Source organism: Janthinobacterium sp. BJB401 (assembly GCF_013372745.1).
In the GTDB taxonomy this organism is placed as follows: Bacteria; Pseudomonadota; Gammaproteobacteria; order Burkholderiales; family Burkholderiaceae_D; genus Janthinobacterium; species Janthinobacterium rivuli.
Map to the genome: position 1 here is coordinate 1 of NZ_JABXFH010000044.1, position 52,592 is coordinate 52,592.

At 65.6% G+C, this 52,592-nt stretch carries 35 protein-coding genes; 21 read left to right on the forward strand and 14 right to left on the reverse strand.

The window, feature by feature from the left end; genetic code table 11:
- From HWE17_RS22580 to HWE17_RS22590, 3 genes are all read right to left on the reverse strand, one after another.
- The coding region (locus HWE17_RS22580) for a class II D-tagatose-bisphosphate aldolase, non-catalytic subunit (RefSeq protein WP_176390338.1) at positions 1-477 on the reverse strand (477 nt) is incomplete at its 3' end.
- Positions 478-482: 5 nt separating this feature from the next.
- On the reverse strand, positions 483-1,430 hold the full coding sequence (locus HWE17_RS22585; protein WP_176390317.1) for an ROK family protein: 948 nt from the start codon (positions 1,428-1,430) through the stop codon (positions 483-485).
- Positions 1,417-2,553 (reverse strand): SIS domain-containing protein, encoded by a 1,137-nt coding sequence (locus HWE17_RS22590; protein WP_176390318.1) that lies wholly within the window; start codon positions 2,551-2,553, stop codon positions 1,417-1,419. Before HWE17_RS22590 ends, HWE17_RS22585 begins: the two co-directional genes overlap by 14 nt.
- Before the next feature lie 344 nt (positions 2,554-2,897).
- Here HWE17_RS22590 and HWE17_RS22595 point away from each other — a divergent pair, with 344 nt between their 5' ends.
- The 5 genes from HWE17_RS22595 (at position 2,898) to HWE17_RS22615 (ending at position 15,636) form a co-directional block, all read left to right on the forward strand.
- Complete coding sequence (locus HWE17_RS22595) at positions 2,898-6,248, forward strand: TIM-barrel domain-containing protein (RefSeq protein WP_176390319.1); 3,351 nt, start codon at positions 2,898-2,900, stop codon at positions 6,246-6,248.
- A gap of 96 nt (positions 6,249-6,344) precedes the next feature.
- Positions 6,345-9,290, forward strand: coding sequence for a TonB-dependent siderophore receptor (locus HWE17_RS22600; protein WP_176390320.1), 2,946 nt, complete (start codon positions 6,345-6,347; stop codon positions 9,288-9,290).
- Positions 9,291-9,792: 502 nt separating this feature from the next.
- Positions 9,793-12,840, forward strand: coding sequence for a TonB-dependent receptor (locus tag HWE17_RS22605; RefSeq protein WP_176390321.1), 3,048 nt, complete (start codon positions 9,793-9,795; stop codon positions 12,838-12,840).
- Positions 12,841-12,906: 66 nt separating this feature from the next.
- A complete protein-coding gene (locus HWE17_RS22610) occupies positions 12,907-14,298 on the forward strand; it encodes a Gfo/Idh/MocA family protein (protein WP_217916855.1) in 1,392 nt (463 codons plus the stop codon).
- Positions 14,299-14,403: 105 nt separating this feature from the next.
- The gene (locus HWE17_RS22615) at positions 14,404-15,636 is read left to right on the forward strand and encodes a DUF3472 domain-containing protein (RefSeq protein WP_176390322.1); all 1,233 of its coding nucleotides are present in this window, start codon (positions 14,404-14,406) and stop codon (positions 15,634-15,636) included.
- Positions 15,637-15,647: 11 nt separating this feature from the next.
- Here HWE17_RS22615 and HWE17_RS22620 read toward each other — a convergent pair whose 3' ends face one another.
- The 3 genes from HWE17_RS22620 to HWE17_RS22630 are packed head-to-tail and all read right to left on the reverse strand — an operon-like array spanning position 15,648 to position 21,373.
- On the reverse strand, positions 15,648-17,429 hold the full coding sequence (locus HWE17_RS22620; RefSeq protein ID WP_255206357.1) for an ABC transporter ATP-binding protein: 1,782 nt from the start codon (positions 17,427-17,429) through the stop codon (positions 15,648-15,650).
- Complete coding sequence (locus HWE17_RS22625) at positions 17,426-19,240, reverse strand: ABC transporter ATP-binding protein (RefSeq protein ID WP_255206358.1); 1,815 nt, start codon at positions 19,238-19,240, stop codon at positions 17,426-17,428. The genes HWE17_RS22620 and HWE17_RS22625 overlap by 4 nt, the downstream gene beginning before the upstream one ends.
- Before the next feature lie 9 nt (positions 19,241-19,249).
- The gene (locus HWE17_RS22630) at positions 19,250-21,373 is read right to left on the reverse strand and encodes a TonB-dependent receptor (RefSeq protein WP_255206359.1); all 2,124 of its coding nucleotides are present in this window, start codon (positions 21,371-21,373) and stop codon (positions 19,250-19,252) included.
- Between the two features lie 169 nt (positions 21,374-21,542).
- Here HWE17_RS22630 and HWE17_RS22635 point away from each other — a divergent pair, with 169 nt between their 5' ends.
- From HWE17_RS22635 to HWE17_RS22645, 3 genes are all read left to right on the forward strand, one after another.
- Positions 21,543-22,502, forward strand: coding sequence for an AraC family transcriptional regulator (locus HWE17_RS22635; protein WP_176390324.1), 960 nt, complete (start codon positions 21,543-21,545; stop codon positions 22,500-22,502).
- Between the two features lie 134 nt (positions 22,503-22,636).
- Complete coding sequence (locus HWE17_RS22640; protein WP_176390325.1) at positions 22,637-23,521, forward strand: ABC transporter ATP-binding protein; 885 nt, start codon at positions 22,637-22,639, stop codon at positions 23,519-23,521.
- On the forward strand, positions 23,518-26,952 hold the full coding sequence (locus HWE17_RS22645) for an ABC transporter permease (RefSeq protein WP_176390326.1): 3,435 nt from the start codon (positions 23,518-23,520) through the stop codon (positions 26,950-26,952). Before HWE17_RS22640 ends, HWE17_RS22645 begins: the two co-directional genes overlap by 4 nt.
- Positions 26,953-26,959: 7 nt before the next feature.
- Here HWE17_RS22645 and HWE17_RS22650 read toward each other — a convergent pair whose 3' ends face one another.
- A complete protein-coding gene (locus HWE17_RS22650) occupies positions 26,960-27,472 on the reverse strand; it encodes a hypothetical protein (RefSeq protein WP_176390327.1) in 513 nt (170 codons plus the stop codon).
- 274 nt (positions 27,473-27,746) lie between these two features.
- Here HWE17_RS22650 and HWE17_RS22655 point away from each other — a divergent pair, with 274 nt between their 5' ends.
- Positions 27,747-28,388 (forward strand): hypothetical protein, encoded by a 642-nt coding sequence (locus HWE17_RS22655; RefSeq protein ID WP_176390328.1) that lies wholly within the window; start codon positions 27,747-27,749, stop codon positions 28,386-28,388.
- 73 nt (positions 28,389-28,461) lie between these two features.
- Here the strand turns inward: HWE17_RS22655 and HWE17_RS22660 are convergent, their stop codons facing one another.
- The gene (locus HWE17_RS22660; RefSeq protein WP_176390329.1) at positions 28,462-28,839 is read right to left on the reverse strand and encodes a SirB2 family protein; all 378 of its coding nucleotides are present in this window, start codon (positions 28,837-28,839) and stop codon (positions 28,462-28,464) included.
- 87 nt (positions 28,840-28,926) lie between these two features.
- Entirely contained in the window at positions 28,927-29,373 is a 447-nt protein-coding gene (locus HWE17_RS22665; RefSeq protein WP_176390330.1) for a GNAT family N-acetyltransferase, read from the reverse strand.
- A gap of 282 nt (positions 29,374-29,655) precedes the next feature.
- On the opposite strand from HWE17_RS22665, the gene HWE17_RS22670 reads away from it, so the two are divergent.
- From HWE17_RS22670 to HWE17_RS22680, 3 genes are all read left to right on the forward strand, one after another.
- Positions 29,656-30,900 carry a nitrate/nitrite transporter gene (locus tag HWE17_RS22670; RefSeq protein ID WP_099403460.1) on the forward strand — a complete coding sequence of 415 codons (1,245 nt, stop codon included), beginning with the start codon at positions 29,656-29,658 and terminating at the stop codon, positions 30,898-30,900.
- On the forward strand, positions 30,897-32,282 hold the full coding sequence (locus tag HWE17_RS22675; RefSeq protein ID WP_035818388.1) for a NarK family nitrate/nitrite MFS transporter: 1,386 nt from the start codon (positions 30,897-30,899) through the stop codon (positions 32,280-32,282). Before HWE17_RS22670 ends, HWE17_RS22675 begins: the two co-directional genes overlap by 4 nt.
- Before the next feature lie 61 nt (positions 32,283-32,343).
- On the forward strand, positions 32,344-33,036 hold the full coding sequence (locus HWE17_RS22680) for a carbonic anhydrase (RefSeq protein WP_035818389.1): 693 nt from the start codon (positions 32,344-32,346) through the stop codon (positions 33,034-33,036).
- Between the two features lie 136 nt (positions 33,037-33,172).
- Here HWE17_RS22680 and HWE17_RS22685 read toward each other — a convergent pair whose 3' ends face one another.
- Complete coding sequence (locus HWE17_RS22685; RefSeq protein WP_034751248.1) at positions 33,173-33,544, reverse strand: hypothetical protein; 372 nt, start codon at positions 33,542-33,544, stop codon at positions 33,173-33,175.
- 245 nt (positions 33,545-33,789) lie between these two features.
- On the opposite strand from HWE17_RS22685, the gene HWE17_RS22690 reads away from it, so the two are divergent.
- The 9 genes from HWE17_RS22690 to HWE17_RS22730 all read left to right on the forward strand — a co-directional run bounded on the left by HWE17_RS22690 (position 33,790) and on the right by HWE17_RS22730 (position 46,244).
- Positions 33,790-37,488: a nitrate reductase subunit alpha gene (locus HWE17_RS22690; RefSeq protein WP_176390331.1), complete on the forward strand. Its 3,699-nt coding sequence runs from the start codon at positions 33,790-33,792 to the stop codon at positions 37,486-37,488.
- 1 nt (position 37,489) lies between these two features.
- Entirely contained in the window at positions 37,490-39,040 is a 1,551-nt protein-coding gene (gene narH / locus HWE17_RS22695) for a nitrate reductase subunit beta (RefSeq protein WP_034751243.1), read from the forward strand.
- A 21-nt stretch (positions 39,041-39,061) separates the two neighbouring features.
- The gene (narJ, locus tag HWE17_RS22700) at positions 39,062-39,718 is read left to right on the forward strand and encodes a nitrate reductase molybdenum cofactor assembly chaperone (RefSeq protein WP_099403463.1); all 657 of its coding nucleotides are present in this window, start codon (positions 39,062-39,064) and stop codon (positions 39,716-39,718) included.
- A gap of 34 nt (positions 39,719-39,752) precedes the next feature.
- The gene (narI, locus tag HWE17_RS22705) at positions 39,753-40,439 is read left to right on the forward strand and encodes a respiratory nitrate reductase subunit gamma (protein ID WP_035818397.1); all 687 of its coding nucleotides are present in this window, start codon (positions 39,753-39,755) and stop codon (positions 40,437-40,439) included.
- 15 nt (positions 40,440-40,454) lie between these two features.
- Positions 40,455-41,201: a peptidylprolyl isomerase gene (locus HWE17_RS22710; protein ID WP_176390332.1), complete on the forward strand. Its 747-nt coding sequence runs from the start codon at positions 40,455-40,457 to the stop codon at positions 41,199-41,201.
- A gap of 102 nt (positions 41,202-41,303) precedes the next feature.
- The gene (gene moaA / locus HWE17_RS22715) at positions 41,304-42,290 is read left to right on the forward strand and encodes a GTP 3',8-cyclase MoaA (RefSeq protein WP_176390333.1); all 987 of its coding nucleotides are present in this window, start codon (positions 41,304-41,306) and stop codon (positions 42,288-42,290) included.
- A 26-nt stretch (positions 42,291-42,316) separates the two neighbouring features.
- Positions 42,317-44,218 (forward strand): type IV pili methyl-accepting chemotaxis transducer N-terminal domain-containing protein, encoded by a 1,902-nt coding sequence (locus tag HWE17_RS22720; RefSeq protein WP_176390334.1) that lies wholly within the window; start codon positions 42,317-42,319, stop codon positions 44,216-44,218.
- Positions 44,219-44,241: 23 nt separating this feature from the next.
- Positions 44,242-44,904: a response regulator gene (locus HWE17_RS22725; protein ID WP_034781594.1), complete on the forward strand. Its 663-nt coding sequence runs from the start codon at positions 44,242-44,244 to the stop codon at positions 44,902-44,904.
- A gap of 128 nt (positions 44,905-45,032) precedes the next feature.
- A complete protein-coding gene (locus HWE17_RS22730; protein ID WP_176390335.1) occupies positions 45,033-46,244 on the forward strand; it encodes an NnrS family protein in 1,212 nt (403 codons plus the stop codon).
- A 166-nt stretch (positions 46,245-46,410) separates the two neighbouring features.
- Here HWE17_RS22730 and HWE17_RS22735 read toward each other — a convergent pair whose 3' ends face one another.
- The 4 genes from HWE17_RS22735 to HWE17_RS22750 all read right to left on the reverse strand — a co-directional run.
- Positions 46,411-49,854: a response regulator gene (locus tag HWE17_RS22735; RefSeq protein ID WP_176390336.1), complete on the reverse strand. Its 3,444-nt coding sequence runs from the start codon at positions 49,852-49,854 to the stop codon at positions 46,411-46,413.
- A 48-nt stretch (positions 49,855-49,902) separates the two neighbouring features.
- On the reverse strand, positions 49,903-51,585 hold the full coding sequence (locus HWE17_RS22740; RefSeq protein WP_217916856.1) for an ATP-binding protein: 1,683 nt from the start codon (positions 51,583-51,585) through the stop codon (positions 49,903-49,905).
- A 123-nt stretch (positions 51,586-51,708) separates the two neighbouring features.
- A complete protein-coding gene (locus tag HWE17_RS22745; RefSeq protein WP_255206360.1) occupies positions 51,709-52,209 on the reverse strand; it encodes a response regulator in 501 nt (166 codons plus the stop codon).
- A partial coding sequence (locus HWE17_RS22750) for an Hpt domain-containing protein (RefSeq protein ID WP_217916857.1) occupies positions 52,206-52,592 on the reverse strand: 387 nt, incomplete at its 5' end. The genes HWE17_RS22745 and HWE17_RS22750, both read right to left, overlap by 4 nt.

The following is a 52,592-nucleotide window of genomic DNA, read 5'->3' on the forward strand; positions in this document are numbered from 1 at the left end:
CGCCGAACGGGCGGCCACGGTTTCATCGTCGAGCTGCAACGGGTCGTCGGCGCAGCGCATGCTGCAATCGAGGTGGATTTTATGGAAGCCGGCGGCCGCATACGCGGCGATCAGGGTTTCGGCGTGGTTCATGGCGGTGGCCGCATCGAGGTGCTGCCAGGCGTTCGGGCCCAGATGGTCGCCGCCCAGCACGAGGCGGCTGGCGGGGAAACCCTGTTCGCGGGCCAGTGCCAGCATGGTGTCGCGGAAAACGGCCGGCGTCATGCCCGTGTAGCCGCCGAACTGGTCGACCTGGTTCGACGTCGCCTCGACCAGCAGCACCGTGTCGTACTCGCTGGCCACGCGCATGGCGGCGCGCAGCACGCTCGGGTGGCTGCAGCAGACGGCGTACAGTCCCACGCGCTCGCCGCGGCGGTGCGCCTTGATCACTTGCTGGATCGGGGACAGGGTAAAAGTCGGGTTTTCCGCTTGCTTCATCATGGTTACGCCTTCGTATGTTGTCGGATCAAAAGGGCCGCGCCGCGCGCGCCGCCGGCGTCGCCAAAGCGGGGCGGCAGGATAGGCGGCACGTGCACGCCGGGGAACAGATGGCGCTTCACGGCGGCCGGCAGCTTGTCGTACAGGTGCGGCAGCTTGGACAAGCCGCCGCCGAGCACGATCACGTGCGGGTCGTAGGCCAGCACCAGACCGGCCAGCGCGTGGCCCAGCACGTCGAGGTGCACGGCCACCGTGCGCTGGGCCACGGCGTCACCCATGTTGGCGCGCGCCACGATCGCCAGAGGCTCTGCGCCGTCGCCGCCAAAGTGGGCGTGGATTTTGCGCATGGCGGGGCCGGAGACATAGCGCTCCAGGCAGCCCGCCTTGCCGCACGGACAGGGGTAATCGGCCAGGCCATGCTGCGCCATCAGGGTGGCGGGCAGGCTCCAGTGGCCCCATTCGCCGGCCACGCCGTTGAAACCGCGCAGCAGCTGGCCACCCACGCAATAGCCGCCGCCCGCGCCCGTGCCGAGGATGGCGCCGAACATGCTGGCGGCGTTGTCGGCCGCGCCGCCTTGCGCTTCCGACAGGGCGAAGCACTGGCAATCGTTGCCGATGGCGACAGGACGCTGCAAGGCCTGCTGCAGGGTTTGCGCCACCAGGCGGCCATTCAGGGCCGGCACGTTGGAGCTGAGCTGTCGGCCGCTGGCGCTGTCGATCACGCCGGGCAAGCCGATGCCGACGGGCGCCGTCGTGCCCAGTGCCAGGTCGCCGCGCGCCACCAGGTCGACGATGGCTTGCACGAAAGCGGCAAAATCGTCGCCCGGCGTGGCCACCCGTTCGCGGAACACTTCTTCCAGCGCGCCATCGCGGTCGGCAAAGGCGACCAGCTCCATCTTGCTGCCGCCGATGTCGATGCCGTGGTAGCCGGCTGTGTGATTAGAATTGGTCATGGCCATAGATGGTGACGCCTTGCACGACACGGTTGACGATGCCGCCGGCGAATGGATTGTCGGGGCGCAGTTGCAGCAGTGCGGACTGGTGCAGCGCATATTGCTGCGCCATCAGCAGCCACAGCGGGGCCAGCCAGGCGTCGGGCCAGGCCGGCGCATCGGCAGATAAGTCACCGCCGATACCGACGGTCAGGCACGTCTGCGCCACGCTGTCGCGCTGCAGTTCTTTCAATAGGTCGTCTTCGTACTGGCGCGCCAGCGGCTTGCTGCTGCGCAGCAGGATCACCAGCGATTCCGTGGTGACGGCCGATTTCGGGCCGTGGCGGAAGCCCAGCGGCGTATTCGCCATCGCCATGACTCTGCCGCCCGTCAATTCCAGGATTTTCAGGGCCGCTTCCTTGGCCAGCGCTTCCAGCGGGCCGCTGCCCAGGTAGACGACGCGCTGCACCGGCGTCGAACCGAGGTCCGCCACGGACGCCGACCAGTCGCGCAAGGCTTGCTCGCCCAGCTGCGCCAAGGTCTCCAGGCGCGTCAAATCGACGTCCTTGCCCAGTACCGACAGGGCGGCCAGCAGCATGCTGCTGAAACTGCTGGTCATGGCGAAGCCGCGGTCGCAGCTGCCTTCCGGCATCAGCAGGTTATACGTATTGCTGTCGTTGGCGCCCTGGCGCGCCAGCTTGCCGTCCGCGTTGCAGGTGATGTTCAGGAAGCGCGCGCCGGGCACGACCTGGCGCAGCAGTTCCACGGCCGCCAGGCTTTCCGGGCTGTCGCCGCTGCGGGCAAACGAGACGAGCAGGGTGGGCGCGTCCGCTTCCAGGTACAGCTCATGGTGCGTCAGCAAAGTCGTGGTGGCGATGGCGCGGATCTGCGCGGGCCAGGCCGCATTCAGGGTATCGACGACGATCTCGCCCACATAGGCCGAGCTGCCGGCGCCCGTCAGGATGACGCGTTGCTGCGGATTCGACAGCGCGTCGCCGAGGAAGGCGGCCAGTGCCGCTTGCTCCTTGCGCAAAATGCTGGCCAGCGCGCGCCAGATGGCCGGCTGGTGGGCGATTTCCTCGGCCGTGTGCAGGCCGCCGATGTCGCGCCAGGTTTGAATGTCACGCTGAAGAAGGGTAGTCATGAGAGCTCAGTAAAGTGTTTGTTGGAGAAAGCATAAATACTAAATTTCGAAAAGTCAAATACGAAAGTAAAACGAAAGTAAATAGTTTTCTGTCTTGCGAAATAATGTCGCTTTAAAGGCATCGAAGCGTGCTGCGGTGCAGCGTAAAAGCCCGTGGCGGCGCGGGCTGTCGCTGAAATGCCACGATAACGAAAGTATGTTTTGTGACATTTTGGTGAAACGTAAGAAAAATGCGCCAATTCTGGGCATTTTATTAATAAATTGCCGCTTCAACTTTCTTTTGATTGACGATATTTATTTTTCTTCTTAAAGTATTTCATCGAATCACTTCTGAAAGCCGATAGATGAAACCTCTCCCGCTTCCCCGCCGCGTCCTTGCCGCCTGTGTCCTCGCTGCCCTTGCCACCCTGTCCGCGCAAAGCGTGCAGGCCGCGCCTGTCGGCAACCTGGCCAGCGTGAGTGCCGTGCACGCGGCCGACGTGGCCAAGGGCGAGGCACTGGGCTGGGATCTGCGCAGCGACACGGGCATGCAGTTGCGTATCAGCCTGCCGCAGGTGGACGTGCTGCGCATCCAGGCGGGCGGAAAAGGGGGCTTGACGGGGCCGGGCGACAAGGCCGCGCCCATCGTCGTGGGCCAGCCGGCCGCGCAGGTGGCGTACCAGATCCATGAACAGCCTGACCATATCCTGATCAGCACCGAAGCCCTGAGCCTGCGCATCGACCGCAAGCCGTTGCGCTTTACCCTGCTGCGCAAGGGCGACCTGATCCCGCTATGGCGCGAAGTGCAGCCGCTGTCGCTCGACGACAAGCAGGGCGTGCAGGTGCTATCGAGCTTGCCGGGCGAGCGTTACTTTGGCGGCGGCCAGCAAAATGGCCGCTTCGAATTCAAGGGTAAGCAGGTGCCCGTGTCGTATTCGGGCGGCTGGGAAGAGGGCGACCGGCCGAATCCCGCGCCATTCCTCATGAGTTCACGCGGATGGGGCATGCTGCGCAATACCTGGTCCGATGGGAACTACGACTTGCGCGATGCGCAGCAGATCTCGCTGCAGCATGCGGAAGGCCGCTTCGATGCGTATTTCTTCGTCGGCAAGGACCTGCGCGACGTCGTCGCCCGCTATACGGACTTGACGGGCCGCGCGCGCATGCTGCCCCGCTGGGCGCTGGAATACGGCGACGCCGATTGCTACAACGATGGCGACAACGTGAAAAAGCCCGGTTCCGTGCCCAAGGGCTGGAGCGACGGCCCAAGCGGCAAGACGCCGGACGTGGTGGAAAGCGTGGCGCGAAAATACCGCGAACACGACATGCCGGGCGGCTGGATTTTACCCAACGACGGCTACGGCTGCGGCTACACGAATCTGCCGGAAACCGTGAAGGGCCTGGCCGGCTATGGCTTTCGCACGGGCCTGTGGACGGAAAACGGCGTCGACAAGATCGCCTGGGAAGTGGGCCAGGCGGGCAGCCGCGTGCAAAAGCTCGACGTGGCGTGGACGGGCAAGGGCTACCAGTTCGCCATGGATGCGAACAAGTCGGCCTACGACGGCATCCTGAACAACTCCGACAGCCGTCCCTTCCTGTGGACGGTGATGGGCTGGGCCGGCATCCAGCGCTACGCCGTGGCGTGGACGGGCGACCAGAGCGCCAGCTGGGACTACATCCGCTGGCACATCCCGACCCTGATCGGCTCGGGCCTGTCCGGCCAGGCGTATGCATCGGGCGACGTGGACGCCATCTTTGGCGGCAGCCCGGAAACCTATCTGCGCGACTTGCAGTGGAAAAGCTTTACGCCTGTCCTGATGGGCATGTCCGGCTGGGCCGCGGCCGAGCGCAAGCATCCGTGGTGGTTTGATGAGCCTTACCGCGACATCAACCGCCGCTATCTGAAGCTGAAGATGCGCCTCACTCCCTATATGTATACCCTCGTGCGCGAAGCGGAGCAATCGGGCGCGCCGCTGGTGCGCGGCCTGATGTGGGACTACCCGCAAGACCCGGCCGCCTACACGGAAGCGTATAAATATCAATTCCTGCTGGGGCGCGACGTGCTGGTGGCGCCCGTCTACCGCAGCCAGGCCGTCAGCGGCGGCTGGCGCAAGGGCATCCACCTGCCGCAGGGTACGTGGTACGACTACTGGGATGGCCGCCAGGCCACGGCGGACGCGAAAGGACGCGACCTGGACATGCAGGTGACGCTCGATAAACTGCCCGTGTTCGTGCGCGCCGGCGCCATCCTCCCCATGTATCCGGAAATGCTGTACGACGGCCAGAAGCCGAAGGATCAGCTGACCCTCGATATCTACCCGCACGGCGATTCCGACTACACCCTGTATGAAGACGATGGCAGCACGCGCCAGTACCAGGGCGGCGCCTTCAGCCAGCAAGTCATCCGCATGCGCCAGACGGGCGGCGACGTGCAGGTCGATATCGGCGCCGTCGATGGCCAGTACCAGGGCCAGGAAGCGCGCCGCGGCTATGCGCTGCGCATGCTGGCGGGCCAGGCTCCGGCCACCGTGCGGGCTGGCGAACGGCTGATCGCGGCATTCGCCGACCGTGCCGCCTACGACAAGGCAGCCGAAGGCTGGTTCTTCGACTCTGCAGACAGGCAAGGCACCCTGAACGTGAAAGTGGCGGCGCAGGATATCCGCCAGCCTTTAGCTTTGCAGGTCGCCGGCGCGCTGGCCGTGGCACGAGTGGACGCGGATTTCCCCGCTGCCCCCGTGCCGGGCCGCGCCTTGCCGGCCGACGCCATGCAGGTGGTGGCGCGTCCTGCGGAGGAAAGCGGTTATCCGCTGGAAAACGCTTTCGACGGCAAGCCGGAGACATGGTTCCGCACCGTGCGCAGCCCGTCCGTGAAAAGCGGCCCGCATGAATGGGTGATCGGTTTCACGGAGCGCCGGCTGGTCGACGGCATTGAACTGGCGCCGCGCAACGACCAGCACTGGAAGCATGGCCAGGTGCGCGACTATGAAATTTACATTGGCGACAACAATGGCGAGTGGGGCGCGGCGCTTGCGCGCGGCACCTTGAAACTGGAGCAGGGTGTGCAAACGATCAATTTCCCCGCCACGGCCGGGCGCCTGCTGCGCTTCCGTGTCATGAGTACGCAAAATCCGGAAGGCGATGGCGCGGCGTCCACCGACCCGATGGTGACGGCGGCGCAAGTGGGTCCGGTGGCGCGCGCGTTCGACGCGGCGCTGGCCACCGACGTGGCACCCGTCACCTTGTCCGCCTTCCGCGTGCTCGAACACCGCGTGGCCGAAGGCGAGGAAGTGCAGCGCTACCTGTCGGACCTGGCGCTGCCGAAGACTATCGCGAAAGACCGGCCAGCCGGCAAGGCGGCCGACATGCGCATGAACGGGCTGTGGTTCCGCAAGGGCCTCGGCGTGGGACCGGCCAGCCGCATCGACTTGCAGCTGGCGGGCAACTGGAATCTGCTGCGCGCCGACCTGGGCGTGGACGATAGCTGCCGCGGCGCGGGCGGCTTGCAATTCCAGGTCTGGAGCGGTGAGCGGCTGCTGTATGACAGCGGCCTGGTCACGGCTCCCGGGGTGGTCAAACCCGAAATCGACGTGCGCGGCCTGAGCCAGCTCAGTTTGCGCACCCTGGGCGCGCGCGGCGCCCACCCGGCCCAGGTGTGCGGCAACTGGGCCAACGCCGTGCTGACCGGCACGGAAGGCGCGACCGTCAAGCCGCGCTAGACACTCAATCATGCATTAAAAAAGAGCCCCTCTTCGGACCGGGGAGGGGCTCTTGCAGCCTTGCGAAAACAAATCACTTATAAAAGGGAGTTGAGAATGCACTTGAAAAAACTGATGGCCGCCATGGTGGCGGTAGGGTTGGCCTCAACGGCGCTGGCGGCGGAGGAGGAGAAACTGCAGCGTGTGGAAGTGACGGGTTCGAGCCTGAAGCGCATCAACGCGGAGACGGCGTCGCCGGTGCAGGTGATCAACGCCAAGCAGATCGAAAACATGGGCGCGCTCACCTTGCTGCAAGTGCTCGACAACCTGCCTGCCGCCCGCCCGGCGCAGCAGGATTTCCGCTCGATGTTTACGGGGTCCGATGGCGGCTCGCAAGCGAACTTGCGCGGCCTCGGCGCACAGGGCACGCTGGTGCTCTTGAATGGCCGCCGCCTGTCGTTCTATGGCGCGCCGGCCGGCTTCCAGACCATGTTCGTCAATATCGACGCCATTCCCGCCGCCGCCATCGAGCGCATGGAGATTTTGACGGATGGCGCGTCGGCCATATATGGCTCCGACGCCGTCGCCGGCGTCATCAACGTGATCACCAAGAAGTCGTACCAGGGCCTGGAAGCGCGCGCCAATGGCGAGTTTTCACCGAGCGTGAAATCGTATGGCGAACGCCAGGCCAGCGTGCTGTATGGCCTGGGCGACCTGGCCAGCGACGGCTACAACATCTACGGTTCCGTGAACGTTTATCAGCGCGACCGCATTGCGCTGGCCGATACCTGGCGCAAGCGTCCTTCGTATTTTTATGCGAACAATCCCAATTTCATCCCGAACATGCGCGTGGGCGTGGGCAGCGAACCGGGCACGGTGAATCCCGGAACCTTCTTTGTCTTCGACAAGGCGAACAATAATGCGCGCACCCAGCGCGCCGTCAATGGCTGCAACAACAGCATCACCGAAGCGTCGGGCACGCGCTGCGTGTGGAATGCGCTGCCCAACCAGCTCGATACGGGACCCACCTCGGAGCGGGCCACGGCTTACCTGAGCGGCAGGCTGAAACTGGGTGGCGACATGGAAGCGTTCGCGGAAGGCGCTTTCACCCACATCAAGATGCGCGGCGAAAATGGCCCGTCCAGCTTCAACAGCGGCAGCACGAACAACTGGTTTGCGCGCAATACGGGCAATACCCTGAACACCTTCGCCACGCCTTTTCTGAGCCCGAACAACGTCTACCTGAAGGGCAAGCTCGATGCCGACATGGTAGCCAAGATGGGCGGCGCGGCCGGCTTGAACTACCTGCTGCAGGATGCACAAGGCCACTTCGGCCAGAAGAATGTCGATGAAAACTACCGCGCGCTCGTCGGCCTGCGCGGCAGCATCGGCGGCGGCTGGGATTTTGAAACGGCGCTCAGCGTGGCGGGCAGCCATTCGACCCTGTTCCAGACGGCGAACATCAACATCTTGGGCTTCGAGCAGGCGTTCGGGCCGTTCACGAAAGACCCCGTCAGCGGCCGCACGTATATCTCGGACAATCCCGCCTACAAGTTCGGCGAAATCAGCGAGGCCAACGCGGCGCTGGTGCGCACCGCCTATCCGACGTTTGCCATCGAATCCTGGACCAAACTGATGACCTGGGACGCGAAAGTCGAAGGTACCCTGTTCAAGCTGGGCGAGCGCGAAGTGCGCGCCGCCGTGGGCACCAACATCATGCGCGAGAGTTTTCTCACGCCCGGCAACGCGGATGCCGCCAATGGCCTGATCACGCAGCAGGGCGGTTCCTGGTTCGATGGCAAGCGCACCATCGCCGCCGTGTTTGGCGAAGTGGTGGTGCCACTCAGCGACACACTGGAAGTCAATGCGGCCGCGCGCCTGGACAAATACCCGCATTTCTCCGCCAACCTGGCGCCCAAGCTGGGCGTGATCTGGCGCGCGCGGCCCGACCTGATGCTGCGCGGGACGTATTCGGAAGGCTTCCGCGCGCCCAACCTGGCCGAATCGGGCACGGGCGGCGTCTTTGCACAGGTGGGCGGCATCCGCGACACGGTGCGCTGCGATGAAACGAATGCCATGGCGCGCGCCTTGCTGAAGTCAAAAGTGGCGACGGATGCGGACCTGGGCAAGAGCCTGCTCAATTCGAACTGCTCCACGACGGTGGGCGGCCTGACGCCGCCGAACCAGAATCTGCGTCCGGAAAAGGCGAAGATATCGACCGTGGGCCTGGTGCTGCAGCCGGCCAAGGACGTGAGCATTTCCATCGATTACTGGTTCATCAACCGCCGCGACGAAATCGTGCGCCAGGACTTCAACGAGCTGTTTACGGAACTGGTGGACAAGCACGGTCCGACCCTGGCCGGCACATCGAGCGCCATCCGCAACGACCTGACCGATACGGACCGGGCCAACGTGGCGGCGGTGGCAGCCATGTGCGCCAATCCCGCCAACGCTGGCGTGTGCGCGGGCGGCGCGCCTGGCTACTCGGTGGGCAACCTGGGCGGCTTGATCAACTCGTATTCGAACCGCGGCCGCACCCTGATGGACGGCGTGGACATCGACGCGCGCACGCGCTTTGCGCTGGGCGACTGGGGCAAGCTGAGTACCGGCATCGCCGCCACCATCCGCAAGCGCGACACTCACGACAGCGAAGACGGCAGCGACATCAAGGGCAATACCGTCGGCTACTACGATTCGCCGCGCTACCGCGCCACGGTCAACGCCGACTGGAGCTACCGCAACTTCGTCAGCAGCGTGTTCGTCAACTACTCGGGCAAGACGCGCTGGGCGTATGGCCCCTGGGACAAGGACAACACGCCGGAAAACTGCACCGCCGCCTCGGTATCGCTGCCGGCCGGCCAGTGCAAGGGCGCGCCGTCGTACACGACGGTCAACCTGGCCTTCAGCTGGAAGCCGGTGAAGAACCTGGACGTGGGCCTGAACGTGAAAAACGCGTTCAACAAGCGGCCATACTACGATCCGAACGGCTGGGAAGGCTACAACCATAGCCAGGACCTGTTCGGCCGCCAGTTTGCGCTCTCGGCCAGCTACAAGTTCTTTTAACACGTGACGATGCCCCGGCCCGCCAGCCAGCATGGTGGCGGACCGGGGTATTGCCACGAAAAGAAAAGACAATATTCTTAAATGTGTAATACGAAAGATAAACGTAAGTGAAAGGCGATTGCCCTGGCTGCTTTCGCGTTGATATCCCCAGATTTTGGCGCCGGTTCTGTGCTCATGGCCATCTCCGTACCTACGTGTGTATCCGTCACACCACGATAACGAAAGTTATATGACTCATGGCTGGTTTAATCGAAAGATAAAACGCCCAAATTTACTGAATTTAGCGATAAATTTGCGTTATAACTTTCTTTTTGTTGACGATACTTATTTTTCTTTTTAAAGTAATCCCAAGAAAACGAAAATCAGCCGATACGGACTGATTTCCCGGAAGGCGCAATTGCCTGGCTGCGCCGGCCGACGACCACCATAAAAATTGCATCCCCCGGCTCCGCCCTGGAGCGGGGAGGGCGCGCATAACCCTCGATATAGACGGAGACACAGCATGCATACCACCCGACTCAAATTGCGCGACATCAGCCGCGCCGCCGCGATCGTGATCGCCCTGGCGGCCGGCGTGCCAGGCCAGGCCTGGGCACAGTCGAACGCCACCAGCACCATTTTCGGTGAAGTGAGCGCACCGGCCGGCGCCACCGTGGTGCTGGAAAACCTGGCGACGGGCGTGCGGCGTACCCTGACGCCCGATACGTCGGGCCGCTATGTGGCCAATTCCATGCCGCCAGGGCGCTATGCGGTGCGCGTGCTGCGTGCCGGCTCGGTGGAAGCGTCGCAGGAAGTCGAAGCCCTGATCGGCGCCGGTGCGGAAGCGAACTTCGGTCCGGCCAGCGCGGCCGGTGCCGTGGGCCAGGCGCAAACCGTCGTGGTGAAGGCGTCGCGCAACCCGATCGACGTATCGAACACGAACAATGGCGTGATCTTCACGGCCAAGGAATTGAAAGCGCTGCCGGTCGGGAACGACGTCGCTTCCATCGTGCAGCTGACGCCGGGCGTGGCCCGTGGCAGCAACAGCGTGTATGGCAATGCGCCATCGATCGGCGGCTCGGGCCAGTCGGAAAACGCCTTCTACGTCAACGGTTTCCCCATCACGAACATACTCACCCAGGTGGGCGCGTCGGAGCTGCCGTTTGGCGCGATCTCGAACCTGCAGGTGCTGTCGGGCGGCTACGGCTCGGAGTTTGGCCGTTCCACGGGCGGCGTGATCAACATCACGACCAAGAGCGGCGGCAACAAGGTCGAATTCGGCGGCAAGGTTTCCATCATCCCCCGTTCGCTGAAGGGGACTACGGAAAACCGGTACTACCCGAACACGGGCGCCAATCCGGGCACGGATGGCACCTTGAAGTACTGGAACCGCGATAACGGCAGCACCAGCAAGGTCGTCGGCTTGTATGGCAGCGGGCCGCTGATCGAGAACAAGCTGTTCGCCTTCGTGGCGCTGGAACAGACGCGCACGGACGGCGGCGCCGTCGCCGGTGCGCGCGACGACATGGTGAACAAGGTGTTGCCGAACGGCTGGCGCGAAAGCAAGAGCAAGGTTGACCGCATGATGGCCAAGTTGGACTACAACCTGACGGACGACCATCACTTCGAATACACCAAGCTGTATGACCGCACGACTACGGATAGCCAGAGCTATGGCTTCGACTATGCCACCTTGAAACGCAACAACGTGCCTGGAGGCGGCAGCGAGACCACTATCAACTGCTGCGGCTCGTCGGCCGCGCCGGGCGCGAATGTCGATATCTTCAAGTATACGGGCTACCTGACGGACAAGCTGACGGTGACGGCCATGATGGGGCAGTCGCGCACTTCGCACCGCCGTACCCCGGAAGGCTACAATCCGCTGCTGGCGCAAACGTCGTCGAATGAATCGACCCAGGTGCCTGGCCTGACGTACACCAATCCGCAAACGGTGACCGGTACTCTGGTCGACCCGTCGTCGGCAGACCGCCAGAAGGCCAAGCGCCTGGACCTGGAATACAAGCTGGGCAAGCATTCGCTGCGCGGCGGCATCGACCGCATCGACGTGGAATCGCAAGTGGGCCTGAGCCTGGCCGGCGGCTACCGCTGGAGGTACGAGAAGGTCAAGGATCCGACGCTCTTGATCAACGGCGCCTTTGAGACGCCGGCCCAGGGCAACGGCTATGGCAAGGATGGCTATTACGTCAGCAAGGAATTGAACGCCAACCTGGCGCGTCCGACCAGCGTGCAATCGGCGCAGTACATCCAGGATCACTATCAGGTCACGGAGCGGGTACTGCTGGACCTGGGCCTGCGCCGCGAGCAGTTCACCAACTACAGCACCGATGGCGTGGCCTTCATTTCTCAGCGCAACATGATCGCCCCGCGCGTGGGCGCTACCTGGGATTACCTGGGCGACGGCACCCTGAAATTCTTCGCCAACGGCGGCCGCTACCACCTGCCGGTGCCATCGAATTTGTCGAGCAACATGGCCAGCCCCTTCCTGGCCACCAGCGAGATGTACACCTATACGGGCGTCGATCCCGTGACGGGCGCGCCGACGGGCCTGCACGCCATCAGCAAGCCGTATTCGGCCAACAACGCGTATGGCCAGAGCCGCGATGCGCGCGAAGTGACGGCCGTTGGCCTGAAACCGCTGTCGCAGGATGAATTCTCGCTCGGCTTCGAACGCGCCCTGAGCAAGAAGCTGGTGGTGGGCGCCAGCGTCCTGTACCGCAAGCTGAACGACACCAACGACGACACCTGCGACGCGCGTCCGCTGCAAGCCTGGGCCACGCGCAACGGCGTCGATACGGCTAACTGGAGCGGCTTCCAGTGCGCCATCATCAATCCGGGCCGCGACAACAGCCTGATGGTGGACTTTGACGATGGCAAGGGACTGCGCCGCGTGGATATTTCGGCGGCAGAGTGGGGCAACCCGCTGCCGTCGCGCACCTACCGCGCCTTGAACATGTTCGTCGAGCACCCGTACACGAACGGCTGGTACGGCAAGCTGACTTACACCTTGTCCGGCCTGAAGGGCAATATGGAAGGCCAGACGGACAGCATCGGCGGCGGCGACGTGGGCCTGACGGTCAGCGACGACCACAAGGAGCTGATGTACAACGCGTATGGCTATCTGCCGGGCGACCACCGCCACGCTTTCAAGGCCTACGGCTTCATGCAGCTCATCCCGGACGTGATGGTGGGTGCCAACCTGTCGCTGATCTCGGGTGCGCCGCGCAACTGCATCGGCGCGCTGCCCGATAATCTGAAGTTCGAGGGCAATTACGGCGATTCCTACTTCTATTGCAACGGCAAGCCGGCGCCGCGCGGCAGCCAGGGCCGCCTGCCATGGCAAGCCCAGCTGGACATGAATGTGGCCTATACTCCCAGCGCCGTCAAAGGCCTGAGCCTGAAAGTGGACGTGTTCAACGTCTTCAACAGCCAGACCGTGACCCGCTATACCGAAACGCGCGAAGACCATGGCGCCATCTCCCGCAATTACCTGCAGGTCGATGGACGCACGGCGCCGCGTTCCGTGCGCTTCACGGCTGAATACACCTATTAAACTGCAACCGGCCTGCCATGCGGCGGGCCGGTGACGATTCTTACCAACGGAAGCGAGAAGAGACCAATGACGACACAAATCAATCGACGCAATTTCCTGTCCGCCAGCGCCGCGCTGGCCGGTGGCGCCATGGCCGGCAGCGTACTGCTGCCCGGCGACGCCAGCGCTGCCCCTGCGGCCGGCCGCGACAAGGTCCGTCTGGGCCTGATCGGCACGGGCATGCGCGGCCAGGTGCTGCTGGCCGAACTGGTGCGCCGCGACGACGTGGAAGTCGTCGCCCTGTGCGATATCGAACCGATCATGCTGAAACACGCGCTGGGCCAGGTGGCCAAGGCCGGCAAGCCGCGTCCGCGCACGTATGGCGAAGACCGCGACGAGAAATCCTACAAGCGCATGCTGGACGCGGGCGGCCTCGATGGCGTGATCATCGCCACGCCGTGGGAATTCCACGCGCCGATGGCGATCGCCGCGATGCAGGCGAAGATCGCAGTCGGTTGCGAAGTGGTGGCCGGCATCACGCTGCAAGACCACTGGGATGTGCTCAATACCCAGCTGAAGACGGGCACGCCCTACATGTTGCTGGAAAATGTATGCTACCGCCGAGACGTGATGGCTGCGCTGCAGATGGTGCGCGCGGGCCTGTTCGGCGAACTGCTGCACCTGCAGGGCGGCTACCAGCACGACCTGCGCGCCGTCAAATTCAACAGCGGCCATCCGGCCAAGCCGTATGGCGGCGGCGTGGAATTCGGCGAGAAGGGCTGGTCTGAAGCCCATTGGCGCACGCAGCACTCGGTCGAGCGCAATGGCGAACTGTATCCAAGCCACGGCATCGGCCCCTGCGCCATGTACACCAACATCAACCGCGGCAACCGTTTTACGCGCATCAACGCCTTCGCCACCAAGGCGCGCGGCTTGCACGACTACATCGTCAAGCAGCCGGGCGGCGCGCAGCATGCGAACGCCAAGGTGAAATTCAAACTGGGCGACGTGGTCACCACCACGCTGGCGTGCGAGAACGGCGAAACCATCATCCTGCAGCACGATACGAGCCTGCCGCGCCCTTATTCGCTGGGCTTCCGCGTGCAAGGCACGGATGGCCTGTGGATGGATTTGAACAATTCGATTCACATCGAAGGCGTCAGCAAGCCGCACCAGTGGGACGACTTCAAGGTCTACCAGGACAAGTATGAGCATCCGGTCTGGCGCAAGTACGCGGCGCAAGCGGAAGGCGCGGGCCACGGCGGCATGGACTTCTTCGTCATCCACGCCTTTGTCGAAGCCCTGAAGGCGAATGCGCCGATGCCGATCGATATCTACGACGCCGTGACGTGGAGCGCCATCACGCCGCTGTCCGAGCAATCGATCGCCGCCAACTTCCAGACCCTGGACTTCCCGGACTTCACGGGCGGGCAGTGGAAATCGCGCAAGCCGATCTTCGCCCTCGACGGCAAGTACTAAGGCTTGACGACCCGCTACCGCGCCTGCCGCCGTAGCGGGTTTTTTCCATCCCAGGAGACGTTGATGAAACACACAAATTCATTGCTCTGCGCAGTCCTTTCCGCCATGCCCTTACTTGCCGCTTGCGTGGCCGCCTGCGTGGCCGCGCCCGCGGCGCGCGCGACGCCCGCCACTGTGGAACTGGCCGGCAATGCCTTTATCACCAGCGGGCAGGAGGGCGCCGTCATCGGCGAGCATGGCCTGTCCGGCTGGAGCAATCCGGCTGCCGTCGCCAGCACGTATTTCCGCGTGGCCGAAGCGGGTCCCGTCCAGGTGGCGCTCGACGCCAGCCTGGCCGATGGCGGCAACAGCACCATCCGCGTGACGATCAACGGCGCGCCGTTCGACGTCAGGCTGGCCGGCAAGGCCCGCAAAACCTACGCCGTCGGTACGGTCAATGTGCCGGTGGCCGGCTATGTGAAGGTGGACTTGCAGGGAATCTCGCGCGCCAAGGCCACGTTCGGCGAGGTCACGGCGCTGAAGGTGACGGCAGGTGCCACGCTGAACTATGCCAACGATCCCGCCAATTACTACTGGTCGCGACGGGGGCCGTCCGTGCACATGGGCTATACGGTGCCGGCCAATACCGAGTATTTTTATAACGAGATGACGATACCCGTCGGCCAGGACGCCATCGGTTCCTACTTCATGGCCAACGGCTTCGGCCAGGGCTACATGGGCATCCAGGTGAAGTCACCCGCCGAGCGCTGGATATTGTTTTCCGTGTGGGACGCCGACAATGGCGCCAAGACCACTCTGGTCAGCAAGGGCGAGGGCGTCATCGACAATGCGTTTGGCGGCGAGGGCACGGGCGGGCAAACCTATCTGTCGTATAACTGGGCGGCCGGCACCACGTACCGCTTCATCACGCGCGCGCGGCCCGACGGCAAGGGTGGCAGCGATTATTCGGCCTGGTTCTTCGCGCCCGAAACGGGCCAGTGGCGCTACATCGCCACCTGGAAGCGGCCGGCGATTTCCACCTATCTGACGCGCGTGCATTCCTTCCTCGAGAACTTCATCGATACGCTGGGCTATACGCAGCGCCGCGTCCAGTTTGGCAACCAGTGGGCCAGGAATGCATCGGGCGCCTGGTCCGAAGTGACGACGGGAAGGTTCACCGGCGACGCCACGGCCACCAACGCGCAGCGCATGGATTACGCGGGCGGGCTGGAAAACGGCAGGTTCTATCTGCATAACGGCGGCTTTTTTGCCGGGTACGTGAAAACCGGCCAGAACTTCACGCGCCCGGCCACGGGCCAGGCACCGGCTGTCGATGTGGCGGCCTTGCCGATGCAATAGGGCCGTTTGCGCTAGGCGGAAGCTGGCGGCCCCGCCAGCCGCCAGGACTTCACGGCTTGCTGCGCCTGCCACATGGCGTGGTATTTGCCATGGCGCGCCAGCAGCTCGCCATGCGTGCCCTGTTCCGCCAGCTGGCCGTCGGCGATGACGAGGATCTGCGCGGCGCCGGCGATGGTCGACAGGCGGTGCGCAATGACGATCACGGTCTTGTCGCGCACCAGTGCGTCGATGGCGCGCTGCACCGCCACTTCGCTTTCCGTGTCCAGGGCTGCCGTCGGCTCGTCGAGGATGACGATGGGCGCATCCTTGAGCAGGGCGCGGGCGATCGACAGGCGCTGGCGCTCGCCGCCCGACAGGCGCGCGCCGTTGTCGCCCAGGGGAGTGTGCCAGCCTTGCGGCAGCCGTTCGATGAAATCGATGCACTGCGCCTTGCCGGCCGCCGCGCGCACCTCGTCGTCGCTGGCCTCGGGGCGCGCCATGCGGATGTTCGCCAGCACGCTGTCGTCGAACAGATATACCTCCTGGAAGACCACACCCACCAGGCGGTCCAGCGCTTCCGTTCCCAGGTGGCGCAGGTCGGCGCCGCCGATGGCGATGCGGCCCTGCTGCGGGTCGGCGTGGCGCAGCAGCAGGCGCGCCACGGTGGTCTTGCCGGAGCCGGACGGTCCCACCAGCGCCGTCATGCTGTTCGGCGCCAGGCGCGCGCCGAAGCCGCGCAAGGCTGGCTGCCCCGCATCGGCATAGGCGAAGGTCACGCCTTCGAACGTCACCGCGTGGCCGACGGGCGCCTGCGCGGGCTGCAATTGCGGCAGCGGCGGCACGGCCAGCAGCGCCTCGATGCGCTCCAGCGCCGCCTCGATCAGCTCGAAAATGGCCGTATAGCTGACGAAGGTGGCCAGCGGTTCCGCGAAGCGCACCACCACCACCAGCACGGCGGCCAGCATGCCCAGGTCCAGGCTGCCTTGCACCACCCAGGCGACGCCGGCCGCCACCACCAGCAGCAAGCCCAGTTCGACCACGCTGGCGACCACCACATTCGGCTTGGCGCCTTTTTTTTGCGCCATGGTCTGCAGTTGTTGCAGCCGCAGCAGGCTCGCTTGCAGGGTTGTCGCCCGCGCGCCCACGCTGCGGGCGCTGCGCAGCACGGGCAGTCCCTGCGTGTATTCGACGATATCGGCTGCGCTGCGCTGGTGCGCGGCGGCCAGCGCGCGCATGCCGCGGCCATAGGCGGGACGGCGCCAGCGGTACAGGGGCACGATGGCGGGGAAGACCAGCAGGAGCAGCAAGCCCAGGCGCCAGTCGAACGCCAGCGCGGCCAGCGCCGTCACCAGCGGCGTGACCAGGGCCAGCAGGATGATATTGATGATGCTCAGCGCATAGTTGAAATGCTCATCCACGTTGCCCAGCAAGGTGGCGTTGATTTCGCCGGCGCGCCGCGTGCGCAGCAGTTCCAGCGGCATGCGCCGCAGCTGTGCGCCCAGGCGCGTGCGCAGCGCATGCGTGGTGGCGGCCATCTTGCCGTCATAGTCGAAGCCCTGGGCGCGCCAGCGCAGCACGCTGGAGACCAGCATCAGCGCCGTCATGGCGCCGAGCCAGGCCGTGGCGGTGCGCGGCGCGGGCGCCGTCAGCATGGCGCGGAAAAATGGAAACAGGCAGGCCAGGGCCAGGCCTTGCACGGCGGCGGCCAGCGCCAGGCCGTGCAGGGCGCGCCGCAGCTGCGGCGCCAGCGGACCGGCGCTGCGCAGCAGCTGGCGGTAGGTGTCGCGCCATGGGGTGACGGCAGGTGTGCTCAAAACAGGGACTCCTGAAGTGGGGTGGCGGGGCCGGGCGGCTGCAGGGGCGCATGCGCGTGCAGTGCCCATCGCTGCGCCTGTTCATGGCTGGCCCACAGGCGCGCATACACGCCGCCCTCGGCCAGCAGGCCGGCATGGCGGCCCGTCTGCACCAGTTGGCCCCGTTCGAAGACGAGGATTTGCTGTGCATCGCAAATGGTCGACAGGCGATGCGCCACCATCAGCACGGTCTTGCCGCGCATCAGGGCCGACAGCGCGGCCACCAGCGCCGCCTCGTTTTCCGGGTCGGCAAAGGCGGTTGCTTCGTCGAGCACGAGGATGGGCCGGTCTTGCAGGATGGCGCGCGCGATGGTGATGCGCTGGCGCTGGCCGCCCGACAGGAACAAGCCCTGTTCCCCCGCCTGTGTTTCGTAGCCCTGCGGCAGGGCCATGATGAAGTCGTGCGCCTGCGCCGCCCGCGCGGCAGCCTGCACGTCCTGCAGGCTGGCTGCGGGCAAACCGAGGCGGATATTATTGGCGATGCTGTCGGCAAACAGGAAAGTATCCTGGAATACCATGCCCACATGACTCATCAGGGTATCGGCATCCATGGCGCGCACGTCGACGCCGCCGACCAGGATGCGTCCCGCGCCGGCGTCCCAGAAGCGCCCGATCAGGCGCGCCACCGTGCTCTTGCCTGCGCCCGACGGACCCACCAGCGCCGTGATGCTGCCGGCCGGGGCGTGGAAACTGATGTTGCGCAAGGCCGGCTCGTCCCCGCTTGCATAGCTGAAATCGACGTCCTCGAAGACCACGCTGGCGTCGGCGGGCCTCTGGCTGTGCACCGGCATGGGCAGGGCGGGCAGGCGCAGCACCTGCACGATGCGGGCGATGCTGAGCCGCGATTTCTCCACCATGTGATTTAGCAGCATCAGCGGCAGCATGGCTTCGGCCATGCCCGTGCCCAGCAGCAGCACGGCCAGCCAGGCGCCGAAGGACAGGCTGTCGTGCCAGCTCAGCCAGGCGCCCAGCCACAGCAGCACCGCCAGGGGCGGCATGGGATTGAGCACGGCCATCGAGAAGCGCGCGCTGAACCCCGCGCCGCGGTACCAGCGCGTCAGCACTTCCAGGTAGGTATCGAGCGCCGCCTGGTAGCGGCCAAAGCTGCTGCGGCCCGTATCGAAGCTGCGCACGACGGGCATGGCCTGCACGAATTCGATCACGGCGGCGCTGACCCGCTCGCGCGCCGCATTGTACTGGCGCGTCATGTCGCCGTGGCCGCGCATGGCCAGCGACAGCACGCCGAAGCCGCCCAGCAGCACGGCGCCGGCGGCCAGCGCCAGGCGCCAGTCCAGCCACAGCAGCACGACGCAGGTCAGCGGGGGCAGGGCATAGGCACGCGCAAACAGGGGCGTGCTGTCGGCAATAAAAATATGCAGTTCCTTGACGTCGTCCTGCAGCACCTTGGCCAGCGCGCCCGCGCCCAGTTGCTGCACCTGGCCCAGCGGCACGCGCGCCAGGTGTGCGCTCAGTTCCGTGCGCAGCACGGTTTCCAGGCGAAACGCGGCGAAGTGCGATTGCTGGAACGCCGTCAGGCGCAGCACGTACGCGGCTACCGTGCAGGCGGCCGCGCCCAGCATGAGGTGCCATGGCCAGGCGTGCGGCGCGCGCAGCAGGCTGTCGGCCAGCCACGCCAGTTGCGCCAGGGCCGCCATGCCCAGCACGGCGCCGCAGGCCGACAGCAGCATGGCCAGCCGCACCTGCCCCCGCACGGGGCGCATGATGGCCCAGGGCGTATCGCCGCCCGTCTTGTTGTTGACATGGCCTGGCATGCGCGCTCCTTAAAAATGCCAGCTGGCGCCGGCGCCGATGCTGCGCCCGCGCGCGGGCATGCCGGCGCTGGCGGTGGGGGTGAAGTAATAGCCATACAGTTCGTGGCGGCGGTCCAGCAGGTTGTCGGCCCAGACATACACTTCGCCATTGCCGGCCGCCAGGCTGACCCGCAGGTCGAGTTTCTGGTAGCTGCCCAGTTCAAAATGGTTTTGCGGATCGTTGGCGCGGCGTCCCGTGTAGCGGTAGGACAGCAGGGTGCGCACGCTGGGCGCGGCCAGGCCCCAAAACGATGCCAGCGGCAGACGGTGCGCCAGCGACAGGGCGCCGCTCCAGCGCGCGATATCGGGCAGGCGGTTACCGGCGCTCACGTCGCCGCCCGAGACCCCGGCCACGCCGCGCGTGATTTCGCCATCGGTGAAGTTGACGCCGCCCGTGACGGTCCAGGCGCGCGCCATGCGCCACACGCCTTCAAGTTCCGCGCCGCGGCTGCGCGTGTCGGTGTTCAGGGCGGTGGTGGCGAAAGTGGCGTAGTCGTAGCCCATCATGTGGTCGTCGCGCACCTGGTTGCTGAAAATGGCGCCGTTCAGGGCCAGGCGGCGCGCCGCGTCCTCCATCTTGAAGCCCAGTTCCAGGGTGTTCGCGCTGGCCGCCTTGTACGGCGTGCCGTCGGCGACGCTGCTGCTGCTGTCGTTGAAGCCGCCGCTCTTGTAGCCGCGCGCGGCCACCGCATACAGGTTGGTTGACGGCGTGGCCGCCCACGACAGCGCGACCCTGCCCGTGCTGTAGCTGTCGCGCAGGCTGCGCGCATCGCTGCTGGCCGGCCCGGCGCCGCTGAAGTTGGCCGCATACGACTTGCGTTCGTGCGCATGGCGCAGGCCGGCCGTCAGTTTCAGCGCCGCCGCCAGTGGATAGGTCGCCTCGCCATACACGGCATTGGCGCGCGTGTCGAAACGGCGCAGCGCCAGGCTGCCGCTCACTTCGTCGTGCATGTCCGCGCCGCGCAGGGATTTGAGCAGGTTGGCGCCGGCCACCCAGAATACGCGTGCGCCGGGCAGGGACGACCAGCGCAGGTCTTGCTGGATCAGGTCATCGCTGGCGCGGTCGGTCTTGAAATACTCCATGGGCAGGCCATAGACCTCGCGCGCCATGCGCAGGTCGGCGCCGCTGCGCTGGTCCATGTCGCTGCGCACATAGGAGGTGAGGGAAGTGAGGCGGCTGGCGGCCAGATCGTGATTGATCTCCACCGAGTGGCGCGTGACCGTGTTGTGGGCATAAAAGCCGCCCGGCGCCAGGTCGATCGTGGGCGGCTCGGCGTAGGGACGCAGCAGCATCATGCCGACCTTGCCGCGCTGGCGCTGGCGTTCCGCGACGAGCAGCAGCGAGGTGGCGCTCGCCGGCTGCCACAGCACGCTGAGGCGCGCGCCCGCGTCGCGCGCCTTCAGCACGGGCCGGCCATCCTGCACGTTGATCACCTGGCTGTCGGCGCCGGCGCCGCGCAGCGCCACGCGTGCGCTGACGCTGGCCGACAGGGGGCCGCCCACGGCCGCTTCCGTCAGGTACTGGCCGTCCTGGCCCATCTCGCCACGCAGCAGGCCTTCCGGCGTACGGCCGGGGCGGCGCGTGGTGATGTTGATGGCGCCCGCTTCGCTGTTACGGCCGAACAAGGTGCCTTGCGGGCCTTTCAGCACTTCGATGCGTTCGATATCCATGGTGGCCAGCGAGGCGCCACGGCTGGACAGGGGCACGCCGTCCACGCTCATGACCACGGAACTGTCTTCGGCGCTGACCTGGTACAGCGAGCCGACGCCGCGGATGCGCACGTTGGCGTCGTTGAAGCCGCCCCAGGAATTGATGTCGACGCCGGGCAGGGTGCGCAGCGCGTCGTCCAGGTTGAGCAGACGCCGCTGCTCCACCGTGTCGCCGCCGATCACGCTGACGCTGAAGGGCAAGTCTTTTGCCAGTTCGTTGCTGCGGCGCGCCGTCACGCTGACGCTGGGCAGGCTCAAGGTGCCGCTGTCGGCGGCGGGCGGCGCATCGCTGGCGTGGGCGGCGGGGCAGGATGCCAGTGCGGCGGCGGTCAGCCAGGCCAGGCGGCGCAAGCGGGGAAGGAACGGGACGGGAACAGGCATCATGGTATGGGCGTCTTGCACGGTTGGGTATCAGGAAGGAGGAAACAGGGCGTTGCGGCGCGTGGCACTCTTTGATTGTGCAAGCACAGCATTTAGATGATAATCATTCCCATTTGATATTTCCGCCCGAATCCGTGCCATTTCGGCCCGCATCGGGACAACAGGACCCGCCATGGCTTTGCTCGATCCACCCGTCATCGTTCCCGATATCTCGGCCGCCGCGCTGCTGGCCGACATTTCCGTGCTGCGGCTCGGCCCCGACCACGACTGCCGCCTGACCACCGTACCGCTGCAGGACGGCATCGAGGTGATGAGCTGGAAGGGCAGCTTCGAGCAGCCGCTGGAGATCGCCCTGCGCGACGACAGCGACCGCATACACTTCACGTATCCGCTGCAGGGCAACTGCCGCTGCTGGTTCGAGGGCGGCGTGGGCGGCCACGAACATACCGTCAGGATCAACGAAGGCAGCATCAACTATGGCCCGGACCGGCGCGGCCGCTTCAGCCAGCAAGGCGCGTTCGAGAGCGTGACGGTGATGGTGCGGCCGGACATTTTCAGCACCTGGCTCGACGAGGTCGACCCGTCCTTGCGCCAGGCGCTGGCCGCGGGGCGCTGCTTCGCCGAAGGCCACCGGGGCGCCGAACTGCACGCCACGGCGCATGCCTTGAGCCAGGCGCTGCATCCGGCGCGCACGCGCCTGCTGGGCGAACCGGCGCGCCACCGCCTGTGGCTGCAGGCGCAGGGCCTGGCGATGGTGGGCCTGTTCCTGGAAGGACGCGGCGGCACGCCGTGTACCTGCGATTCGTCGCATGCGGACTGGAAGCTGCTGCAGCAGGCGCGCGACCGCCTGCTGGCGGACCTGAGCCGCGCCCCCACTCTGGCGGAACTGGCCGGCAATACGGGTTTGAGCGTGCTGCGCCTGAAACGGGGATTTCGCCAGATGTTCGGCGCCAGCGTGTACGGCCTGTTCCAGCAGGAGCGCATGCACGACGCGCGCCGCCGCCTGCGCGGCGGCCACCTGTCCGTCATGCGCGTGGCGTCGGACCTGGGCTACACCAACGCCAGCCATTTCGCGGCTGCCTTCCGCAAGCAGTTCGGCGTCAATCCGGCCGAGGTAAAACGCGGCGGGTAATCATTAACCGGATCCGGGCAGAAGTGCAGCCGATCCGGGCGGAAAAAATCGACAGCAATGCATATCGTGGCAGTTTCCGGCGCGCGCAGCCTGCCGCGCTGGCCCAGCCCCCGCTTTCTGTTGAGAGGATTTTCATGTCCATTTCCCCCGGCCTCGTCGTTCGAGGACTCGCCAAGACCTATGCCAACGGCGTGCCCGCGCTGAACGGCATCGACCTGGAAGTGCCGCCCGGCCTGTACGGCTTGCTGGGGCCGAACGGCGCCGGCAAGAGTACCCTGATGCGCACCCTGGCCACCCTGCAGGCGCCCGACCGCGGCAGCATCCACCTCGATGGCGTCGACGTGCTGGCCGACCCCGACCACCTGCGCCGCCGTCTCGGCTACCTGCCGCAGCAGATCGGCGCCTATCCGGGCGTATCCGGCCACAGCCTGCTGGAACGCTTTGCCTGGCTCAAGGGCAACAGCGACAAGGCCCGGCGCCGCGCCGAAGTGCAGATGCTGCTGGCGCGGGTCAACCTGTCCGATGCGGCGCACCGGCCCGTGTCGACGTATTCGGGCGGCATGCTGCGCCGCTTCGGCATCGCACTGGCCCTGATCGGATCGCCCCGCCTGCTGATCGTCGACGAGCCGACGGCGGGGCTGGACCCGGCCGAGCGCAACCGCTTTCACCGCGTGCTGGCCGATGTCGCCGCCGAGGCGGTTGTGCTGCTGTCGACGCATATCGTCGAAGACGTGGAAAACCTGTGCCCGCGCCTGGCCATCCTGGCGGGCGGGCGCATCGTCGCACAGGGTACGCCGTCCAGCCTGACGGATGCCTACCGTGGCCGCTTGTGGCAGCGCGTGGTGCCGCGCGGCGAAGCGCTGCCGCCTGTCCTGCATGCGCACGCCACGCCGGACGGCACGCGCGTCATCGTGCAGGACGACACCATGCCCGGCGCCGGCTATGCGCCGCATGTGCCGCGCCTGGAAGATGTGTACCACCTGGCCCTGGGCAGCCTGGGCCTGGAGGAAGCGGCATGAGCGCCGTCCCGCAAGCGGCTGCGGCGCGCGCTGCCGCAAGCCGGCCAGCCAGCCACACGGCCCTGGGCGCCTGGCAGCTGGCATGGCGCGAGGCAGGCAGCGAGTTTGCCTTCGGCCTGCGCAGCGGCGTCATCGCCCTGATCTTCATCGGCTTGACGGCCTACCTGCTGATGGTGCTCAGCCACGCGGGCTATCTGCGCCAGATGGGCGCCGCCGATATCCCCCGCAACGCGCCCAGCCTGGTCTACATGATGACCTCGGGCGACGCCTTCTTCCTGCTGTTCGCCTGGGCCTGGGTGTTTGCCCAGCCCGTGATGCGCGACCGCCAGGCGCAATTGCAGGAATTGGTGATGGCGGCGCCCGTGTCGCTGCGCGCGCTGCTGCTGGGACGCTTCCTCGGCGCCGCCGCCGTCGCCATGCTGCTCGGTTCCTCGCAGGTGCTGGGTTTCCTCATGGCGCCCGTGCTGGAGTGGCTGGGCATCGTGCCGGCCGGCTCGGTGGGACCCACGCCCTGGGCCGCGCTGGCCTGGGCCTGGCTGGTGTTCGTCGTGCCCGGCTCGCTGGGCTGCGGCGCGCTGTACCTGATCGCCGGCCTGCGTACGCGCAGCCTGGCCGGCCCGTTCGCGGCCGCCGCCGCCCTGATGATGTGCTGGATGTTTGCCATGATCGTGCTGAAGGACGCGCACATGGACCCGTTCTGGTCCACCTTGCTGGATCCCACCGGTTTCGCCGAGGCGGAAAGCCAGGCCCTGAACTGGACGCCGCATGAAAAATCGACGGCCTTGCTTGCCCTCACGCCGGCGTTGCTGCTGAACCGCCTGCTGTGGTGCGGCTTGCCGCTGCTGTGGCTGGGCTGGACCGTGCTGCGCGCGCGGCGCGAACAGCTGGTGCTGGAGCGGCCGGCGCGCCAGAGGCGTGTTGCAGCGCGTGTGGCCAGCGCCGCCGCGCCCGTGGCGGTGCCGCCGGCCGCAGCGCCCACGCGCTGGCTGCTGGCCGCCTGGGCCGAGTCGTGCTGGCAGTGCCGCCAGGCGCTGGCGCGCAAGGGCTTGTGGCTGGCCGCCGGCGGCCTGGTGCTGATTGGCGTCGCTGGCGCATATGCGCACGTGGTGGGCCACGCGGATGGCCCGCTGGTGCCGCGCGCGGAATTGCTGGCGCCATTGATGCTCAAGATGATGTACCTGCTGGTCGCCTTCGTGGTCGCCGGCGCGGCGGGCCTGATCGTGCGCCGCGACGGCGTGGAAGGCTTCGGCGAAATGCTCGATGCCGCTCCCGCACCCGATGGCGTGCGCCTGGCGGGACGCGCCGCCGCCGTCTTTGCCATGACGGCCGTCTTCGCGCTGGTGCCCGGCGTCTCCGGCGTGATGGTGGTGCTGCTGTCGGCGCCCGGCGGCGTCGATCCGCTGCTGCCGCTCACGTACCAGCTGGCGGTGATGCTGCCGGCGCTGCTGGAAATGGCCGCCATGATGGTGCTGATGCATGCGCTGATCCGGCCTGCGGGACTGGCGTATGCGTCCTCGATGCTGGTGGCGTTCATCTTCATCGTCAACCACGAGCTGGAACTGGTGGCGTATCCGCCGGCCGAAGTGGCGATCCCCGCGCATGTGCTGATGTCGGGCCTGACGGGCTGGGCGCCGTGGACGGAACGCCTGCTGGCGGGCGACGCCTGGAAGCTGGCCTGCGCCTTGCTGATGCTGGCGCTGGCGGGACTGGCCGCGCCGCGCGGCACGGACGGGCGCTGGCGTGTGGCGCTGCGCCAGGCGCGTGTCCGTCTGATGGGGCCTGTCGGGCTGGCCGGGCTGGCCGCCGTCCTGGCGCTGGCCTTGCTGGGGCCATGGCAGCACCTGCGGCTGGTGGAGCAGGGTGGCTACCGCTCGCTCGATGGCGACCTGGCTGACGCTGCGGCCTGGGAGCGCCGCTGGCTGGCGCAGGCGGCCCCGTTCAGCGCCACGGGCGGCGACCTGGCCATCGACCTGTCGCCGGCCGACGCCACGGTGCGCGGCGAATGGCGCCTGCATGGGGTGGTGGCGCAACATGGCGTGCTGCAGCTGGAGCTGCCGCGCGGCTTGCATGGCTTGCAGGCTTCGGTGGGTGGCAAACCCGTGCCGCTGCGCGAGGATGGCGAGCATGCCGAGTTGTCGCTGCCCGCATGCGCGGCGCCGGGCTGCGAGCTGCTGCTGCGCTGGCAGGTCGCGGCGCGTGGCTGGGATGCGAAAGGCGCGCCGCCGTGGATGCTGGCCGGTGGCGTGTGGGCACGGGCGGCCGACCTGGCGCCGCGCCTGGGCCTGGACCGCGAACGCATCGTGCGCGCGCCGAACGACCGTATCGCGCTGGACTTGCCGGCGCAATGGCCTGCCTTGCCGCCTGCCGCCGCCGTGGCGGCCACGGGAATCGCTCCCGCACCGGCTTCCGCTGGCGCATGGCGCTGGACGGTGCGGCGCCAGGACGGCGCCAGCATCGCCACGCAGCGCGGGGTTGCCGCTGACGCGCTCGATTTCGCCGCCTGGTGGACGCCGCAGGCGCAGTCGTCGCAGGTGGCAGGACTGGTGCTGTTCCACGATGCGGGCAGGGCGGCCACCGTGCAGGCCGTGGGCGCCGATGTGGCGGACATGCGCCGCTGCGTGGCGCGCCGCCTTGGCCAGGCGCCCGCCGTGCGGGAGGTGCTGCAGATGCCGCGCGGCATGGGTAACACGGCGCTGGTTGACGGCCGCCTGTTGCTGCCGGAAGGACCGGGCTGGGATGTGGCGCAAGCGGGCACGGGACGCGCGCTGCGCCGCGCCGACATCGCCGCCGCCATGGCGCGCCAGCATTTCATCGCGCAAACGGGCTTGCGCGGCGCCGATGGCGCGCTATGGCTGACGCAGGGACTGGGAGGCGCCATCGGCCTGCTGTGCGCCGGCGACGCGGGCGGCGTGTCCGCCTTGTCCGCCTTGCTGCTGCGCGGCGCCGACGCCGCCACGCAGTCGCTGGCCGCCAGCGCGATTCCCGTGGGGGCGGCGCCGGAGGCCGTGGCGAACGGCTGGCTGAAGGATTACGCGCCGCTGGCCTTGCTGGCCTGGGCCGCGGCGCGCACACCGCAGGAAATCGATGCCTTGCTGGCGCAGGTGAAAAGTGGCGGCAGCGTGCCCGATGCCGTGCGCCATGTTGACGCGGCGCAGGCGGAGGCCTTGCTGGGCGCGCCGCGCGCCGTCGACCTGCGGCTGCGCGGCGCGCGGATCGCCGCCGTTCAGGCCTGGCGCTGGCGCGACGGCGGCTGGCGCGAGGAGACGCCCGCGCAGACCCGGGCGCACCCCGTGCGGGTGACGTGGCGCGACGGCGTGCTGGCATTTGACGCGCCCGGCGAGGTGCTGTCTGACGGCGGCGCGCCGTGGCTGATGCTCGATGCCGTGCCCGGCTTCGAGCGCGCGCCGAAGGATAACCTCCACCAGCCTTAGCCGGCCCTTAGCCCGGCCGCTTGCCCACCATCGCCTCGATGCCGCGATAGTAGGTGAGCGGCCGGCCTATCGTCACGCCCATCAATGCCGCCGCCTGGATGATGTCGTTTGTATCGCGCCGGTACACGACCAGCGCATCCATTTCATCGGTGCCATTGCCGTCGATCTGGATCAGGTCATAGCCGCCTTCGTCCACGGCGCGCTGCGCCAGTTCCGTGTCCAGCCACTCGAAATAGGGCAGCGCGCTACCGCCGCTGTCCTTGAGCAGCGCGTACGGGAAGTCGGGGAATTCGTCGAACATGTCCTGTATCTGTTCGTGCAGTTCATCGAGCTTGTCGCTCGACGCCATATGGCCGGCCAGCTGCGAGAGCATTTCCACCGCATAGGCTTGCGCATCGCTGTCGATCCACTCGTCGCGCGGCGCGGAGGGAGCTTCGGTGATGGCGGCGACGGCGTCGTCGAGTTCCTCGCCTTCCAGGTCGCCGCAGGTCAGCTTGGTCAATAGTTCAGATAAGAGCATGGTTGCCTTTCAGGGGAGCGGCACGGCCACGGTGGCTGCCTTGTCGATGAAGTTGCCAATACTATCATTACCGTGCAGCTTGCCGCGTTCCGCAGAAGTCGTATGGCGTCCTTTGGCTACTTGTCAACTAGACATTTTCGTGCCAGGCGGATACACTGAAAATATTTCCAATTAGCAATATTTATCTGGACTCATGCAGGCACAGGCGCGCTTGCCGTCCTTTGCCCTTTGCCCATCACTTGTGACCCATTTTTCATTTTATTCAGGATCATCCATGTTTGTCCGAACCACCATGCTGCGCGCGCTGGCGTGCGCCGTCTTGCTGCCTGCGCTGTTGTCGGCCTGCGTCACCGGCCGCAATAGCGCGCCTGCGTTTACCTACACGACACCCGACCTTGCCAAGGGCGTTGTCGTCGGCACCGTGTTCGAGAGCTCCGTCTTCGAGGCGCATGGCGCCAGGTTCGGCATCGTCAGCAGCGACCCTGCCGCCCTCGAGGGAAAAAGTCTGTGGTTATCCAGCCATGCTCCCGCCGGCCAGGTCGCCTTGCAGAATGTCTTGCCAAAAGTGCCTACGGGCAAGGGCAGCACCTTTGCGCTGCAGCTGACGCCGGGGCGCTACAGCGTCATCATCTGGCTGCTTGACTATGGATTCAGGTCCAGGTACTCCGAATCGTCGCCGAAGCCGATCGAGTTTGACGTCGTTGCTGGCAAGGTCACCTACCTGGGACGTCTGGATGCCAACCGTTTCCTGCAAGTGGCTTCGATATACGACAATTTCGAGGAAGATATCGCATACCTGAAGAAAAATCCCTTGCTGGCCAATGCCAGCATCGAGAACAAGGCGCTCGAGGTGCGTGAATGGTGGCTACAGGACGCCCTTGGCAAGGAAATTCAGGAAAGAAACCGCGCCAAATAAGCACCTGCAGGTCGCGCCGCGCACGCGTCACTCTGTACTGCAGGCGCGACCCTGCGCTACATTTTTTGCTGCATCAGAGCGGCCAGGCCTGTTTGGTCACGGCTACGGCGACGATGTAGGCGAAGACCAGCACGGCGAGCGCGAAGGCGGCGCCGCGCACGGCTGGCGTCTTGCCGCGTTTCAGGGCGATGGTGCCCAGCACGATATAGGCCACCAGCGCGCACAGCTTGGCGGCCAGCCAGGGCTGGCTGCCCGGCGACTGGCCGCTCCATACGGCCAGGGTGATGGCGCTGACCAGCAAGGCCGTGTCGACCAGGTGCGGCAGGATTTTTACCCAGCGCTGCTGCAAGGCGGGCGAGGCGCGCAGCATCCAGGCGCCGCGCAAGAGGAAAAGAAAGCCGCTGGCCGCGGCGCAGCCCATGTGGAAATGCTTGAGGCTCAGATAGTCCATGCGTGATGTGGTGGGCGTTGATTGATGGTGGCGCCAGCATAGCCGCCTTTGGCGCGCCGCGCCATACACCGTCGGGAGGAGACTGTCCTAAGGCAGGAATTTCACGTACACGAGTTCCGGGTCTCCCTCGTCGAGATGGTCGATCTGGCCGCTGCGCACGAAGCCCGCGCTGGCGAACAGCTGTTGCGCGGCCAGGTTGGACTGGTTCGTCGACGTGAAAATTTTCCCTGTCCGGCACGCGTCTGCGGCGGCTGCCAGCAGGCGCAATCCCACGCCGCAGCGCTGCTGGCCGGGAGCGACCACCACCAGCGAGACAAATCCGCAGCCAAAGAAGTCGTCGTGCGTGAGGACATAGCCGGCCACCTGGCCAGCGCGGATGGCCACCTGGCATTGACCTTTGCCGACGGCGGCGCGCACGGCGTCGCCCCGGCTGGCGTGCGTCTGCGCGTACGCGTCGCAGGCCAGCATGGCTGCCACATCGCCCGGCAGCGCCGTGCGCGTGATGATTTCATCTGCTTCCGTTCTGTTCTGCATGCCGCTCCTTTTCTCCAGGCGCCGAGTGTGCCAAAAATACCTGCGTTTGTAAAACACCCGCCATCCAGGCTAGGTCCATACCTCTTCATCTAGTCACTTTTGCCGATACGGCTATCCAGATTGCCTTTCCAGAATCACCCTGTGACCGATAGTGCCTTTCGACTCTGGCACGTAAGCTGGTCGGGACGGCTGGCCAGACGGCCAGTGCATTCATGGAGAAACATCGTGGCTACCCTAGATGGCACTAAGAACAACAGTAGTAACAAGGCAGTCGAACCCGGCATGCGGCGCAAGCAGGCGTCCGTGCTGATCAGCAGCACCTTCGCCTTCACCATCTGCTTTGCAGTCTGGATGATGTTTGCCGTGCTCGGCATCCCCATCAAGACCAGCCTGGGCTTGACTGAAACACAATTCGGCCTGCTGGCCGCCATGCCCGTGCTGACGGGCTCCCTCGTGCGCGTGCCGTTGGGCATCTGGACGGACAAATACGGCGGACGCCGCGTCTTCTTCTGGCTGATGCTGGCCAGCGTGGTGCCGATCTACCTGATTTCCTACGCCACCGCCTATTGGCACTTCCTCGTGCTGGGCATGTTCGTGGGCCTGGCGGGCGGCTCGTTTTCCGTCGGCACGCCGTATGTGGCGCGCTGGTATGAAAAGGAGCGCCGCGGCCTGGCGATGGGCATCTTCGGCGCCGGAAACTCCGGTTCCGCGCTGACCAAGTTCGTCGCGCCGGGCATCGTCGCCGCCTTCGGCTGGCAGATGCTGCCCAAGGTGTACGCGGTCGCCATGCTGGCCACGGCCATCATCTTCTGGCTGTTTTCGTACACGGACAAATCGCACCTGGCGCCATCGGGCGAAAGTTTTACGGCGCAAATGAAGGTGCTGAAGGATCCGCGCGTGTGGCGCTACTGCCAGTACTACTCGGTGGTGTTCGGCGGCTACGTGGCGCTGGCGCTGTGGATGACGAAATACTACGTGGCCGAATACGGTTTTGATTTGAAGCACGCGGCGCTGCTGGCCGCCTGCTTCTCGCTGCCGGGCGGCGTGCTGCGCGCGTTTGGCGGCTGGATCTCCGACAAATACGGGGCGGCGAAAGTTACCTGGGCCGTGATGTGGGTGTGCTGGGTGTGCTTCTTCCTGCTGTCGTATCCGCAAACGCAGATGGTGATCGAGACCGTCACGGGGCCGCTGGCCATCCACATCGGCCTGTCGCCGCTGTGGTTCACCGTGCTGCTGTTCATCGTCGGCATCGCCATGGCGGTCGGCAAGGCGTCCGTCTTCAAGTTCATCGGTGATGACTTTTCCGACAACATCGGCGCCGTCTCGGGCGTGGTGGGCCTGGCCGGCGGCTTGGGAGGCTTCATCCTGCCCGTGATGTTCGGCGCCCTGGTGGACTTCACGGGCGTGCGTTCGAGCTCCTTCATGCTCTTGTACGGCACCGTCTGCGTTTCCCTCGTCTGGATGTATTTCTCGTTCAAGCCGCTACGCGCGGCGACTATCCCTCAACCTGCAGGAGTTAAAGCATGAGCCGCTACATGATCAATACCTGGGAGCCGGAAACCCCGAGCTTCTGGCAAAACACGGGCAAGGCCACGGCCGCGCGCAATCTGTGGATATCGATTCCCGCGCTGCTGCTGGCATTCGCCGTGTGGATGGTGTGGAGCGTGGTGGTGGTCAATCTGCCCAACATCGGTTTTACTTACAGTAACAACCAGCTGTTCTGGCTGACGGCCTTGCCGGGACTGTCCGGCGCCACCTTGCGCATCTTTTATTCATTCATGGTGCCGATCTTCGGCGGGCGCCGCTGGACGGCCATTTCCACGGGCTCGCTGCTGATTCCCGCCATCGGCATCGGCCTGGCCGTGCAGGATGTGAACACGGGCTATCCGACCATGCTGATCCTGGCGCTGCTGTGCGGCTTCGGCGGCGGCAATTTCGCCTCGTCGATGGCCAACATCAGCTTTTTCTATCCAAAGGCGAGCAAAGGCTTCGCACTGGGCATGAATGCGGGCCTGGGCAACCTGGGCGTATCGGTGGTGCAGTTCGTCGTGCCGCTGGTGATCACGTTTGCCGTCTTCGGCGCCTGGGGCGGCGATTCGCTCACCTGGGTGAAAAATGGCGTGAGCAAGGACATGTGGCTGCAAAACGCGGGCTTCATCTGGGTGCCGTTCATCGCGCTGTCCACCTTGCTGGCCTGGTTCGGCATGAATGACCTGGCGTCGGCCAAGGCCTCGTTTTCCGAACAGGCCGTGATCTTCAAGCGCAAGCACAACTGGCTCATGTGCTGGCTGTACACGGGCACCTTCGGCTCCTTCATCGGTTACTCGGCCGCGTTTCCGCTGCTGATCAAGATCCAGTTCCCCGACGTGAATCCGCTCGATTACGCCTTCCTCGGCCCCCTGGTCGGCGCCCTGGCGCGCGTGGCCGGCGGCGTGATTTCCGACAAACTGGGCGGCGCCCGCGTCACCCTGTGGTCCTTCCTGCTGATGATAGCCGCCGTGCTGGGCGTGCTGTACTTCATGCCGCAAGGCGGAGTGGGTGGCAGTTTCAATGGCTTCTTCTGGATGTTCATGCTGCTGTTCGCCGGCACGGGCGTCGGCAATGCGTCGACCTTCCGCATGATTCCCGTGATCTTCCTGACGGAACACCAGCGCGCGGCCGCCGGCAAGGGCAAGGCGGTGCAGGAGCAAGCCATCGTCGACGCCAACAAGGAAGGCGCCGCCGTCCTGGGTTTCACCTCGGCGGTGGCCGCGTATGGCGCCTTCTTCATCCCGAAAAGCTATGGCACCTCGATCGCGCTGACGGGCAGCCCCGACGCGGCCCTGTGGTGCTTCATCGGCTTTTATGTCAGCTGCATCGCGATCACCTGGTGGTGCTATGCGCGCAAGAACGCGGCTATGCCTTGCTAGTTAGCGTCAGAACGCCGGGCGAGTCCTGCTTGCCCGGCGTTGAACACAGTAAGAGGTAGTCATGGAAGAACTGGAAAAATTCGTCAACGGCTTCAGCCTGTTTCAGCAGCAGTATTTCAGCGAGCCGCAAACCCTGTACGACAGCCTGCGCGACGGGCAGCGGCCCTCGACCTTGCTGATCGGCTGCTGCGATTCGAGGGTCGACCCCATGCTGCTGACGGGCAGCGACCCGGGTGACATGTTCGTCGTGCGCAATATCGCCAACCTGGTGCCACCCTGTACCCCGGACGCGCCACCCGGCGTCAGTTCGGCCATCGAGTTCGCCGTCTGCAAGCTCGAAGTGGCCAGGGTCATCGTGCTCGGACATGCGCGCTGCGGCGGCATCCGCGCGCTGCTGGAACCGCAGCCGCGCGCGGAAGGGCAGGAAACGGACTTCGTGGGACAGTGGATGCGCATCGCCGAACCGGTGGCGCAGCGCGTGCGCCGCGAGCTGGCGCACCGCTCGTCGGCGGAACAGCACCACGCGTGCGAGCTGGCCAGCATATTGCAGTCGCTGGACAACCTGCTCACCTACCCATGGCTGAAACGCCGGGTGGAGCAGGGATTATTGAAATTGCATGGATGGTATTTCGATATCGACAGCGGGGCGCTGATGGCGTATTCGGCGCGCCAGCAGCAGTTTTTGCCGCTGGTCTGTCCGATAGAAAGGGCGCGGCATTTGCATGAGCGCCCTTGGCCGGATGCGGGCAAGTAGGTTGGATTAGCGTAGCGTAATCCAACAGGGCGCCGTCAACAATGTGTCGGATTACGCGTGGCGTTGCCCCGCTAATCCGACCTACATCAATCACGTAGGTCGGATTAGGCCGCAGGCCGTAATCCGACAACTTCCCTCAGCTGAACCGTAACAAATCCCCGCTGCGGTCAAACGCCAGCAGGCTGTCGATGCGGCCTTGCTCGATGGCCGTCACCATGGCGCGCAGGGGCGCTTCGCATTCCTGCGCCGCGGGCGGCTGGCCCTCGCGGCCCGCCAGTCCCGCCACGAAGACCACGTCCCAGTGCGTCTGCATCTGTTTCGACTCCTCCTTCAATGTCTCGAAGCTGTCCAGTTCCTCGGGCAGCTTGTCAGCGCACATCACGGGCGTGAGGGACTTGCCCTGGCCGCCAGGCTGGGCCTGCGCCTGGGTAAAGGTAAACAGCAGGCGTTGCGGCTGTTCCTGGTTGCGGGCGCTGCTCAGCAGGCTGGCGTAATCGGTAATCGGCATGATGCTCTTTCTCTGTGTTGAACGATGACGACAGGTATACCGCAGCTCCGCCGCGCCGCCCATAGGCAATAGTGACTATCCGGGTGACTACGCGCCTATGCATTCCTGGTGCCGGAAACCGACTTCTTGCCAATACCGCCGGGCGCGGCGCATCGATAGACTGTTTGTATCGACGCTTGAGCCATCCTGCTTGCAGCGTTTTTTAAGACCTGGCGCCGCTGTCGGCGGCGCAATGTGGAGGTAGCATGAGTCACTTTCTGGACCGCCTGAAATTTTTTAGCAAGCCCGCCGAGCCGTTTTCAAACGGCCATGGCACCGTGGTCGATGAAGACCGTACCTGGGAAAACGCCTACCGCCAGCGCTGGCAGCACGACAAGATCGTGCGCTCCACGCATGGCGTGAACTGCACCGGCTCGTGCAGCTGGAAGGTGTATGTCAAGAATGGCCTGATCACCTGGGAAACCCAGCAAACCGATTACCCGCGCACGCGGCCCGACCTGCCCAACCACGAACCGCGCGGCTGCCCGCGCGGCGCCAGCTATTCCTGGTACGTGTATTCGGCCCAGCGCGTGAAATACCCGATGGTGCGCGGCCGCCTGATGGAAATGTGGCGCGAAGCGCGCAAGACCATGGATCCCGTCACGGCCTGGGACTGGATCAGCCAGGATCCCGTGCGCTCGCAGCAGTACAAATCCATCCGCGGCCTGGGCGGCTTCGTGCGCGCCACGTGGGATGAATCGAATGAAATCATCGCCGCCGCGAATGCGCTGACGATCAAGAAATACGGCCCGGACCGCGTCGTCGGCTTCTCGCCGATTCCCGCCATGTCCATGGTCAGCTATGCCTCCGGCACGCGCTACCTGTCGCTGATCGGCGGCGTGGCCCTGAGTTTCTATGACTGGTACTGCGACTTGCCGCCGGCCAGCCCGCAAGTGTGGGGCGAGCAGACGGACGTGCCGGAATCGGCCGACTGGTACAACTCGACTTACCTGATGGTGTGGGGCTCGAACGTGCCGATGACGCGCACGCCGGACGCCCACTTCTACACGGAAGTGCGCTACAAGGGCACGAAAACCGTGGCCATCTCGCCCGATTACGGCGAAATGGTGAAGTTCGGCGACATCTGGCTGGCGCCGAAGCAGGGCACGGACGCCGCGCTGGCGCTGGCCATGGGCCACGTCATCCTCAAGGAATTCCACTCGGAAGGGCAGAGCGCCTACTTCCGCGACTACGCACGCCAGTACACGGACTTCCCGATGCTGGTGCTGCTCAAGGAACATAACGGCACCCTGGTGCCCGACTACTTCCTGCGCGCTTCGCACCTGGACAACAATCTCGACGAAACCAACAATCCGGAATGGAAAACCCTCGTCATCGACGAGACCACGGGCGCCATTACCGCGCCGGCCGGCTCCATCGGCTTCCGCTGGGGCGAGTCGGGCAAGTGGAATCTGGAACAGAAGGCTGGCGGCAGCGGTGAACCCATCGTGCCGATGCTCTCCATGATCAACGACAGCGACGCCGTCACGGAAGTGGGCTTTGCCTACTTCGGCGGCAAGGACGCGTCCGACATGCTGCTGCGCAAAGTGCCGGTGAAAACCATCCGCCTGGCTGACGGCACGACGGGCCTCGTCACCACCGTGTTCGACCTGACCCTGGCCAACTACGGCATCGACCGTGGCCTCGGCGGCGCCAATGTCGCGGAAAGCTATGACGACGACGTGCCGTACACCCCCGCATGGCAAGAGAAGCACACGGGCGTGAAACGCGCCGACGTCATCACCGTGGCGCGCCAGTTCGCGGAAAACGCTGACCAGACACGCGGCAAGAGCATGGTCATCGTGGGCGCCGGCCTGAATCACTGGTACCACATGGACATGACCTACCGCGGCATCATCAACATGCTGATGATGTGCGGCTGTATCGGCCAGTCCGGTGGCGGCTGGGCCCATTACGTGGGCCAGGAAAAGCTGCGTCCGCAAACGGGCTGGACGCCATTGGCCTTCGCCCAGGACTGGGTGCGTCCGATGCGCCAGATGAATGGCACCTCGTTCTTCTATGCCCACACGAGCCAGTGGCGCCACGAAAAGCTGGAAACGGGCGACATCGCCTCGCCATCGGCGGCCGGCGGCACGGGCGACCTGACCCTGCTCGACTACAACGCCAAGGCGGAACGCATGGGCTGGCTGCCATCGGCGCCGCAACTGCAAACCAATCCGCTGGAAGTGGCCAAGGCCGCTGCCGCCGCAGGCCAGAAGCCGGCCGCGTATGCGCTCGACCAGATCAAGGCGGGCCAGCTGCAGTTTTCGTGCGACGATCCGGACAATCCGGCAAACTTCCCGCGCAATATGTTTGTCTGGCGCTCGAATATCCTCGGCAGCTCGGGCAAGGGCCACGAGTACTTCCTGAAATACCTGCTCGGCACGCAGAATGGCTTGCTCAGCGACGAAGAAGATTGCATCACGCCGAAACAGGTGAAAGTGCGCCCGGCCGCCGAAGGCAAGCTCGATCTGCTGGTGGTGCTGGACTTCCGCATGTCGACCACCTGCCTGTATGGCGACGTGGTGCTGCCGACTGCCACCTGGTATGAAAAAGACGACTTGAACACGTCGGACATGCATCCGTTCATTCACCCGCTGTCCGAAGCCGTGCAGCCGCTGTGGCAATCGAAGTCGGACTGGGAAATCTACAAAGGGCTGGCCGAGAAATTCTCGGAAATCGGCGGCGAGCTGCTGGGCACCCAGCAAGACATCATCCTCACGCCGCTGATGCACGACACGCCGGGTGAACTGGGCCAGCCTTTCGATCCCAAGGACTGGCGCGCCGGCGAATGCGACGCTATCCCCGGCAAGACCATGCCGAACATGACGGTGGTCGAGCGCAATTACCGCGACGTCTACAAGAAGTTCACCTCGATCGGCCCGCTGCTGGAAACCATCGGCAATGGCGGCAAGGGCATTTCCTGGAAAACGGGGCATGAAGTCGAGGTCCTGCGCGGCATCAACCGCACGGTGCTGGAAGAAGGCGTGTCGCAGGGCCAGCCGCGCCTCGATACGGCCATCGATGCGGCCGAGATGATTCTGTCGCTGGCGCCGGAAACGAATGGCCACGTGGCCGTGAAAGCCTGGGCCGCGCTGTCCGCCATCACGGGACGCGAGCATACGCATCTGGCGCTGCCGCGCGAGCATGACAGCATCCGCTTCCGCGACGTGCAGGCGCAGCCGCGCAAGATCATTTCCTCGCCGACGTGGTCGGGCCTGGAAAGCGAAGAAGTCAGCTACACGGCCGGCTATACCAACGTGCATGAACTGATCCCTTGGCGCACCCTGACGGGCCGCCAGCAGTTTTACCAGGATCACCTGTGGATGCGCGATTTTGGCGAGGGACTGTGCGTGTACAAGCCGGCCATCAACACGAAGACGACGGAAGCGCTGCTGGGCACCAAGCCGAACGGCAACAAGGAGCTGGCGCTGAACTTCCTTACACCGCACCAGAAGTGGGGCATCCACTCCACGTATTCGGACAACCTGCGCATGCTGACCCTGTCGCGTGGCGGACCGCACGTGTGGCTGTCGGAGACGGACGCGCAGACGGCCGGCATCGTCGACAACGACTGGATCGAAGTCTTCAACGTGAATGGCAGCCTGACGGCGCGCGCCATCGTCAGCCAGCGCATCCCGGCCGGCATGACGATGATGTACCACGCCCAGGAAAAAATCATCAACGTGCCTGGCGCGGAGATGACGGGCAAGCGGGGCGGCATCCATAACTCGGTGACGCGCGCCGTGCCCAAGCCGACGCACATGATCGGCGGCTACGCCCAACTGGCGTACGGCTTCAATTACTACGGCACGGTGGGCTCCAACCGCGATGAATTCGTATTGGTGCGCAAGATGAACAAGGTCGACTGGCTCGAAGGCCCGTTGCAGGAAGAAGGAGCATAGTATGAAAATCAGAGCGCAAATCGGCATGGTGCTGAACCTGGACAAGTGCATCGGCTGCCACACTTGTTCCGTCACCTGCAAGAACGTATGGACCAGCCGCGACGGCGTCGAGTACGCATGGTTCAACAACGTGGAGACCAAGCCGGGCATCGGCTATCCGAAGCAGTGGGAAAACCAGGACAAGTGGAACGGCGGCTGGCGCCGCACGGATGCGGGCAAGATCGAGCCGCGCCAGGGCAGCCGTCTGAAAATCCTGGCGAATATCTTCGCCAACCCGAACCTGCCCGCCATCGACGAGTACTACGAGCCGTTCACCTACGACTACGAGCACCTGCAAAGCGCGCCGCTGTCGCAGACGCCGCCGACGGCCCGTCCGATCTCCGTGCTGACGGGGAAAAAGATGGAAAAAATCGAGTGGGGTCCGAACTGGGAAGATGACTTGGGCGGCGAGTTTGCCCAGCGCAGCAAGGATAAACTGTTCGACAACATGCAGAAGGAGATGTACGGCACGTTTGAAAACACCTTCATGATGTACTTGCCGCGTCTGTGCGAGCATTGCCTCAATCCGACGTGCGTGGCGTCTTGCCCATCCGGCTCCGTGTACAAGCGCGAAGACGACGGCATCGTGCTGATCGACCAGGACAAGTGCCGCGGCTGGCGCATGTGCATCTCCGGTTGCCCGTACAAGAAGATTTACTACAATTGGTCGTCCGGCAAGGCCGAGAAGTGCACCTTCTGCTTCCCCCGCATCGAAGCGGGCCAGCCTACCGTGTGCTCGGAAACGTGCGTGGGCCGCATCCGCTACCTGGGCGTGCTGCTGTACGACGCCGACAAGATCGAGGCTGCCGCCTCCGTGCCGCAAGAGCAGGATCTGTACCAGGCGCAGCTCGATCTGTTCCTCGATCCGCACGACCCGGCCATCATCGCCGAGGCGCGCCGCCAGGGCATTCCCGACCTGTGGCTGGAAGCGGCCGTCAAGTCGCCCGTCTACAAGATGGCCGTCGAGTGGAAAGTGGCGTTCCCGCTGCATCCCGAATACCGCACCTTGCCGATGGTATGGTACGTGCCGCCGCTGTCGCCGATCCAGGCGGCTGCCGAATCGGGCAAGCTGGGCGTGAACGGCATGCTGCCGGACACCCAAAGCCTGCGCATTCCGGTGCAGTACCTGGCCAATTTGCTGACGGCCGGCGACCAGCCGCCCATCGTCACGGCGCTGGACCGCATGCTGGCGATGCGTGCCTACATGCGCAGCAAGACCGTCGAGAAGGTGGAAAACCTCACGGTTCTGAAACAGGTGGGCTTGAGCAAGGCGCAGGTGGAGGACATGTACCACATCATGGCGATTGCCAATTACGAAGACCGCTTCGTCATCCCCAGCAGCCACAAGGAAATGGCCGAGGACAGCTTCAACGAGAAGGGTTCGTGCGGCTTCAGTTTCGGCAACGGCTGCTCGGACGGCACCAGTGAACCGACCTTGTTCGGCAAGAAAAAACACGGTTCGGCCATCTTCATGCAGATGCCGAAGTCGCGCAAAACGGCGCCAGGCGCTTAAGGAGCTGATATGGAACACGCTATGCATCACTACCAAATCCTCTCGCGCCTGCTGCTGTATCCGGAGCCGGAGCTGATCGCCCACCTGCCGCAGCTCGATGCCGCGCTGGCGGCGGTGCCGGAACAGCACGCGCTGCTGCGGCCCTTGCTGGCGCACCTGGAAAGCAGCAGCCTGATCGACCTGCAGCAGCAGTACGTGGCCACGTTCGACCGCAATCCGTCGCACTCGCTGCATCTGTTCGAGCATATCCACGGCGAATCGCGTGACCGGGGCCAGGCCATGGTCGACCTGATGGAGGAATACAAGCGCCACGGCCTGCAAATGGTGGGCGACGACTTGCCCGACTTCGTGCCGCTGTTCCTGGAATTCCTGGCGCAGCTCGACGAGGCAGTCTCGGCACCGCTGCTGGGCGACGCCGTCCACGTGCTGGCGCACATCGGCCGCAAGCTGACGGCCAACGGCAGCCCATACGCGCCCGTCTTCACCGTGCTCGAACGCCTGAGTCCCGTGGCGGCGGAAATGCTGGCCGAACCGCCGGTGCGCGACATGGACGAAGCGCTGGAAACCTTCGGTCCCGGTGCGGACGGCGTCGAACCGCTGCTGCGCCAAGGTCCGGCCCAGGTTCCGGGCGGCGTCCATCCCGTGCATTTTCACCCGCAGCCGCGGCGCGCTGCTTAATTGGCCGCTTGCGCCCGCATGAGGAGAGTACATCATGAGTAATTATTTGCATCAATTTGTGTATGGCATTTATCCATACATCGCGCTGGCCATCTTTTTCCTGGGTAGCCTGATCCGTTTCGACCGCGAGCAATACACGTGGAAGTCCGATTCCAGCCAGCTGCTGCACCGCGGCAGCCTGCGCCTGGGCAATATCCTGTTCCACCTCGGCATCATCGGCCTGCTGTTCGGCCATGCGGCCGGCTTGCTCACCCCCGTCTGGGTGTGGGATACCCTGGGCGTGTCGCACAGCCTGAAGCAGGGCGTGGCCATGGCGGCCGGCGGCGTGATGGGCGGTTTGTGCCTGGTCGGCATCCTGATCCTGCTGGTGCGCCGCTTCAGTAACGACCGGCTGCGCGCCGTCACGACGGCCGGCGACAAGCTGGTGATGCTGTGGATTTTGCTGACCTTGCTGCTGGGCCTGTCGTCGATCTTCGTCTCGGCGTCGCACATGGATGGCCACATGATGGTCTTGCTGATGAACTGGGCGCAGCACATCGTGACCTTCCGCGGTGACGCCGCCAGCTTCATCGTCGATGCGCCGCTGGTGTTCAAGCTGCACCTGTTCATGGGCATGTCGCTGTTCGTCATCTTCCCGTTCACCCGCCTGGTGCACGTGTGGAGCGGCTTTGGCGCCATCGGATATCTGGGCCGTGCCTATCAACTAGTTCGCCGCCGCTAAGAAAGGAGCTACATCATGGGAATCTCCGTCAATGGCATCGATATCGACGATGCCGACATCGCGCAGGAACTGCCGCACCACGACGGTGCCGGCAATCCGCTGAAACAGGCCGTGCATGAACTGGTGCTGCGCCGGCTGCTGCAAGACGAAGCCGACCGCCTCGGCGTGCAGGGCGGCAGTATTGATGACCGCATCGAAGCGCTGTTTGCGCAGGAAGTGCGCGTGCCGCCCGCCGACGATGCGGCTTGCCGCACCTTTTATGCGCAGCGCCCGCAGCTGTTTAGCAGCGGGGCGCTGGTCGAGGCGCGCCACATCCTGTTCCAAGTGACGCCCGAGGCGCCTCTTGAGCTGCTGCGCACGACGGCGCAGGCCGTGCTCGACGCCTTGAAACTGGCGCCCGAGCGCTTCGGCGAGCTGGCGGCGCAGTATTCGAACTGCCCGTCGGGCGCCCTGGGGGGCAACCTGGGCCAGCTGTCGCCGGGCCAGAGCGTGCCGGAATTCGACGCGCTGCTGTTCCGCCTGGAAGAGGGCGCGCTGGCCGGCCATTTGCTGGAAACGCGTTTCGGCTACCACATCGTGCAAGTGCTGCGCCGGGTCGAAGGCCAGGCCATCGCCTACGAGGCCGTGCAGGCGCAGATCGCCGACCGCCTGTCGCGCGCCGCGTGGCAGCGCGCCGTGCACCAGTATCTGCACTTGCTGGTGGGGCGCGCCGAGATCGCCGGCATCGAGCTCGAAGGCACGGCCAGTCCGCTGGTTCAGTAGGTAGAAGTGCGTAGGCCGAAAGGCGTAGGCCGCTAGGCCTTCTGGGGCACAGCCAGATCGTGCCCCAGCCTTTACAATCACGAAAGAATCAGGAGTAGCGTCATGGGTAGCGTCAAGTTGCAGGACCGTTTTGGCCGTTCGATCGATTATGTGCGGCTGTCCGTCACCGACCGCTGCGACTTGCGCTGCAGTTACTGCATGCCCAAGGGCTTTCGGGGCTTCGAGGAGCCGAAGGACTGGCTGACGTTCGACGAGATCGAGCGCCTGATGGCCATCTTCGTTCGCCTCGGCACGCGCCGCGTGCGCCTGACGGGTGGCGAACCGCTGTTGCGGCGCAATCTGCCGGAACTGGCGCGCAAGCTGACGGCGCTGCCTGGCCTGCAGGACTTGTCGCTGTCGACCAACGCCACGCAACTGGGCAAGCACGCCGTGGCCTTGCGCGCGGCGGGCGTGGACCGCATCAATGTCAGCCTCGATTCGCTCGACCGCGCCTGCATGCAACAGATTACGGGGCGCGACAGCCTGCAGCCGATTCTCGATGGCCTGATGGCGGGCAAGGCGGCCGGTTTCGACCCGATCAAGATCAATATGGTGGCCATGCGCGGCATCAATGACGGCCAGATCGAGGCCATGGCGGCGTTTTGCATCGAGCAGCAGTTCATTCTGCGCCTGATCGAAGCCATGCCGATGGGCAGTACAGGCCGCAATGCCAGCTACATGCCGCTCGGTCCCGTGCGCGAGCGCCTGTCGGCCCGTTTTGGCCTGGTGCCGCAGGCGCAGGAATTGGGCGGCGGGCCGGCGCGCTACATGGCGACCCCCGACGGACGCTCGAGTATCGGTTTCATCACGCCCATGTCGCAGCATTTTTGCGCCACCTGCAACCGCGTGCGCCTGTCCGTCGATGGTACCCTGTATTTGTGCCTGGGCCAGGAAGAGAAATTCGCCCTCGGCCCCATGCTGCGCGGCGGGGCCACGGATGCGGAGATCGAAGCGGCGATCCGCGCCGCCATCGAACTCAAGCCGCAGCAGCATGATTTCAATACGCAGCCAGACAAGATTATCCGTTTTATGGCCCAAACCGGAGGCTGAACGGGGCGGTGCCAAGTAAAGGGTGTATGAAATTTAAAGCGATGTTTTCCTCCTGGCAGAAGCTGTCGACCAAGATCGTCGGCGCGCTGCTGCTCATGCTGGTGCTGGCCCTGAGCGCCATCGGCTGCACCCTGTTTTTGTCGTGGCAGCTCGAAGGCAGTTCGGCCGCCATCAACGAGACGGGCCGGCTGCGCATGCAGACCTACCGCCTGACCCTGCTGCTTGCCAGCGACGCCCGCGAGCAGGCGCACCAGCAAGTGCTGCTGATCGACGAGACCCTGGCCAAGATCGGCCACGGCGACCCGCAGCGCCCCCTGTTCCTGCCTCCCAGCACGGCCATCAAATCCGAATTCGAACGCATCGGCACTGCCTGGCGCGGCGCCTTGCGCCCGGCCGCGCTGGCCGCCGATTCCACCGCGCGCGCGCGCCAGTTCGAGCATGACGCCGACACCTTTGTGGGCCAGGTCGATCAACTGGTGCGCCTGATCGAGCACGATAGCGAACAGCGCACCTTCTGGCTGCGCGCTTCGCAACTGATCCTCGTCGGCATGGCCGTCATCGGCACGGTCAGCATGATTTACCTGATGTTCATGCTCATCATCGAGCCCGTCACGCGGCTGCGCCTGGGCATGCAGCGCATGAAGGAACGCGATTTCAGCGTGCGCCTGGCCGTCGAAAGCAATGACGAATTCGGCCAGCTGGCCAGTGGATTCAACCAGATGGCCGACCGCCTGCAGGCGCTGTACGGCAACCTGGAAGAGGGCGTGCGCAGCAAGACGGCCACGCTTGAATACCGCAACCGCGAACTGGCCTTGCTGTACGAAAGCGCCGCTTTCCTGCAGCGCCCGCAGCCCCTGGAAGACATTTGCGGCGGCTTCATGCAGCGTATCGTCGATTATTTCGAGGCGGACGGCTCCACCGTGCGCGTGCTCGACGCCGAGCGCGGCAACCTGCACATGGTGGTGCATACGGGCCTGTCCGAAGAACTGGTGGCGTCCGAGCACTGCCTGAAGGTGGGCGACTGCCTGTGCGGCACGGCCGTCGAAATGAAAGTGGCGAAGGTGCACGACATGCGCCGCATCGACAAGGCGCACGAGCTGCGCTGCCACCGCGAGGGCTTTGCCACCGTCTCCGTCTTCCATATCCACGCGCACGAACAGCACCTGGGCTTCTTCAACCTGCATTTCCGCCATGCGCGCGTGTTTTCCGCGCGCGAACTGGCCTTGCTCGAAACCCTGGGCCAGCTGCTGGGCATCGCGCTGGAAAACCTGCGCCTGGCCGCGCGCGAACGCGAAATGGCCATTTCCGAAGAGCGCAATCTGGTGGCACAGGGCCTGCACGACAGCATCGCGCAAAGCCTCAATTTCCTCAACCTGCAAGTGCAGATGCTTGACGACTCCGTACGCAACGCGCGTTTCGACGAGGTGGCGGGCATCGTGCCGGCCCTGCATGCGGGCGTGAAGGAAAGCTACGAGGACGTGCGCGAATTGCTGGCCAACTTCCGCAGCCGATTGATGGAGGATGATTTGATCGGCTCCCTGCGCGCGGCGGTGGACAAATTCCGCCGCCAGACGGGCATTGAGGCCGATCTGCTGGCCGACGTCGACGGCGCGCCATTCCCCCGCGAGCAGCAATTGCAGTTATTATTCATCGTGCAGGAAGCGCTGTCGAACATCCGCAAGCACGCCCAGGCCAGCCACGTCGAAGTGCGCCTCGCCGATCACCAGGATTTTACGCTGACGATCAGCGATAATGGCGTTGGCTTCGACGCCGCCGCCGTGCTGGAAAAGGGCGACAGCCATGTCGGCATCCATATCATGCGCGAGCGTGCGCAGCGCATCGAGGCCACGTTCGACGTGCATGCCTGCCAGGGCGGCGGCACCACGGTCGAACTGCATCTGTCGCGCGAGCAGCGCCGCGCCGCCTGAGTAACTACCTGAAAGTATAAAAAATGGAGACACCCGATAAACCGATCACCGTCATGCTGGTCGACGACCACGCGCTGTTCCGCAGCGGCATACGCTCGCTGCTGCAGCGGCATACGGACTTTTCCGTCGTGGGCGAGGCGGCCGATGGCGTGGAAGGCATCAAGCGCGCCATCCAGCTGCAACCCGACGTGGTGCTGCTGGACCTGAACATGGCCGGCATGTCCGGCGTGGAAGCGCTGCAGCTGATGCAGCACGACTGCCCCGATACGGCCATCGTCATGCTGACCGTGTCGGAAGACGCGGAAGACCTGGCGACGGCCCTGCGCGCGGGCGCCTGCGGCTATCTGATCAAGAACATCGACGCCGACTACCTGGTGCGCGCCATCCGCCGCGCGGCGGCAGGTGAAGTCGTCATCGCCGAAGCCATGACGGGCAAACTGGTGGCCCAGCTGCAGGCGGGCACGCGGCGCGAGGAACCCGTGTCGGAACTGGACAAGCTCACGCCGCGCGAAAAGGAAATCATCGATTGCCTGTCGCGCGGCGAGAGCAACAAGGGCATCGCCCGCACCTTGGACCTCGCCGAAAGCACGGTCAAGATCCACGTGCAGAACGTGCTGAAAAAACTCAACCTCACAAGCCGCGTGCAGGCGGCCGTGTACGCGGTCGAGCACCGCCAGGGCAAGTAGCCCGCTAGCCGGGGTCTGACCCGCCGGGCCGGACCCCATGGCGAATCTCTCTCTAGTCCTTTTTGCCGATGGATGTCCTTGCGCTTTTAAAGTAGTATATTGAATATATCTTTAAAAGCGAGCCCATCATGGCCATTACCCCGATCAGCGAACCTTCCCCACCTTCCACGACGGCAGGCGCCGCGCCCTGGCATGCGCGCCACGCCGTCTGGCAACTGGGTTTTCGCCCGTTTTACCTGCTGGCGGCCGTGTTCGCGGCCCTCGGTATTCCCCTGTGGCTGGCCAGCTATGCCGGCTGGCTGACGGGCGGCTTGCAGGTGGGGCTGGGCTGGCATATGCATGAAATGGTGTTCGGCTTCGCGCTGGCCGTCGTCGTGGGCTTTTTGTACACGGCAGGGCGCAACTGGACGGGCTTGCCCACGCCGCACGGCGTGCAGCTGATGGCGCTGGTGGGGCTTTGGCTGGCCGGGCGCGTGGCCATGCTGTGCGGTCCCGGCCTGCTGCCGGCGCTGGTCGACTGGCTGTTCCTGCCGCTGGCCGCCTGGCCTTTGTACCTGGTGCTGCGCCGCTCGGGCAATACGCGCAACCTGTTCCTCGTCGGTCTGCTGGCCTTGCTGGCGCTGGCCAATGGCCTGTTCCACGCGGCCGTGCTGGGCTGGTTGCCGCTGTCGCTGTTCCTGCCCGTGCAGGCGGCCATCTTCATCATCGTGCTGATCGAATCGGTGATCGGCGCACGGGTGATCCCCATGTTTACGCGCAATGGGGCACCTGGCAGCACGCCCGTGGCCAGCCCGAAGTGCGCGCTGGTCGCCGTGGCCTGCATGGCGGCTGCCGCGATCGCGTGGCTGGCCGGCGCGCCGGCCTGGCTGACTGCGCCGCTGGCCCTCGTGGCAAGCGGCGTGTCGCTGGCCAACCTGCTGGCCTGGCAGCCGCAGCGCACCTTGCGCGTGCCGCTGCTGTGGATTCTGCACCTGTCGTATGCGTGGATAGGCATCGGCTTCGCGCTGCTGGCGGCCGCCAGCCTGGGCCTGTTGCCGGCCAGCGCCGCCTTGCACGCGCTGACGGTGGGCTCGATGGCGGGCCTGATCATCGGCATGATGACGCGCACCACCTTGGGCCACACGGGACGTGCGCTCAAGGGCGGCAGGGCGGAGGCGGCGATGTACTGGCTGATCCAAGTGGGCGCGCTGGCGCGCCTGCTGGCCGCCGTCGGTCCCGCTACGCTGTCCATGCCGCTGTTGCTGGCAGGCGGCGCGTGCTGGTCGCTGGCCTTTGGCCTGTATGCGTGCGTGTATGCGCCCTACCTGTGGCGCGCGCGGGTCGATGGCCGCGAAGGCTAGGCCAGGGTCAGAAAGGGCGCCAGCTTATCAGTTTCCTGATTTCCGGTGCCCAGTAGGACAGCGAATCGCCCACCACGAAGAGTAGCAGGGCCAGCATGATGGCCTTCAGCAGCAAATCCCTGCACCAGATCATAGTGTTCCCCCAGTTTTCATGTTGACAAGTTTATCATTGACATGCCCGGCCATGTTGAGTTTCTGGCATGGTAGCCTGGCCGGCCGGCGTCTGTGCCGTGAAGGCGGCGGCGGCCTCGATGGCGTGCGCCAGCGCCTGTTCCAGTGCATCGAGCGCGGCGGCCGCGTCGTCGCCCGTGTGCAGCAGCTGTTCCGCATGCCGGGCTGCATGCAGGGTGGCGGGCAGGGCCAGGCTGCCGGCCACTCCGGCCAGCTGGTGCGCCAGCGCGGCCGCGTCGTCGCGTGCATTGGCCGCCAGCAGCGCGCGCATGGCGCCGACCGTGTTGCTGTAGGTGTCGCCAAAGCGCGACAGGTTCTGGCGGTAGGGCGCTTCATCGAGCCACTGTGCCATCCCTTGCGCCACGTCGATCGCGGACGCCGCGCCGCCAGGCAGCACGGGCATCGCCATGTCGGCCACGACCGGCGGCAGGGCTGGCAAGCCTTGCGCATGGCGCCGGTGCTCGCGCGCGACCAAGGCGATGGTCTGCGGCACGTCGAACGGTTTGCTGATGAAATGGTTGACGCCCGCTTCCAGTGCCGCCGTGCGCTGCGTCTGGAAGGCGCCGGCCGTCAGCGCCACCACGGGCAAATCCTGAAACTGCGGCAACTGGCGCAGCGCGCGCGTCGCCTGCAAGCCATCCATGACGGGCATCTGCACGTCCATCAGCACGATGTCGACGTCGTCAGGGTGGGCCAGCAGCCAGTCCAGCGCCTGCTGGCCATCGCAGGCGAACGAGGGCAAGGCGCCCTGGTCGCACAGGATGTGCCTGACCACGTCGCGGTTGATCTCGCTGTCGTCGACCACCAGCACCCGCACGCCAGCCAGCTGGCGCTCTTCCAGCGGCACCAGACTGGCGTCCAGGCCGGCGGCCATGGCGCGCTGCTGGCGCGCCTCCATCGTCGCGTTGTACAGGCTCGTAGCGGTCACCGGTTCGTTGAGGATGGCATCGGCGGCATTGGCCGGGTCGGTACCGCGCCGCGCGGGTGACGTCGCCGGCGCGCCGCTGGCGGCCAGGATGACGACGGGGCAGTCCTGCGGCGGCAAGTATTCGCGCAGCGCGCGCGCCGCGGCTTCCCCTTCCATGTCGGGCATGCGCGCGGCCAGCAACACCACGCCGGGGCGCGCGTCGTCGGCGCAGGCCAGCGCATAGTCGAGCGCCGCCTGGCCGCCGGACACGGCATGCACGTGCCAGCCCAGGCCGCGCGCCACGGCGGCCACCGCCTCGCGCGTGCCGGCCTTGCCATCGGCCAGCAAGACGCGCATGCCCTGCATGCCCTGCATGCCGGGCGAGGACGGGGCTTTGGTGTGCATCAGTTGCACCGGCACCGTGAAACTGAAGGCGCTGCCCTGGCCCAGCGCGCTTTGCAGGTGCAGGGTGCCGCCCATCAGGCGCACCAGCTGGCGGCAGATGGTCAGGCCCAGGCCCGTGCCGCCGAAGCGGCGCGTGGTCGAGCTGTCGGCCTGGGCGAAGGCGGAAAAGATCGCCTCCTGCACTTCCGGGGCGATGCCGATGCCCGTGTCGCGCACGCAAAAACGCAGTACGGCGGCGTCGCCGTCGCGGCTCTCCAGCGTCGTCAGCAGCTCGACCGTGCCTTGCGGCGTGAATTTGATGGCATTGCTGCCCAGGTTGACCAGCACTTGTTCCAGCCGCAGCGCGTCGCCGAGCACGTGGTCGATGCCGTCGGGCAGCGGGCCGATCCGCACCTCGACCGGTTTGTCGTGCGCGGCCACGCCCATGCTGGCGGCGGTCTTCTCGATCACCTCGGCCAGGCGGAACGGCGCCTGCTCGATGGTCATGTGGCCCGCCTCGATTTTCGACACGTCCAGCACGTCGTTGATGATGCCCAGCAGGGACTGGCCGGCGGCGCGGATCTTGCGCGTCATCAGCAGCCCTTCTTCGTCCTGGCTGCCCCTTTCCAGCAGCCAGGCCATGCCGAGGATGGCGTTCAGCGGCGAGCGGATTTCATGGCTCATGTTGGCGAGGAATTCCGCCTTGCTGCGGTTGGCCGCTTCGGCCCCGTCGCGCGCCAGCAGCATGGCCGCCTCGGCCTGCTTTTGCGCGGAAATATCCTGGGCAAAGATCAGGGTGGCCGGTCCATCCTTGAGCATCACGCGCGTGCTGGTCTTGAGGATGGGCACGGGCCGGCCCTGCTTGTCCACGCCGACGGCTTCAAACATCTGTTCGCTGGCCGAATCGGCCTCGATCAGCGCTTCGTTGCTTGCCAGCGCCACTTGCGAGGCGGCCGTGAGCATGCTGCGCCAGGCCAGGCCGCTCAGGTCATCCTCGGGGGCATAGCCATGCAGGTGGCGGTAGCGGGGATTGGAATACACGAAGCGTCCATGGCGCAGGATGGCGATGGCGACGGGCGCATCTTCGATCAGGGTGCGAAAGCGCGTTTCGCTGTCGGACACGGCTTGCATGGCCTGGCGCTCCCTTTCCTGTTCCACCTGCCAGGCGGCTTGCTGCCGGCGCCGCCGCTGGCTCCAGAACAGCAGGCTGGCGCCGGCCAGCGCCAGCATGGCAAAGCCGAGGATGTAGCTCAGCGCCTGCCGCCGCAGCGGGGCGGCGATGGCCGCTTCTTCGCGGCTCAAGCCGATGATCAGTGCGCGGTCCATGCGCAGCGCGGCGGGGGCGATGGTCGCCATCGCCATGACGCGGGGGGAGGCGGCGGCGCCGGCAATCTCGACGCCGTTCAGCACGCCCGCCTGAAAGCCGCTGTCGCGGAAGCGCCGCAGGAAGCTGCCGGGCAGGTCCACATTGCCGCCATTCGCGCTTCTGGCCGGATAGTTGAGGAATTGCCGGCCGTCGCCATGCACGACGACGGCCCAGACATCGGCCGCATACATGGCGGTGCGGAACTTGGCCGTGAAGTATTCGGGGTCGAAGGTGGCCACCACGACGCCGGCAAAGCGGCCTTGCCGGTCCTGCACCATGCGCGCCGCCGTGATGACCAGGTCGCGCTTGAAGGACAGGAAAGGCGCCGAGATGTACAGCATGCGCGCATCGGGCGCGTCGCGCGCCGTCTGGAAGTAGCCGCGGCGCGAAAAGTCCTGGCCGGCCAGTTCCGGGATGTTGGTGGCGACCGGCTTGCCATTCGCGTCGATGACCAGCATGGTGCGCACGCCCGGCATGGCGTCGACCAGCGCGGCCAGGCGCCGGGGCAGGGCTAGCCCGGCGTCGGCAGCGGCACCGGCGCCAAGGTAGTCGCGGATCACGCCGTCAAGCACCAGGTTGGTCGCCGCCAGGTCGACTTCGATGTTTTTTGCCAGCAGCGCCGTCAGCACGCTGAGCCGCTCGCGTTCGGCCGCGTCATGCCGCAAAACTTCAGAAAGGTGGGCGTAGGCGAGGGCGGCGGCCATGATCAGCAGCCCGAGGAGGAAAAACAGCCATTCGATCAATCGTCTGCGCACTGCCGCCGCATCTGGGTGGAGGTTCATGTGGCGATGCTATACCCGATATGCACGAAGAACAACTTTTGCGCGCGACTATGCAGTTGATAGTGTGGTCAATTTGCCGCCCAGCGGCAGGTGCAGGCGGAAGACGGCGCCGCGGCCCGGCGCGGAGGTCACGCCGATGCGCCCGCCCATCAGGGTGACGAGCTGGCGCGCGATGGCCAGGCCCATGCCGGCGCCGCCATGGGCGCGGCTCGGCGAGTCGTCGGCCTGCGAGAAGTTGTCGAAGATGTCGCCCTGCCGCGCCTGCGCGATGCCGATGCCCGTATCGCGCACCTCGATCTGCAGCTCGTCGCCGCTGTGCATGACGTGCACGTCGACCCGTCCGGCGACCGTGTAGCGGATGGCGTTGTCGAGCAGGATATCGAGCACGCGCACCAGGCGGACGCGGTCGCAATCGATGCCGGGCGGCGTGGCGGGGGCGACTTGCGCGGCCAGCTGCAAGCCCTTGTGCGCCGCGCGCGGCCGGTGCGGCGCCAGCGCCAGTTCCAGCAGCTGTTCCAGGGACGCGGCGCCCGGCGCCAGCCGCACCTGCTCGTGCTCGAGCGCGCTCAATTCCATCGCCGCCTCGACCATGGACAGCAACTGGCGGCCGCAGTCGTGTATCGTTTGCGCGTAGGCGGCTTGCTCCGGCTCGCGCAACTGTTCCTGCAGCAGCTCGGAGAAACCGAGGATGCCGTTGAGGGGCGTGCGCAATTCATGCGACATGTTCGACAGGAAGCGCGACTTGGCCTCGCTGGCGGCGATGGCCCTGGCGCGGCTGTCGACCAGGCGGCCGATCAGCAGCACCAGCGCGGCCCACGACAGCACGATCAGCGCGCTCGTGATGGCCGCCATCAGCAAGGCCTGGTCGCGGCGCGAAAAGTAGTCGGCCAATATGGTGTCGCGGTCCAGGCCGACCAGCACGTAGAGCGGGTAGCCGGCCAGTTTTTCGAACGCATACAGGCGCAGCGTGCCATCGACGGGACTGCGCTCGGTGAAACTGCCGCGCGCGCCGCCACGCATCAGGGCAAATACCTTGCTGTCGCCGACCTCCTGGCCGATGGTGTTGACGGCGCCGACCCGGCGCGCGCGCACCACGCCGTCGCTGCCGACGAGCGCGATGGAGCTGTTCTCGCCCAGGTCGACTTCATCGTACAGGCGCGTAAAGTAATACGGGTCCATCGAGACCACCACGACGCCCTTGAAGCGGCCATCGGCGTGGTTGATGCGGCGCGTCATCTGGAGCGACCATTTTTTTGACACGCGGCCCAGCACCGGCTTGCTGATATACAGTTCGCCGCTGTCGCGCTGCATGTGTACCCGGATGTGCTCGCGGTCGGCCAGATTGGTCGGCTGGAAGGGGCGGCTCGACAGCACCGTGTCGCCGTGTTCGTCGATGATGCTGAACAGGTTGTACAGGGGACCGGGATTGAGGCCTTGCCGCAGATCCGCCACGATGTCGAGGCGGTTGCCCAGCGCCTGGTAGCGGCTGCGCAGGTAGGTGGCCGCCTGGTCCGCCGCCTCGATCGTGCGGATTGCGTGCTCGTCGAAGACGCGCGCCATGCTGCGCGCATCGCGCCCGGCGCCGGCGATGGCGGCGTCATAGGCGTGCCGCAGTTGCAGCACGGTGATGCTCCACAGCCCCGCCAGCAGGATGGCCATGAAGAGCGACAGCAGGGTGCGCGCATCCCAGCGCTCCCAGGCCACGGCCTTGCCATCTGTGTGCTGCCGCATGCCGCCTCCGCAAGGTCTGCCAGCTCTGTCGTTGTGCGCGAATGTCCGGCGTCACCGGCGCGTGATGTATTAATATGTATCAATTATAGCGAATATAATTGATTTTATCGAATAAAATGATTTTTATGTGGGAAGTGTTGTATCGGACGCCGGCCCGGGCGGCTGGCGTGTCAGCCAGCGCTCGACCATGTCGCGCAGCTGGGCGGCCGTGAAGGGTTTGGACAGGTAATCGTCCATGCCGGCCGCCACGCAGCGCTGGCGGTCGTCGTCGGTGACGCCGGCCGTGAGGGCGATGACGGGCAGGCGCGCCGCGCCGCTGGCCGCTTCGCGCGCGCGCAGGGCTTCACACGCCTGGTAGCCGTCCATGACGGGCATCATGCAATCCATCAGGACCAGGTCGTATGGCTGCGCGGCCAGCGCTTGCAGGCCCAGCGCGCCGTTCTCCGCCGTGTCGATGCTGTAGCCGCGGCCGGCCAGCTGCAGGCACACGAGCTGGCGGTTCAGCGCCGTGTCCTCGACCAGCAGGATGCGCGCGCCCGGTTCCGGGGCGGGTGCGGGTAGGGAGGCCGCTTCCTCGCCCGGCTGCGGCGCCATGGCCGCGCCGCGCTCCTGGCCCCCGTTCATGCCTGTGCCCCCGTGTAGTCAAGCATGCTGCGGCGTACCTCCCGCTCCACTTCTCCGACCAGCGCCGCCGTTTCGGCCAGCCAGCCCGGTGCCGCCACGCCCTGGTGGCGCACCAGCTGTTCGAGTTCCGCCAGGCGTGCCACCAGGGCGCTGGCGCCCAGCAGGGCGACGGTGCCGCGCAAGGTATGGCAGCTGTGCACGATGGCTTGCGCCGCGCCGCCGCGCACGGCCTGCTCGACGCGCGCAAGCATGGCCGGCGACGTGTCGAGGTAAGTCTGCGACAGGGCGCGGAACATCTCCAGGTCGTGGCCGGTGGCGTGGAACAGCACGGCAGGATCGATGTGGCGATAGGCTGGCATGGCGGCTCCGTGACGAAGGGGGAG

Coding starts and splice junctions, on each gene's coding strand:
- HWE17_RS22615 (WP_176390322.1), top strand. CDS start 14,404: ATGCCCTTACTTGCCGCTTGCGTGGCCGCCTGCGTGGCCGCGCCCGCG.
- HWE17_RS22645 (WP_176390326.1), top strand. CDS start 23,518: ATGAGCGCCGTCCCGCAAGCGGCTGCGGCGCGCGCTGCCGCAAGCCGG.
- HWE17_RS22630 (WP_255206359.1), bottom strand. CDS start 21,373: ATGATGCCTGTTCCCGTCCCGTTCCTTCCCCGCTTGCGCCGCCTGGCC.
- narH (WP_034751243.1), top strand. CDS start 37,490: ATGAAAATCAGAGCGCAAATCGGCATGGTGCTGAACCTGGACAAGTGC.
- HWE17_RS22740 (WP_217916856.1), bottom strand. CDS start 51,585: ATGCGGCAGCACACAGATGGCAAGGCCGTGGCCTGGGAGCGCTGGGAT.
- HWE17_RS22725 (WP_034781594.1), top strand. CDS start 44,242: ATGGAGACACCCGATAAACCGATCACCGTCATGCTGGTCGACGACCAC.
- HWE17_RS22665 (WP_176390330.1), bottom strand. CDS start 29,373: ATGCAGAACAGAACGGAAGCAGATGAAATCATCACGCGCACGGCGCTG.
- narI (WP_035818397.1), top strand. CDS start 39,753: ATGAGTAATTATTTGCATCAATTTGTGTATGGCATTTATCCATACATC.
- HWE17_RS22720 (WP_176390334.1), top strand. CDS start 42,317: ATGAAATTTAAAGCGATGTTTTCCTCCTGGCAGAAGCTGTCGACCAAG.
- HWE17_RS22710 (WP_176390332.1), top strand. CDS start 40,455: ATGGGAATCTCCGTCAATGGCATCGATATCGACGATGCCGACATCGCG.
- HWE17_RS22610 (WP_217916855.1), top strand. CDS start 12,907: ATGACGACACAAATCAATCGACGCAATTTCCTGTCCGCCAGCGCCGCG.
- HWE17_RS22590 (WP_176390318.1), bottom strand. CDS start 2,553: ATGACTACCCTTCTTCAGCGTGACATTCAAACCTGGCGCGACATCGGC.
- HWE17_RS22745 (WP_255206360.1), bottom strand. CDS start 52,209: ATGAACGGGGGCCAGGAGCGCGGCGCGGCCATGGCGCCGCAGCCGGGC.
- HWE17_RS22640 (WP_176390325.1), top strand. CDS start 22,637: ATGTCCATTTCCCCCGGCCTCGTCGTTCGAGGACTCGCCAAGACCTAT.
- HWE17_RS22690 (WP_176390331.1), top strand. CDS start 33,790: ATGAGTCACTTTCTGGACCGCCTGAAATTTTTTAGCAAGCCCGCCGAG.
- HWE17_RS22635 (WP_176390324.1), top strand. CDS start 21,543: ATGGCTTTGCTCGATCCACCCGTCATCGTTCCCGATATCTCGGCCGCC.
- HWE17_RS22655 (WP_176390328.1), top strand. CDS start 27,747: ATGTTTGTCCGAACCACCATGCTGCGCGCGCTGGCGTGCGCCGTCTTG.
- HWE17_RS22660 (WP_176390329.1), bottom strand. CDS start 28,839: ATGGACTATCTGAGCCTCAAGCATTTCCACATGGGCTGCGCCGCGGCC.
- narJ (WP_099403463.1), top strand. CDS start 39,062: ATGCATCACTACCAAATCCTCTCGCGCCTGCTGCTGTATCCGGAGCCG.
- HWE17_RS22600 (WP_176390320.1), top strand. CDS start 6,345: ATGCACTTGAAAAAACTGATGGCCGCCATGGTGGCGGTAGGGTTGGCC.
- HWE17_RS22730 (WP_176390335.1), top strand. CDS start 45,033: ATGGCCATTACCCCGATCAGCGAACCTTCCCCACCTTCCACGACGGCA.
- HWE17_RS22605 (WP_176390321.1), top strand. CDS start 9,793: ATGCATACCACCCGACTCAAATTGCGCGACATCAGCCGCGCCGCCGCG.
- HWE17_RS22595 (WP_176390319.1), top strand. CDS start 2,898: ATGAAACCTCTCCCGCTTCCCCGCCGCGTCCTTGCCGCCTGTGTCCTC.
- HWE17_RS22625 (WP_255206358.1), bottom strand. CDS start 19,240: ATGCCAGGCCATGTCAACAACAAGACGGGCGGCGATACGCCCTGGGCC.
- HWE17_RS22685 (WP_034751248.1), bottom strand. CDS start 33,544: ATGCCGATTACCGATTACGCCAGCCTGCTGAGCAGCGCCCGCAACCAG.
- HWE17_RS22670 (WP_099403460.1), top strand. CDS start 29,656: ATGCGGCGCAAGCAGGCGTCCGTGCTGATCAGCAGCACCTTCGCCTTC.
- HWE17_RS22650 (WP_176390327.1), bottom strand. CDS start 27,472: ATGCTCTTATCTGAACTATTGACCAAGCTGACCTGCGGCGACCTGGAA.
- moaA (WP_176390333.1), top strand. CDS start 41,304: ATGGGTAGCGTCAAGTTGCAGGACCGTTTTGGCCGTTCGATCGATTAT.
- HWE17_RS22735 (WP_176390336.1), bottom strand. CDS start 49,854: ATGAACCTCCACCCAGATGCGGCGGCAGTGCGCAGACGATTGATCGAA.
- HWE17_RS22680 (WP_035818389.1), top strand. CDS start 32,344: ATGGAAGAACTGGAAAAATTCGTCAACGGCTTCAGCCTGTTTCAGCAG.
- HWE17_RS22585 (WP_176390317.1), bottom strand. CDS start 1,430: ATGACCAATTCTAATCACACAGCCGGCTACCACGGCATCGACATCGGC.
- HWE17_RS22675 (WP_035818388.1), top strand. CDS start 30,897: ATGAGCCGCTACATGATCAATACCTGGGAGCCGGAAACCCCGAGCTTC.